Source organism: Rhodopseudomonas pseudopalustris, assembly GCF_900110435.1.
Lineage (GTDB): Bacteria > Pseudomonadota > Alphaproteobacteria > Rhizobiales > Xanthobacteraceae > Rhodopseudomonas > Rhodopseudomonas pseudopalustris.
This window is the reverse complement of sequence record NZ_FODT01000018.1, coordinates 1-56,402: the sequence shown is the minus strand read 5'-3', so window position 1 is coordinate 56,402 and position 56,402 is coordinate 1. Positions and strand designations below refer to the sequence as shown.

Genomic DNA, 56,402 nt, shown 5'->3' with positions numbered 1-56,402 from the left:
CCGTTTGGCAAACGGCGCGGGTTCCATCGGCCGACAAGCCGTTGTTGTACAGGTTGGCGCTGAATTTGCGCACGACGATCGTCGAACCATCCGGGCGGAAGGCTGCGAACACGCCACTCAAGCTTTCGCTGTCGCCCCAATCGTTGAGAATGAACACACCATTGTCCGTGACCTTTCCGTCATTGGGGCGCGCCATTTTGCCTTCGGCAACGATCTTTCCACGGTCGAGCAGTATATAGCGCCCCGCACGCGACTGGTTTGGGCCACCGTCACACCAAGCTATCGAGAAGCGGCGGTTCGGCGATTTGGCGGAAAGTCCGATGAAATTTCGCGACGGAATGTCGATGATATCGCCGAAAATACTGTCGTCTGATTTTCCATTGGGGGCCTCGGTATCGGCCGCTTTAGGAACTTGCGCTTTGCTACCGCCGAACAGCCAATTTCTGAGGCCCATGGCTAAACCTACTCTATAACAGCCGCACGCGAACAATCGCTGGGTAATTTGTCATAATCAGTCTTCACACGTTCCAGCCTCGCGCCATTTTGGTTTAGTCCCCAGCGACGGTCCAGGTAATATTCGAGCGCCTTTCGCGTCTCCACGCAGAGCAGTTGCCCTTCGAAGCCGTACTCGCGACGTACTGCTGAAGCCTGCTCGCGAGTAAGACCGGATTTTGGCCGGAGCCAAACGCGCGCACGGGTATTCCAATCCTCATCCCATGGCAGCGGCTCGGACAACGGACGGGTTTCAAACGTGCTGTCGGCACCGACCCGGATGGGGAGGTAATCACGGTACTGCCGATGCTTGTAGCTGAATGCCCGGACATGAACGCTTTCCCCGTCTGAGGTGAAGTGCGTTGGAGCAATCCATTGGCCACCGTCGGCACCGGACGTCATTGATGTGTACCGGACATGGATGGCCTGTTTGGCACGCATGGCCTGATAAAGGCTGGCAATAACTGAGGGGTCCGCCCGCCGCAGAGGCGGTGGCAAGATTGCTGTAGCATCGTCTTCAGGATTGAGTACCGTCTCGAAGGCCTCGGTCAAACTCGACGGTGCCAGAGGCTTGTGAGCTTCGGCGGCAAGATAGGTCTTTCGGACCGAGTCATAGATCGGCGGCGTCTTACCCGAACATTCAAGGTAGAGACGGAAATCGAGCGCTGCCTGCGCGGATGAAATTCCGAAGCGTGCGATTAGGTCCCGGCGATTGGCCATGCCTCGCCATGTAAGACACCGATCAAGAAAGATTAGTCGCTCGCGTTGAGCGTGCTTCAGGTCATCAAACGCCATAAGCGGAATCTAGCTTGACTCCCCCCGGCTTGTCCATCTACAAATTATACGTTCAAAAACTATACGGATTGCCCCAATGAGAATTCTTCACACTGCGGACCTGCATCTTGGGCGCGCCTTCAACAACATGTCGCTTGAGGACGATCATCGTGCGATCCTCGACCAAATCCTTGAATGCATCATCCTGCAACGTGTGGATGTTCTCGTTATCGCCGGTGACATCTTCGACCGGGCGGTGCCACCCGCCAGCGCCGTGCGGCAATTCAATACTTTTCTGACGCAAGTGGCGAACCAGACGAACGCGGCCGTGGTGATGATCGCGGGCAATCATGATTCGGGGGACCGGATCGGCTCAATGGCGATCATGACGGATACTAACCGGGCCCTGATCCGGGGTCCGCTCAATGTTGAGGAAGCACCCCTCATCGTCAATGACAGCCACGGTCCCGTTGCTATTTCCGCGTTGCCGTTCTCCCATGAGTATGCAGCCCGGGAGTGCTTTGGGAATGAATCGATCAATACGCCAGAAGATGTGGTGACCGCGCAGATTACGTCGGCTCGGCGCCATTTGCCGGACGGTGCGCGCTGGGTCGTTGTCGCCCACGCCTTTGTCGCGGGCGCGAAGGGCAGTGAGGGTGAACGACCGCTTGCCCGGGTTGGCGGACTTGAGACCGTGCGCCCCGAGGTTTTTGATGGCGCGCACTACGTCGCGCTAGGCCATCTTCACAGGCCGCAATCAATAAGGACGGAGCACATTCGCTACGCTGGAGCCCCCTTGGCTTTCGGGTTCGACGAGGCGGGTGAGCCAAAATCGATGGCCCTCGTGGATCTTTGGCCCGATGGCACCACGACCATCAGCACGATCCCCTTCGTACCGCCCCGCACGATACGCATCGTCCGTGGAAAGTTGGCCGACTTGGTGCTCGCTGAGCCATCGTCAGACTTCATCAAAGTGATCCTTACCGATGAGAAGCCGCTGATCGACCCCATGAAAAGGCTTCGCGAGGTCTTCTCCAACGCCTGCGGACTGATTTATGCGCGTGACGAACAGATTTCGACCGTCAATGCCACCCTCCCCCCGCTTGCCAGGATCAACGACCCGATTCAGGTAGTCGGCGATTTTCTTGAACACGTACGAAATGAGCGGCTTGCCGACGCAGAATTGGCGCTCGTCGATTCAGCTTTCGACGATCTGCAAAAGTTGGAGGACCGGGCATGAGGCCGATCAGGTTAACGCTACAGGCCTTCGGACCTTTCGCTGCTCGGGAGGTCATCGACTTTCGACAGGCGATTGCCTCGGGTCTCTTCGGCATCTACGGGCAGACGGGCGCAGGAAAGTCGACGGTATTTTGTGCGATGACCTTCGCGCTGTTTGGAGAGGCTGCGAAGGTTGAGCAAGAGGCGGCATCGCTTCGATCGGATCATGCCGACCCTGCCTTGCCGACTGAGGTGGAGTTCATCTTTGAGATTGGCAACAAGCGCTATGTCATCCGCCGCCGGCCTGAGCAGGTTCGGCCCAAGCTGCGTGGATCGGGGGAGACAAAGGACGCGCATGAAGCGTGGCTTTTCGACGCCACGGGTCTCCCCGTCGATCAGATTACCGAGGACCACTGGGGAAAGATTATTGCGGAAAAGAAGACCGGCGCGGTTCGCGACGCGATTGTCGATCTCCTCGGCTACGGGCCAGAACAATTCCGCCAGATCGTCCTGTTGCCGCAGGGAAGGTTCGAGACCTTTCTCGCCGCCAAGACAGATGCGCGGTTAGGCATCCTGCGTGAGCTGTTCGACGTTTCGATTTATCGGCGTCTAGCCGCAAAAATGAAGGAGGATGCCGCCGAGGCCGAGCGGCAGGTTCGCCAGGAACGCGAGGTCTGTACAGCGCGCCTCAAGGTCGACGGGTTTGAAAGCCCTGATGCACTGGTCGAGGGGATTGCGACGATGCAACTCACTCACACCGGGGATATGCAGCGGGAGACGGACGCGTCGAAACAGTTGGGCGATGAACGGACCAAGCTCGATGCCTCTCGCCAACTCGATGCCCTGTTTCAGGCGGCGGAGAAGGCTGACGTGGAACTGGCTGGACTTCTCCAGCGTGAGCAAGCGATGGCGGCCCTAAGCCAGCGCATCGAATACGCCCGCCGGGCCCAGCTTGTTACCGACGTTGAAAACCATTTCTGCGAGGCTGAGACAGAGCTGGCCGACGCGGTAAAGAAACGAGACGCAGCATCAGGAAAGTCGGTGGACGCTGCTGAAATTGCACAACGCGCCGCAGTCGCGCTCGAGAATGAGCGATCCAGATCTGATGAAACAACCGCGCTGCGTCAAACTGGCGAGGCGCTCGGCCGCTATCGTGGAATGCTTACCGAAGCGACGGGTCTCGAAATTGCAGCACGTGCTGCGAGCGCTGCGCTTCCAAAGGCGAAGGAAGCGTACAATGTCGCCGCACGGCGCTGTATCCGGCTTGGCGAGACGAAAAGCTCGGAAAGCACGAAGCTAACGCTAGCAAGAGGAAAGGAAACGGAACGGCGCCGTCTGTTAGCAGAGGGTGCAATCTTGGACGCTGCACAAAAACTCGCCAAAGACTTTGAAGACGCGGAAAAGATGCAAGAGTCCGCGCGCTCGGCAACAACTAGGGCGCGGACCATCCATGCAGAGTGCGCTCAAAAAGCCAGCGCTGCCCGGGCGCGTTTTGACCAGACGGAAGCAAACCTAGCCACCGCACAGGCCCTTCACCTCGCGGCCAAGCTCTTGCCCGGCGACGCTTGTCCGGTGTGCGGCTCGCACGAACATCCTGCGCCTGCAACAGGTCAAATCGAGCATGTTGGCCTCGACAAGGAATTCCGCGATGCAAAGCTGCTTTGGGAAACGGCGCAGAAGGCCGAGCAGGAAAGTGGCCGTAGTCTCGCCTCGGCGGAAGCAACCCAGAAGGAACGCGAAGACAGGCTGTCGGAGCTGAAGAAGCCCGACCGCTCTCTCGCCGATCTTCGTGCGGATAAAACTGCCCTCACTCAGAAAATCGAGGAGCTAGGCCCAGAAATCGATTTTCCCGCTGCTGAGGCGCGTTTGACAGCACTCGACGGCGACATGGCCGGTGCCGAGCAAACGCGTGAGCAGCTTCGACTTGAGCTGGAAGCGGCCGATAGGACAGACGCCATTGCGCAAAGCAAATTGGAGCAGGCGCTTGTCGCAATTCCCGAGGCCTATCGGCAGCCGACGACGCTCGATTGCGCTATCGCGGAAAACCGCCGCGCTCAGGAAGCGCGAAAGTCCGCCCTGGAAGGCGCCGAAAAGAGCGCAAACAACACACGCGACGCCGCGCTTGGTGCAGCAAAGGACGCCGAGGCTGCCAACGCTACGTTGACCGAAGCGACGCTCCGGCATGACAGGGCACGCACGGCCTTCGAACGACGGCTGACCGAAACCGGATTAAGCCAAGCTGTCTATCTTTCCTACAAACCGTTGATCGCGACAATAGATTCTGATGCTAGGACGTTCGATGATTATTCCCAGAGGACGATCCTTGCGCGCGGCCATCAGAGAACAACGAAGGAAGCTATTGCCGATGCCATTCGTCCGGCTCTCCAACCCCTTGAGGAAGCTGTCCAACAGGCCGACACGGCACTAAGGAACGCAACGAATGCCAGAGCGCAGACCGAGGCCCGGTTGAAGCAACTCCGTGATCTTCAGCAAGACATCACCGACACCCTGTCCCGGCTCGACCAGATCGAGGCAGACACTGCGGCGCTGCGTCAACTCGCAGCGCTTTTCAATGCGGAGAACACCCAACGACTTGACCTTGAGACCTTTGCCATTGGCGCAATGTTCGATCAGGTCCTCAAGGCGGCGAACCAGCGTCTCGGCCCAATGACAGGTGGCCGGTACTCACTTGAACGCGAGATCGAGGCCAGTAGTGGTCGTTCCCGGCGAGGCCTTGGGATAAAGGTCTCTGACGTTTACACCGGGAAAGCGCGTTCGCCCGCCACCCTCTCGGGAGGCGAGACCTTCATTGCCGCCCTCGCCCTGGCGCTCGGACTCTCTGATGTTGTGGAAAGTGTCAGTGGCAAAATCCGTTTGGACACCATTTTCATCGACGAAGGATTTGGTAGTTTGGATACCGACGACTCGGGCACACTCGATCAAGTGTTGCAGGTGCTTACAAATCTCGTGAGCCAGCAGAGATCGGTTGGGTTAATCTCGCATGTGCCTTTCGTGCAAGAAGTCATTCCAAACGGTTTCTATGTTCGAAAAGATATGCAAGGGAGCCACGTTGAAGCCAGAGGGACGATCTAGATGGCTGATCCTTGGGTCAAGCGACGTGCGCATCCCCGCAGGCTTGAATCAGGTCGCGTTACGTTCGTCTGCGAGAATTGGGCTTATTACGAGCGCAACCAAGGGCCGAAGCGCAATAGCTACAAACATCCATGCCCGAAATGCGGCGCAAGGGTCCTGAGTGTGCACATGCCGAATGGCGGTTGGGCTCACTTTGAAGGAGAGCCGGGCATGACGCGAATAAAGCATCCCTGTCTGCACCGTGGCGAAGGCCTTTGCAGGGTCCGGGACACACTTACGCTTGATCTATTCCAGGACATCTAGCTTTCGTCTCATCTTTAGATACTCGACTCTACCGTCCGTTTGGGAGGGTTCTCTTTTCACGGAATTCACCTGTGGCATATGAAGATACCATGCGAAAGGTCGGGCGACGCGCCGAACGCGCTATGACTTTGTAACAAAGATTGTTCAGTTCCTTCGCTCCTTCCCAGGGATAGCCGTTGAAACCTAGCGCTGAGAACTCTTGGTGGTTGCGCTCCGGTGGGCAGGGTCGAAAAGACGGTTATGTCGGGCGGCGATTGGTGTTCATCAATCCCGAGCTTCTTCTCAATCTGATTTGATCTTTGTCTTCCTGGAGTATCGGCAACTGGCAATCCGAAGGTTGCCAATAGAGCCCAAAATTTGCCGCATACCAGCAGTTGTTTTGCGGCAAAGTATGGACGTTTAGCCGACCAATTCAGTGAGCGCTCCAATGAAGCTTCGCTTCACCGAAGACATACTGGGCCACGCGGTCGAGGAATCTTACTACGAGCTCTCCGTCTTGGGCGGAGAGATGCGGGAAGCATACGAGGGTACCCCGGACAGCCTGAAAGACAGTGCAGGCCGAAGCCGCGAATTGGCAGCCGACATTCTTGAGGATGTTACGTCGCCTTTCGTGCCGGTAACCCTCAAAGACGAGGCGATTATTTGGATCGAAAAACGTCCGAGCCCTAGCAGGAAGCTATTCCGTCCTGCTCGCCGGGACAATGCAACGAGCGCGCTTCGCGCTTGCATATCATTCCTTTCAAAAATTAAATCACCTGATGAAGCCACCATTCTCTTCCGAGAACAGCTTGAGCGAGACGTCGAAATGTTCGACAGCGTTTTCTTTCCAGGCATGACTGGCCGTTAGCGCCCATTTGGAAAGCAGCCTTCGTCAACTCCGCCGGCGTAAGGGGCTACACCAACTCCATCCGGAGCTCTCGTCCGACGATATGCGCCGCGCGCTGAAGGCTTTCGATGGTGGCGTTGCCGTTGTCGGGATCAAGCAGCCGGTCGAGCTGGGCGCGGCTGGTCTTCATCAGTTCGGCCATCCGCTTCTTGGTGAGTTTCTGCTTCTTCATTTCGGCGGAAAGCTGCATCGCGATCACGGATTTGATCGCGGAAACCGTTACTTCCTCGCGAAGGTCGGTCTCGTCGAGCCAACTTTCGAAGCTGGAGCCGACATGCTTGTTCTTCTTCGTCATGACCGCACCTCTTTCATTCGCTGCTTCGCCAATTCCAGATCATCCGCCGGCGTCTTCTGCGTCTTCTTGATGAAGGCATGCAGGGCAATCAGCATCCCCTCATAGAACCCGAACAGGACCCTGGCCTCGCGGCGGCTTTTCAGGGTCGAGCGAACCTCCCACAGCCCGCCGCCCAAGGGCCGGCACACCGGCAACCCGACCGGCCAGCCGAACTGCACCCTGGCGATATCGCGACCAACCACCTTCTGATCCTCGCGGGAAAGCTCGTTCAGCCAGTCGCGCACCGGCTCCTGCCCGGACGATGATCGCCAGAACCGCAAGGGGATCGGTTTCGGATCCTGTTTGTCTGATGAATGTATCATATAAGATACACAGAAGGCAAGGAAAGAAATAGAGATGATAGGATATTTATCCTGCGCTAACTCGGCAATCTGTATCCGTCCGATAGACAAATTGGCGAGTTCTAAGTTGTCGGACACTTCGACCTCGGATGGGCCAAAAGACCCTGGGATCGGCTTAGGGGCATCCATTGGATGAAGGTATCATATATGATACACTCACTATCGCGAGGTCCAGGGCATCCGACAGCGTTTGAACGAACCCGTTTTGCGCCCTTTCGAGTGCATCGCACGGCAGCGCTTCTGGCTGAAAGGAATCCAAAATGGCTCTACGGGCCGGGCCTTGAGGGATTTTCACCTTGCGAAAGAGGTCCGAACATTTCAGTCATGCCCCGAAGTATCTGCAAAGTCTGGCAAACTTCTGATCGCGGCGACATGAGTCGGGTTCTAAGTTCATCCACGAACCTGAGCCAACATTTTTCAGAAAATGGAAGTGTTTTGTGCGGCGCCGTGCGATCGGCGTTGCGGCCAGCGCCCTTGGCGCAGGCTCGGATTGCACCATCGCTTTGAGGACGTGCGGCGATGGGCCTTTGGTCCACCATCAAGAACCTGTCATTCCATGGAATATGATCCGCAAGGATGACGTCGCGCACAACGCCGACGCCGTTCAGCATGTGATGTTCGGCCAGACGATGGTCGAGGGCATGAGCGGCAACGCGATCACTGATCTCACCCAGCCATCGAATCACACGCCCCCGCCACCTCGCGCGCGGGGCGCTTGAATTGCCGTTCGATTCGCTCCAAGCGATTCGCGAAGCTGCACATTGCAGATTCTTGGTGCTCAACTACGCGGCCCTCCCATCCGTCAGCTTATTGTCAGGAAGCGGGCGCTAGCTTCATCGATGAGACAAGGCTGGTTGCTGCCTCCGCGGCGGACTGTCGGGTCTTAGTCACAACTTTCATCCCCCGGCTGCCTCCAGGCAGCCGTTTTTTTTTCCACGACGCTCCTCCACCGAAATCCGTGTGCACTGATTCGCCCTTTGATGCGTTCGATTCGCATCCAGGGCCGCTGTGATTTCCCGAGGCGGCGGGAACGTCTCTTGTTGGATCACGTTGCGTCGTCATCGGGATCACGTGATCAAGACCAACAACAGGGAGACCTCCGATGTTTCGACCGTTTGCTCTTGCCGCTGCCGCGGCCACCGTTGCGCTGGCGATTGCGACTCCTGCCTCGGCGCAGCGCGCTGCGCAGTATCCGGGCGCCTGCTCGCAGATGTATCCGAATGCGGATTGCCGCGGCTACAACATGAACAGCCCGTATAACGGCACTTACCAGGCCCGCCGCGACTATCGCGACAGCAACGCGTTCTGGCCGGGCGACGTCGCCGTCGGCGTGGTCGGGGGCGCGATCGGCGCAGCCGGCGCGATCGCGACCGCGCCTTTCCAAACGGGCTACCAGCCCGACTACGGCTGGAACGGCGGCGTCAGCGAGTCCTACGCCAGGCGCAACGGCTTCGTCTGCATGCCCGGCACCACGTTCCGCGGCGAAGACGGTCGGATGCATCTCTGCCAGTAAGCGAAGCCTCGTCCAAAGCGCGAAAGCCGTCCCTTCCGGGGGACGGTTTTCTTTGCTTGGCGCGCAATCCCTGCAACCGCAGCGCAGCCGTGGTGACGAATCGTCAACCATCTCCGGCCACCTCACAATCGCCAGCATGTCGGGCCGTACCGGCTAAAGCTGGGATAGATAAAATTCGAACGATCGGTTCAACCCGACGCCAAATTGTCTTCGGCACAGTGCGGCTCGACAGGGAGCCGATCATGAGTGAAGCCGAGTACAATCGTTTGTTGGACGACGTCAGCCACGCCCTCGCGGAAGGCGACCAGGACAATGATCGCGGCGTCAGCCTCGTGATGCCGATGCGCTGCGCCGCCAACGACAATCAGATCGAGTGGCCGCTGATCCCGTTCCCGTCCGGCTGGCACGCCTCCTGAGCGGCGGCAAAAACCATCACGAATGCGCCCGCGAAACTGCCGCCTGCCCGTTTATAGCGTTTTCGAGCGAAGTGGGTACCGGTTCGCGTCAAGAAAACGCGTCAGCACAAAAAGTTAGAGCTCCGGTTCTGATTTTATTAGAACCGGAAAAGCTCTAGACCGACCGATTTCACCAAATTTGGGGATGGAATGGTTGGAGGCCACGTCGGGAATCGAACCCGAGTAAACGGTTTTGCAGACCGGCGCGTAACCACTCCGCCACGTGGCCCCAACGGCCGAACTCTTATACGCCCGCGCCGCGATAGGCAACCGCGGTTGCCGATCGACAAGCCCTCTGCTCAGCCGCGCTTCTTGCGTCGGTAGTCGCGCTTTTTCGGCTTCGGCGCCAGCTCCGGCATTTCCGCCTGCACCTCGCGATAGCGCGTCAGCATCCGGTCGAACGCCGCCAGCAGCACGGTTTCGATCTGCGGCCGCTGCTCCAGGCGCGACATCAGCAAAGCTGCGGCCTCCAGCGTCGACAGGCCGTCGCTGCGCGGCTCCTTGCGGAGCTTGCCGTAGCGCGACGGAGCCGCCGGATCGAGGATGACCCGCTGGCATTTCAGCATCCAGGCGTTACGCCACCACAGCGCCTTGGCCTGGCTCCAGGTGCCGTCGAGTAGAACCACGCCCTCGATATCGTCGAGGATGTCCTCTTGATAGGGCTCGGCCAGCCCCTTGCGGTCGATCGCGATGATCTCGGCGCCGGTCGCGAGTTCCGCGGCGCGCGCGGAGCCGAGATACAACACCGCCCAGCGTGATGGATCGCGCACCGTCCGGCCCAGCGCCTTCGACAGGCTCGGCCATGACAGCCCGATCTTCACCACCGCATTTTTGAAATGCAGCGCGGTGAGCCGCGCGGTGCCGAGCGCGCGGTCCTGCTCCTGCGGGTGCTGCAGGATCAGGAGCTGGATGCGGCTCTGGATCGGCTCGACGCTGTCGCAGATGCACAGCGGCACCGGCTTGCCGCAACGCGGGCATTCGGGAATCGCCTCGGCGAGCGGGGCGAGTTGCGGTTTCGGATCGGTTGTCATCGGAAGCCGCCTATTCCGCCGGCACAGCGACGGGTGTGGGTTTGGGTTTGCGCCGCTGCCGCATTCGGTCGATCAACAGATAGATCACCGGCGTCGTGTACAGCGTCAGCACCTGCGACACGAACAGCCCACCGATGATGGTGATGCCGAGCGGCCGCCGCAACTCGGTGCCCGGCCCGACCGCCACGACCAGCGGGATCGCAGCGAACAAGGCCGCCATGGTGGTCATCAGGATCGGCCGGAAGCGGACAATGCAGGCCTCGAAGATCGCATCCGCAGACGACATCCCGCGCATGCGTTCGGCCTCCAGCGCAAAATCCACCATCATGATTCCGTTCTTCTTGACGATGCCGATCAGCATAATGATGCCGACGAACGCGATCACCGTCAGTTGCGTGCCGGTGACCAGCAGCGCCAGCAGCGCGCCGAGACCGGCCGAGGGAAGCGTCGAAATGATCGTCAGCGGATGCGCCAGGCTCTCGTAGAGCACGCCGAGCACGATGTACATCGCAATCAGGGCGGCCAGGATCAACAGCGGCTGCTTGTTCGAGGTGGCGCCGAAATCACCGGCGTTGCCGTCGAACAAGCCGCGAATGCCTTCGGGCATATGCAATTCATCGACCGCGCGCTGGATGTTCGCAGTCGCCGTCTGCAGCGGCACGTCGGGCAGCAGGTTGAACGACACCGTGGTCGAGGGAATCGACTGCGAATGAAACACCGCCAGCGCCGACAGCCCGCGTTTCGCGCGAACCACGGCCGACAGCGGCACCTGGGCGCCATTGTCGCCGGCGACGAAGATCCGGTCCAGATCGGTTGGGTCGTTCTGGAATTTCGGATCGATCTCCATCACCACCTGATACTGGTTGCGCTGGGTGTAGATCGTCGCGATCTGTCGCTGTGAAAACGCGTTGTTGAGCGCGTTGTCGATGTCCTGCACCGCGACGCCGAGCCGCGACGCCATGTTGCGGTCGATCGACAGCGTCAGTTCGAGCCCGCCGTCGTCGCGATCGCTCGACACGTCGGTAATGCCCTCGACGGTCTGCATCCGCTTGGCGACGATCGGCGCCCATTTCTGCAACAGATCGAGATCGGGACTGGCGAGCGTATACTGATAATCGGAATCGCTCTGCCGCCCGCCGGCGCGCAGATCCTGGGCGGCGAACATGAACAGCCGGATGCCGGCCACCTTGCCGAGATTGCGCCGCAACCGGTCGATCACCTGCTGGGTATCGACGCCCGCGCGCTCCGCCGGCGGCTTGAGGTTGATGAACATCGTGCCGCGATTTGCGCCGCCGCCGCCCGGCCCGCCGCCCCCGCCAAGCACAGACCCCACGCCGGCCACGGCCGGATCGGCCATCACGATGTCGGCGAGCTGCTCCTGCAGCTTACGCATCGACTGGAACGAAACGTCCGCCGAGGCGCGCGTCGAGCCGATCACAAAGCCGGAATCGTCGACCGGGAAATAGCCCTTCGGCACCTTCACATAGAGCGTCACGGTCAGCGCAATGGTGGCGAAAAACACCAGCATGGTCAGCCCAGGAAAGCCGAGCACCGCGCGCAGCGTCCAGGCGTAGAAACTGACGATGCGGCCGAGCGTGCCCTCGACCACGCGGTCGAACCAGTTCGGTTGCCGCGGCGTGGTCTCGACGCGGATGAAATGCGCGCAGATCATCGGCGTCACCGTCAGCGACACCACGGTCGAGACCACGATCGCGTAAGTCAACGTCAGCGAGAATTCGCGCAACAGCCGGCCGACGATGCCGTCCATGAAGATCAACGGCGCGAACGCCGCGATCAGCGACAGGCTGATCGACAGCACGGTAAAGCCGATCTGTTTGGCGCCCTCCAGCGCCGCTTGCATCGGCGCCATGCCTCGCTCGAGATTGCGGTACATGTTCTCGATCATCACGATGGCGTCGTCGACGACGAAGCCGACCGCGATCGCCAAGGCCATCAGCGACAAATTGTTGATCGAGAAGCCGGTCAGCCACATCCCGGCGCAGGTGCCGGCGAGTGCCAGCGGCACCGAGACGCCGGCGGCGATCGTCGGCGTCATCCGCCGCAAAAATGTCAGCACCACCACCATCACGAGTACGGCGGTCGCCAGCAGCGTCCACAGCATGTCGTCGACGCTGGCGCGGATCGTGCCGGTGCGATCGGTGACCACCGAAATATCAACCGACGCCGGGATCCAGCGCTTCAACTCGGGCAGCAGTTCCTTCACCCGGTCGACGGTCTCGATGACGTTGGCGTTGCCCTGTTTGGTGATCTGGATCAGCACCGCGGGCTGTTTGTTGTACCAGGCGATCTGACGGCTGTTACGGGTGGCGTCCGACACGGTGGCGACGTCCGACAGCCGCAGCGAGTTGCCGTTGGCGCTTTTGATCACGATGTCGCCGAATTCAGCCGCGGTCCGCATCTGCCTGTTGGTCGAGATCGTCTCGCTCTGCCGTTCGCCGTCGAAGATGCCGACCGGCCCGACCGGATTGGCGGTGACGATCGCGGTGCGGACGTCGTCGGTGGCGATCCCGGCGTTCGACAACGCGACCGGATTGAGCGCGATCCGCACCGCCGGCTGGTCGGCGCCCGAGACGGTGACGTCGCCGACGCCCGGCACCTGCGAAATGCACTGCGCCAGAACAGTGTCGGCGACGTCGTAAATCGCGCTCGCCGGCATCGTTTTCGAGGTCAGCGCCAGGATGAACACTGGCGCAGCCGCGGAGTTGAACTTGCGGAATCTCGGCAGCGTCGGCAGGTCGGTCGGCAGGTCGCTGATCGACGCGTTGATCGCGGCCTGGACGTCGCGCGCGGCGCGGTCGATGTCGCGGCCGAGCGAGAACTGCAACTGGATCCGGGTCTGGCCGAGCGAACTGGTCGAGGTGATCTTGTCGAGGCCGGCGATTTCGCCGAGCCGACGCTCCAGCGGCGCAGCGACGGTCGCCGCCATCACCGAAGGCGCGGCGCCCGGCCGCGACGCCGACACCATTACCATTGGAAAGTCTATATTGGGCACCGCCGCCACCGGCAGGAAGGCGTAAGCCACGATTCCAAGCAGCAGCAGCCCGATCGACAGAAGCGTGGTGCCGACCGGCCGCCGGATGAACGGCTCGGACATCGAAGCCATTACGGCGTCTCCCCCGCCGGCCCGGCGAGCGGCGGCGACGGTGTCGCCGGCGGCACCGCCTTCTCGAACCGGCGGTTGATCCGGTCGAGCGCGAGATAGATCACCGGCGTCGTGTACAGCGTCAGCAACTGGCTGAGCAGCAGACCGCCGATGATCGAGATGCCGAGCGGAAACCGCAGCTCGGAGCCGGTGCCGCTTTCGACCGCGAGCGGCAGCGCGCCGAACAGCGCCGCCAGCGTGGTCATCATGATCGGCCGGAAACGTAGCAGGCAGGCCTGCACGATCGCGTCGTAGGACGACATCCCCCTTGCGCGCTCGGCCTCGAGCGCGAAGTCGATCATCATGATCGCGTTCTTCTTGACGATCCCCATCAACAGGATGATGCCGATCAGCCCGATCACCGAGAGGTCCTGCCCGAACAGCATCAGCGCCAGGATCGCGCCGACCCCGGCCGAGGGCAATGTCGACAGAATGGTGATCGGGTGAATGAAGCTCTCATACAGCACGCCGAGCACGATGTAGATCGTCACCAGCGCGGCGAGGATCAACCAGACCTGGCCGGACAGCGATTTCGAGAACTCGGCGGCGTCGCCGTAGAACACGCCGACGATACTGCCGGGCATCCCGATCCGGGTCTCGATCACCTTGATCTCGTTCACCGCCTCGCCGAGTGATGCACCTGGCGCGAGATTGAAGCTGAGCGCGACCGAGGGGAATTGCGCCTGATGCGAGATCACCAGCGGCGCGGTGGTCCGTTTCAGTTCGGCCACCGCCGAGATCGGCACCTGCGCGCCGCCAGTGCCGGGCACGTAGAGCTTCGACAGGATCGACGGGTCCTTCTGATAGACCGGCATCGCCTCCAGCACCACGCGATACTGGTTGGCCTGGCCGTAGATCGTCGAGATCTGCCGTTGCGCGAAGGCATCGTTGAGCGTGTCGTTGATCGCCTGAATGCTGACGCCGAGCTGGCCGGCGCGCTGCCGGTTGATGTCGAGCGCGGCGCGCAGACCGCCCTCCTGCGCTTCCGACGAAACATCGCGAAACAGCGGATCGTCGCGCAATTCTGCGACCAGCTTTTTGGCCCACTCCGACAGCAGCGCCGCGTCGGTCGCGGTCAGTGTGTACTGGTATTGCGATCGGCTCGCCTGGGTCGAGATCTGCACGTCCTGCACGGCCTGGAAGTACACTGTCATGCCGGGGATTGACGCCACCCGCTGCTTCAGCCGCTCGATCACCTCGGCGACGTCGGCCTTGCGTTCGCCGCGCGGCTTCAGCGTCATCACCAGACGCCCGACATTGGTGGTCGGATTGACGGAGCCGGCGCCGATCACCGACACCACGCCGACGACATCCGGATCTGCCTTGATCGCGTCGGCCGCCGCGGACTGCCGCGCCTGCATTTCCGCGAAGGACACATCCTGCCCGGCCTCGGTCACCGCGGTGATCGCGGCGGTGTCCTGCAGCGGCAGGAAGCCCTTCGGGGCAATCACATAGAGGATCGCCGTCGCCGCGATGGTGATGAACGTGACCACCAGCGTCGCGCGCTGGCGCTGCAGCACCCACAGCAGGCTGCGGTGATAGGCCTCGGCGCCGCGGTCGATCCAGCCGCTGATGGTGGCGAGACCGGGCACGCGACGCTCCTCGCCGGCGTGCTTGAGCAGCCGCGAGCACATCATCGGCGTCAGCGTCAGCGACACCACCGCGGAGGTCACCACCGCAATCGTCAGCGTCAGCGCAAACTCGCGGAACATCCGGCCGACCAGCCCGGACATGAAAAGCAGCGGGATGAACACGGCGATCAGCGACATCGTCAGCGAGATCACGGTGAATCCGATCTCGCTGGCGCCCGAGAGCGCCGCCTGCATCGGGCTTTCGCCCTCCTCCATGTGCCGGACGATGTTCTCGATCATGACGATGGCGTCGTCGACGACGAAGCCGGTGCCGATGGTCAGCGCCATCAGGGACAGATTGTCGAGGCTGAAGCCGGCGAAATACATCACCCCGAACGAGGTGATCAGCGACAGCGGCAGCGCCACGCCGGCGATGATCGTGGCCCGCATCGAGCGCAGGAACAGCAGCACCACCAGCGTCACGAGGCCGACGCTGAGCAGCAGCGTGAACTGCACGTCGTTCACCGAGGCGCGGATCGTCTCGGTGCGGTCGCTGACCACGGTCAGCTTGACGCCGGCCGGGATCATCCTCTGCAGCTTGGGGATCTCGTTGCGGATGCCGCGGACCGCGTCGATGACGTTTGCGCCAGGCTGGCGCTGGATGTCGAGGATCACCGCCGGCGTGCCTTGGTACCAGGCCCCGGTGCGGTTGTTTTCCAGCCCGTCGATGATCTGCGCGACGTCGCCGATCGTCACCGGCGAGCCGTTGCGATAGGCGACGATGATCGGCTTGTAGGCATCAGCCGCACCGATCTGGTCGTTGGCGGCGATGGTGTAGGCCTGCTGCGCGCCGTCGAGCGAGCCCTTCGGCCCGGAGACGTTGGCGCCGGCGATCGCCGTACGCAAATCCTCCATCGAAATTCCGTAAGCGGCGAGCCGGGCGAGATCGGCCTGGACCCGGACCGCGGGCTTCAGTCCGCCGAGCACCGACACCCGGCCGACGCCGCTGATCTGCGCAAGTCGCTGCGCCAGAATCGTATCGGCGATATCGCTCATCGATCGCAGCGACACCGTGGTCGAGGTCAGGGCCAGCGTCATCACCGCCGCGTCGGCCGGGTTCACCTTGGCGTAGGTCGGCGGATACGGCAGGTTCTTCGGCAGGATGCCCGCGGCGGCGTTGATCGCCGCCTGCACATCCTGGGTGGCGCCGTCGATATCGCGATTGAGGTCGAACTGCAGCGACACCTGACTGACGCCGAGCGACGAGGTCGAGGTCATCGCCGTCAGCGACGGGATCTGGCCGAGCTGCCGCTCCAGCGGCGCGGTGATCAGTGAAGCCACCACATCCGGGCTCGCGCCCGGCAGTTGCGTCGTCACCTGCACGGTCGGGAAATCGACCTGCGGCAACGCCGACACCGGCAGCGAAAAATAGCCGAGCACGCCGCCGATCAGCAGCGCCACGCCGAGCAGCGAGGTCGCGATCGGGCGCCGGATGAACGGCTCGGAGACGCTCATGGTTACAACCTCATGGCCGCGGCTTCACGCATTCACATTGGCGGCGGCGAAGGGTCACTGCGCCTTCGCTGCCCCCGACGATTCAGCTCCCGCCGCGGGAGCCGCCTGCCCGGTCGGTCCCTGCTCGGCCCCGCGCCGGCGCTTGCCCTGCTCGCCAGTGCCGGCTTCGCCCTGCTTGCTCTGCGGATCACCAGGCGGGCCGCTCCGACGCTTGCGCGGCGCAAGATCGGCGGTCGGCGTCTGGCTGCTGTCGCCGACGGCGACCTTCGCGCCTTCAGCGAGATTGGCGAAGCCGGTGGTGACGACGCGGTCCGCAGCCGTGAGCCCGCTGGCGATCACCGCCTCGGTCTCGTTCTGCTGGGTCACCTTGACAGGCCGCGCATGGACGACGTTGTCCTGGTCGATGACATAGCTAAATGTGCCGGCCGGGCCGCGCTGCACCGCCGATGTCGGCACCACCACGGCCGCGCTCAGCGTTTCGACCTTGAGCCGCACATTGACGAACTGGCCGGGCCAGAGCTGGAATCTGGCGTTGGGAAACTCCGCCTTCAGCTTCACCGTGCCGGTGGTCTGATCGACCTGATTGTCGATGCCTCTCAATATCCCGGTGTCGACCACGGTGACGCCGTCATTGCCGAACACGTCGACTGGCAGCGCGCCCTTCGCCGATGCGGCGTTGACGCGCACGATCTGCTGCTGCGGCAGGCTGAACTGCACCGCGATCGGCTGCAGCTGCGTGATCACCACCAAGCCGGTGGTGTCGGCGGAGCGAACCAGATTGCCCTGATCGACCTGGCGCAAACCGGCGCGGCCGGAGAGCGGCGCGACCACCTTGGTGTAGCTCAGCGTCGCCGCGGCGTTGTCGATCGCGGCCTGATCGGAGCGCACCTGCGCCTCGAGTTGCGCCACAGTGGCCTTTTGCGTGTCGGCCTGCTGCTTGGAGCCGGCGTTGGACGCCGCGAGCTGCTGATAACGGGCAAGATCGATCTTGGCGTTGGCGAGCTGCGCCTCGTCCTGCGCTTTTTTCGCGACCGCCTGGTCGTATTGCGCCTGATAGATTGCCGGGTCGATCTCGGCGAGCACGTCGCCGGCCTTGACGTCCTGACCTTCGGTGAACTTCACCGACAGCAGCTTGCCGTCGACCTGGGCGCGCACCGTGACGGTGTTGAGCGCCCGCACCGAACCGACCCCGTCGAGATACACCGGAACGTCCTGCACCTTCGGCGTTGCCGCCAGCACCGGCACGGCCATGTCCGGTCGCGCTCCGTTGCGGCCGGTCGGCGTTTGCTTGGTCTGGAACGCATTCCAGGCGATGTAGCCGAGCCCGGCGAGGATGATCGCAGTCACCAGCAGCGACACCGTGCGCCGCCGCGCCCGTGACGCAAGATTCTTCGTTCCAGCTTCGATGCCGGCCGCGTCGTTCGATTCCGGCTTAAAGAGCATTGACCGGTCTTTCCATCCTCGGCTCCCAGCCGCCCCCGAGCGCCTGAAACAGACTGACAATCGCCAGATAGCGCGCCAACTGCGTCTGGATCAGCGAATCTTCCGCCTGAAATAGTGTCAATTGCGTGTTTAGCACGGTCACGATGTCAGCCGTGCCGGCGCGTAGTTGCTGTTCGGCCAGGCTGAAAGCGCGCCGCGACGACGCCACCACCTGCCGCTGTAGCCGCAGCCGCTCAGTGTTCTGCTTGATCGATTCGAGCGCATTGTCGACGTCGGCGAAGGCCGACACCACTGTCTTGCGATAGGTCTGCAGCAACTCATCCTGCTGCGCCTTCGTCAGGTCGAAATTGCCGCTGATGCGACCGCCGTCGAAGATCGGCTGCGTCAGCCCGGCGGCGAGGTTCGAAAACGTCGCCTGCGGCGTGAACAGCGACGCCAGCACCGCGCTCTGATAGCCGCCCTGCCCGGTGAGCTGGATGCTCGGGAAGAATTGCGCCCGCGCGCTGCCGACATTGGCGGTGGCGGCGGCGAGCTGCGCCTCCTGCCGGCGGATGTCCGGTCGCTGGGTCAGCAGCTCGGACGGCATCCCCGGCGTCACGAGCGGCGAGCTCAGTCTGTTGAGCGAGCCGCCGAGGATCTTCACGGCTTCCGGCGGCCGCGACACCAGCGTCGCCAGCGTGTTGATGTTCTGCGCGAGCGTCACCCGCAGCAGCGGCACGGCGGCGCGCTGGTTGGCGAGCACGCTCTCCTGCTGCGCGACATCGAGGTCGCTGCCGGTGCCGGCGGCCAGCCGCTGTTTGATGGCGTCGAGAATACGCTGCGCGCTGGCGATATTCTCCTGCGCGGTGCGGATTCGATCCTGCGAGGCCAGCACCTGGAAATAGGCATTGGCGACGCTCGCCATCGTCGTCAGCGCGACGACATCGCGATCGAACCGGTTGGCGGTCGCGGTTTCCTCGGCCGCCAGCGCGGCGTCGCGATTCTTGCCCCAGAAGTCGATCTCGTAACTCGCGCTCAGCGAAGCCGCATAGGTTGAAAACCGGCGGCCGGCGATCGTGGTGTTGCTGACATTGCTGCCCGACGTTTTGTTCTGCGAGCCGCTGCTGTTGCCGGTGAGCGAGGGCAGCAGCGCCGCGCCGGTGATACGCGCCTGGGCGTCGGCCTGCAGGATCCGTGAGGTTGCCGCAGCGATGTCGAGATTGACGGTTTGCGCCTCTTCCATCAATTGCGTCAGCTCGGGCGAGCGGAAGCCGCGCCACCAATCGAGCGCAGGCGGCGCGTCGGCCGTCGTCAGCGCCGCCGCCTTGTAGCGCGGCGGCAGGTCGAGCGCCGGGTCCGGCAGGTCTTTGGTCAGGATGCAGCCGCCCGCGCCGACGACGAGCGCCGAGGCAGCGACCATCCTCACGGACTGACGCAGGTAGCGCAGCGTGATGCTCATGCGGGCCGCGATCCGACAGCGGGCGCGGCGTATCGCCACGCACCCCGCGCCGGAGTCCGTTTCGGCGCACGACGCTTTCTGCCAGTCACTTGCAACACGATCACGGGAAATGCTTTCTCGAAGCCCGCGCCTATTCTAGCTGCAGGATTTGGCGGCGCACAGGCCTGACGGCCGCCGAGCCGGTGGCAGAGTGTTTCCCCGCCAGACTGCTCGAGACGACCGCACGGCAAGGTTTGCCTTGTTCTATTGGGGTTATACCCAACTTGACGCAATCCGCGAACACAGCAATCCTTACAAAGATTTCATCTGTTTGTTGCCCGCCTGTGAGTCGACCCTGCCCGCTTTTCTCGTCCAAGCGCGTCTCATCGTGCTGAAACTCCTGCGGTGCCCCGTCGTATCTCGGGAACCAGCGGGCTAAGGGGGCTTGGGAAAATGCGCGTCGCAGTTGTTGGAACGGGAATCGCAGGCAATGCCGCCGCTTGGGCACTGTCGTCGCGATATCCCGTCACTGTCTATGAGCGCGAGCTGCGCGCTGGCGGACACAGCCACACCATCACGGTCGATTACGACGGCACCGCGATCCCGGTCGACATCGGCTTCATCGTCTACAATCAGCTCAACTATCCCGATCTCACCGCGCTTTTCGCTCATCTCGACGTCGAGACGGTCGAGAGCTGCATGAGTTTCGCCGTCAGTGCCGACGCCGGCCGCTTCGAATGGAAGGGCGGCGGGTCGAACTGGCTCGAGACCGCGCGCGGGCTGTTCGCGCAGCCGAGCAATCTTCTGTCGCCGTCCTATCTCAAGATGCTGCGGCACATTCTGGTCTTCAACGAGCAGAGCGTAGCCGATTTCAAGTCCGGCGCTCTCATGGGCATGTCGCTCGGCGAATATTTCACCAGCCGCAAATTCGCGCCGCGTCTGCTCACCGACTATCTTGCGCCGATGGGCGCGGCCATCTGGTCGGCGCCGGCAGCCGAGATTCTCGACTTCCCGGCGGAGAACTTCGTCGCCTTCTTCAACAATCATCGCCTGCTGCATTACGAACGGCCGATCTGGCGCACCGTGAAGGGCGGCAGCGCGCGTTATGTTGAGAAATTGACCGCCGCGTTCAAGGATCAGATGCGGCTCGGCAGCGCCGTGACCGCGATCGAGCGCACACCGAAGGGCGTGATCGTGCGCGACAGCCACGGCCGCAGCGACGTCTATGATCACGTCGTAATCGGCGCGCATAGCGATCAGGCGCTGGCGATGCTCGCCGACCCGAGCGACGAGGAGCGCGACATTCTCGGCAGCATCGGCTACGCGCCCAATCTGGTCTATCTGCATCGCGACCCCCGCCTGATGCCGAAGCGCAAGCACGCCTGGGCGTCGTGGAACTTTCTGCGCTGGAAGCGCGAAGGCTCGCCTGTCAACGACGTCGCGGTCACTTATTGGATGAACCGGCTGCAAGGAATCGACGAATCAAAACCACTGTTCGTCAGCCTCAATCCGCCGTTTGCGCCGGATCCGGCCTTGACCTTTGGTCGCTACGACTGCGACCATCCGCAATACACTGCCGCGGCCTTTGCCGCGCAGCGGCGGATCGGCGAGATCCAGGGCCAGCGCCGGACCTGGTTCTGCGGCGCCTGGACCGGCTACGGCTTCCACGAGGACGGGCTGCGTTCCGGCCTCGCGGTTGCAGACCATCTCGGCGCTCCGGTGCCGTGGCGCGCGCCGCCGCCTGAGGTCAGGGAAGCTGCAGAATAGGTATGAAGACTCCTGCGAACAAAGCTCCAGCGATGACCGGCGGCCCGCCTCCCGCCGCCGCCGCGCTGTATTTCGGCGACGTGATGCATGCCCGGCTGAAGCCGGTCGGCCATCGCTTTAACTATCGGGTGATGTCGCTTTTAATCGACCTCGACCGATTGTCCGAGGCGGACCGCATCACGCCGCTGTTCGGCGTCAACCGCCGCGCGATGTACAGTTTTTACGAGAAGGACCATGGCGAACGCGACGGCGCGCCGCTGCGAGCCTATGTCGAGCGCTGCGCAATGACGCAGGGCGTCGATCTCACCGGCGGCCGCGTGTTGCTGCTGACCTATCCGCGGCTGCTCGGCTTCACCTTCAATCCGCTGTCGGTGTATTTCTGTTACGGCGCCGATGGCGGCCTCGCGCTGGTCGTCTACGAGGTCCGCAACACGTTCGGCGACATTCATTCTTACGTGTTGCCGGTGCGGCCGGATGAAATCTCCGCTGCCGGTCTCCGACAGCAGCAGGACAAGCTGTTCTACGTCTCGCCCTTCATCGAGATGGCGATGCGCTACCATTTTCGCGTCGCGCCGCCCGGCGAAACCGTCAAGGTGCGAATCCTCGAGACCGACGCCTCCGGCCCGTTGCTCGCCGCCACCTTCAATGGCCGGCGCCGGCCACTTTCGACCGCATCGCTGGTGCGCTCGTTCGTCACGCTGCCGCTGGTGACTCTGAAGATCATGGCCGCGATCCATTGGGAAGCGCTGCGATTGTGGATCAAAGGTGCGCGGCTCGTGCCGCGGCCGCCCGCGCCGCCGCCACCGAGCGACTTTGCGCCACGCCCGCACGATGCTTATAGTAATCATACGTGAGCCCAGCGTATCCATCTGTCCGACCTGGGCGCGATCGATGGAAGTGAAATGTCTGAGCTGGTGCTGCTGACTCCCGACAATGTGAATGCGAAGCTTGCCGGCCTGCCCCGCGTCGTGCGGCTGGCGCTGGCGTACGGTGCGCGGCTGAGACGCGGCACGCTGGATGTCACCCTGCCCGACGGCCGCCGTTTTCGCATGGGCGGCGCCGAGCCCGGCCCCGCCGCCGAAATGCGGCTGCACAGCTATGCCTTCGCCTCGCGGCTGATCAACGGCGGCGACATCGGGATCGCCGAAGCCTATCTCAACGGCGATTGGGATACGCCGGACCTGACGCAGTTCCTGTATCTGTTCTGCGTCAATCACGAGATGATCCAGGCGATGCTCGGCGACAATCCGATGATGCGGTTCGCGCAGATCGTCCGCCACTGGTTCAACCGCAACACCAAGCGCCAGGCGAGGCGCAACATCTACGCGCATTACGACATCGGCAATGCGTTCTACTCGGCCTGGCTCGATCCGAGCATGACCTATTCCTCGGCGCTGTTCGAGGAACACACCCACGACCTCACCGCCGCCCAGATCAACAAATATCAGCGCCTCGCGGAAGCGATCGACCTGAGGCCCGGCCAGAAGCTGCTGGAGATCGGCTGCGGTTGGGGCGGCTTCGCCGAATACGCCGCAAAGAATTTCGACGCCCGCGTCGTCGGCCTCACCATCAGCAAGGAACAGCGCGACTTCGCCCAGGAGCGGATGCAACGCGCGGGCCTCGCCGACAAGGTTGAAATCCGGCTGCAGGACTACCGCGACGAGCGCGGCCAATACGACAGGATCGCGTCGATCGAAATGATCGAGGCGGTCGGTGAGCAATTCTGGCCGCGATACTTCTCACAATTGCGCGACCGGCTGCTGCCCGGCGGTCTGGTCGGGATCCAGGCGATCACCATCCAGGATCGCTTCTTTCAGGCCTATCGCCGCGAGGTCGATTTCATCCAGCGCTACGTCTTTCCCGGCGGGATGCTGCCGTCGCCCGAGATCCTGAAATCGCTCGGCGAGAAATTCGGCGTACCAGTGGTTCGCGAACGCATTTTCGGAGAAGATTATGCCAAGACTCTCGTGACGTGGAGAGATAATTTCCGCGCAGCGTGGCCGAACCTGACGCCGCTGGGTTTCGATGAGCGCTTCCGCCGGCTGTGGGAGTACTACCTCGCTTATTGCGAGGCCGGCTTCCTCTCCGGCAACATCGACGTGCGCCAGGTCGTGTTCGCAAAAGCGAACTGAGTGTGGCGGACTAGCCACCCACCCAGCGAGTATCGTGAGAGCGCAACGGTGCCGCAGCGTTGCCTTGTGCGAGACAGCTGCGTCACCTAGGTTGTGGTCCCGCAACCGAATGCCAGTTCCTGGACATCATGATCATCAAGAACGACGTCGTCGACGCCATCGGCCATACGCCCCTGATCAAGTTGCAGCGCGCGTCGGAGGCGACCGGCTGCACGATACTCGGCAAGGCCGAGTTCATGAATCCGGGACAATCGGTGAAGGACCGCGCAGCGCTGTTCATCATCAAGGATGCGATCGCGCGCGGCGCCTTGCGGCCGGGCGGCGCGGTGGTCGAAGGCACCGCCGGCAACACCGGCATCGGGCTGGCGCTGGTCGCCAACGCGCTCGGCTTCCGCACCGTGATCGTGATCCCGGAGACCCAGAGCCGGGAAAAGAAAGACATGCTGCGGCTGTGCGGCGCCGAACTGATCGAGGTGCCCGCCGTGCCCTATGCCAATCCCAACAACTACGTGAAATTGTCCGGCCGCCTCGCCGAACAATTGGCGAAGAGCGAGCCCAATGGCGCGATCTGGGCCAACCAGTTCGATAACGTCGCCAACCGGCAGGCGCACATCGAGACCACAGCCGAGGAAATCTGGCAGCAGACCGACGGCAAGGTCGACGGCTTCGTCGCCGCGGTCGGCTCCGGCGGCACGCTGGCCGGCGTCTCGATCGGGCTGAAGCAGCACAACCCCGCGATCCGCGCCGTGCTCGCCGACCCGTTCGGCTCGGCGCTATACAACTACTACAAGAACGGCGCGCTGAAGTCGGAAGGCTCGTCGATCACCGAGGGCATCGGCCAGGGCCGTGTCACCGCAAATCTCGACGGCGCGGTGATCGACGACGCCTACCAGATCCCCGACAGCGAGGCGGTGGCGATCGTCTACGACCTGCTCGAACATGAAGGCCTCTGCCTCGGCGGCTCCAGCGGCATCAACGTCGCCGGCGCGATCAGGCTCGCGAAGGAGCTCGGCCCAGGCCACACCATCGTGACCATTCTGTGCGACTATGGCAGCCGCTATCAGTCCAAGCTGTTCAATCCGGACTTCATGCGCAGCAAGAACCTCCCTGTGCCGGAGTGGATGGAAACGAAGAGCAAGATCGCGGTGCCGTTCGAGGCGGTGTGAGGCTGTCGTCCCAAACCTGCGCATCATCGCGGGACCGAAGCAGGTACATGATTTCCCGTTCGTCATTCCGGGACGTGAGAGTAGCTCGCGAACCGGCATCTCCCCAGATCGGCATCCCTCTCGTTCGTCATTCCGGGGCGCTCACGTAGTGAGCGAACCCGGAATCCATACCCCCTGGACTCGCGTTCGGGTCCAACGTTGCGACCTCCGTTTCTCGCCGCTGACGGCGGTGGTTATGGATTCCGGGCTCGCGCTGCGCGCGCCCCGGAATGACGAACGAGAGGCGTTCCGGGCGATCGTCCATTTCGTGTCCCGCACGCAGTGCAGCGCGCAGCGCTGCGCTGCAGATGCGGGACCCCGGTTTCTTCTGGAGAAGTCAGCAAGTGTTGTGAGTCCGCGGATCCGGGACACAATCAAATGCCCTTGACAATAATCCTATAAGGACTATAGTCCGCATCGTCCTGTCCGTGAGGGGCGCTTCGCGAGGCGTCGGATAGCGGGACAGATCACGATGGCTGGATCACCGGCCGGAGTGATAACCCGGCGACGCCAGCTTGGCTGGCGATGTCGGCTGGACGCGGCGTCCCGCGCGTTGTGCCTCGCAAGCACGCGTCCGGGAGGCAGAAGGTCACCGTCCGCCGCTACTACGAGCGGCTGCCGCTTTCGTGGCTGGACGGGGGCGCCCGAGGCGGGGGAAATCCCCGTGCTCCCCGCACCCGGAAGAACGGTCCCGACGCCCAAAACCGCCGCGGTGGGCGCGCCGACGAGGCGTTGCGCGATGGTTCGCAGCCATCGCGAAAACTCACCACCTTCGCGCCACGCGGCGCGCCCCCACCCCTCGCTGTGAAGCGACGGGTGCAAAGCTCGGACGCTTCGGCGCCGCGAGACTGATTTGCCTTGGCTGTTTGACAGATCAGCACGAGGCGTTGCCGGCACCCGGCGCATTGTCGCGATCCGGTTAACCGAACGGGAACCGCACCTGAAAGAACGGCGACATCATCAACCCGACCTTCATCGCTGCCGACGTTTCCTTGCGCCAACAAGGAGCGCGTCATGCCCGTCTTCAGATACTTCGTCTCCGTCGGACCCGCCTTGCTGGCGCTGCTGGTGATCATCGACGCGGTGTTCGGCGAAGGCCCGCCGCGGTTCAACGACGCCATCTACGACAGCACGTTGTACGCGCCACGCGCGGCGATCGCGAACGTCCGACAGGAGCGCAGCTTCGCCGACGACGTGACGCCGGCCGATCGCGTCAGACAAGTGTTCGGTCAGTTCTCGGCAAACGACGGCAAACGCCTCAAGCGCTACTCTTCGGCGTCCAGCGCAATCTGATAGACGGCAGCGCGAGAAAGCCGATCAGTCTCACCGCAGGATCTGACTGAGGAACAGTTTCGTCCGAGCGTGCTGCGGGTTGGCGAAGAACTCTTCCGGCGCGTTGGCTTCGATCACCTGCCCGGCATCCATGAACACAACGCGATCAGCGACCTGCTTGGCGAAGCCCATCTCGTGAGTCACCACAAGCATGGTCATGCCCTCGTCGGCGAGGTCGACCATGGTGTCGAGCACTTCCTTGACCATTTCGGGATCGAGCGCCGAGGTCGGCTCGTCGAACAGCATCACCTTCGGATTCATCGACAACGCCCGCGCGATCGCGACGCGCTGCTGCTGGCCGCCGGAAATCTGTCCCGGATATTTGCCGGCCTTTTCGGGAATCCGGACCCGCTCGAGATATTTCATCGCGGTCGCCTCGGCGTCCTTCTTGGGAATGTTGCGCACCCAGATCGGCGCCAGCGTACAATTCTCCAGCACCGTGAGATGCGGAAACAAATTGAAGCTCTGAAACACCATGCCGACTTCGCGGCGGATCGCATCGACGTGCTTCAGGCTCGGACCGAGTTCGATGCCGTCGACCACGATGCGGCCTTCCTGAAATTCCTCGAGCGCGTTGATGCAGCGGATCAGGGTCGACTTGCCCGACCCCGACGGTCCGCAAATCACGATGCGCTCGCCGCGGCCGACGTCGAGACTGATGTCGCGCAGCACGTGGAAATCGCCGTACCACTTGTTCAGCCCCGCGATCGAGACGACCGGTTTCTCTCCCATCAACTGGATCCTTTGTCAGGTGCGCCGGTGGGCATTGAGCCGATGCTCGACGAACAACGAATAGCGCGACATGCCGAAGCAGAACACGAAGTAGATCAGCCCGGTGAAGGCGAAGCCGGTGAACAGCGTGTTCGGCGTCGACCAGGTCGGATCGGCGAAGGCGGCGCGGAGCTGGCCGAGCAGATCGAACAGCGCGACGATCGACACCAGCGAGGTGTCCTTGAACAGCGCGATGAAGCTGTTGACGAGGCCCGGAATGACGTGGCGCAGCGCCTGCGGCAACACGATCAGCCCGGTGGTCTTCGCGTAGGAAAGCCCGAGCGCGCTCGCCGCTTCCCCCTGCCCGCGCGGAATTGCGTTCAGCCCGCCGCGCACCACTTCGGCGTTGTAGGCGCCGGCAAACAGCGCAATGCCGATCAGCACGCGCAGCAATCCGTCGATGGTGAAGTTGCCGGGCAGGAACAGCGGCAGCATGTAGGTCGCGAAGAACAGCACCGTGATCAGCGGCACGCCGCGCCAGAATTCGATGAAGCCGATGCAGAACAGCCGGATCAGCGGAATCGTCGAGCGCCGGCCGAGCGCCAGCGCGATGCCGATCGGCATCGAGCCGACGATGCCGGTGACGGACACGACGAGCGTCACCAGCAAGCCGCCCCACTGCCGCGTGCCGACGATCGGAAGCCCGCCGCGGTCGAGCCGCAACACCGCGATCACCAAGGCGATGCCGGCGAACAGCGCGAGCGACATCAGCGGCGCGCGCGCGCCATTGCGCAGGCCTCCGCCGATCAACAAAACCAGCGCGGTGACGATCACCGCCGTCAGGCCGAGATCGATCCAGACCGGCTGGCCGGACGCCTGGATCCAGTCACGCAGCCAGACCAGCGGCGCGATCAGCCAATACAGCGCGGTGGCGATCCACAGCACCGGCTTGCCGATGGCGACCGCAATGACGCCGCCGCGCGTGAGCTTGGTCCCCGCTTCGTCGAGGCTGCCGACCAGACTCGACAACAGATCGGCGGTCCAGCTCACCGCGAAGCCGTGCAGCCCGCCGCCATGCAGCAGGAAGAACGCGACCACCGGAAACGCGATGAAAAACAACCCGGCGTTCAGCGTCTTCGCCGGCGCGCGCGGGATCAGCAGCGGCAGCAGCAGCACTGCGGCGAGCGCGAAGGTCAGGTCGACGCGCCAGCGCTCCGGCTGCGGATAGAAGCCGTAGACGAACTGCGAGAACTTCGCCTGCACGAACGGCCAGCATGCGCCGACGTCGCGATGCAGCGTCTCGGCCAGACAATCGGTGCGGTTGCTACCGGTCCAAACCGCGTCGACCAGCAGAAACTTCACACTCGGCACGATGGTCAGATACAGCAGCAGCGCGCCGACGATCGTCAGCAGGATGTTGGTCGGCGAACTGAACAGACGTCCGCCGACCAAGCCGACGAATCCGGTGGTTCGTACCGGCGCGGCGCGTTCGGGCACCATCTCGGATCGCACGAAGGCAGGCGTGGTCGAACGAGGTTCGTTCATGCGCCCATGCTCCTGTTGATCCGCCAACTGTAAAGGCTCATCAGCGCGCTGGTGATCAGCGAGATCAGGAGATACACGCCCATCGTGATCGAGATCACCTCGATCGCCTGCCCGGTCTGGCTCAGCGTGGTGCCGGCGAACACCGAGAACAGGTCGGGATAGCCGATCGCGACCGCCAGCGAGGAATTCTTGGTGAGGTTGAGATATTGATTGGTCAGCGGCGGCAGTATCACCCGCATCGCCTGCGGAATCACGACGAGGCGCAACGTCGCTCCACGCGACAATCCGAGCGACGCGCCCGCCTCCATCTGGCCCTTGTGAACCGAGAGGATGCCGGCGCGCACGATCTCGGCGATGAAGGCCGCCGTGTAGGTCGACAACGCCAGCGTCAGCGCGACGAATTCCGGCGCAAGCCGCGAGCCCCCGGCAAAGTTGAAGCCCTTCAGCACGGGTATTTCAAAGCCGAACGGCTTGCCGAAGATCAAGGCGGCGATCAGCGGCAATCCGATCAGCAGGCCGAGACTCCACGGCCACACGATCATCGGCTTTCCGGTCTGGAACAGCCGCCGCCGCGCATAGATCGGCAGCACGATCGCTCCGATCACCGCGATCAGCAGGGCAACGAGGAACCCGTCGAGCCCGGCCTCGCCGACCGGACGCGGCACCACGATGCCGCGATTGGATAGGAAGAAGCTGTCGAACAGCGTGACGCTCTGCCTCGGCCCCGGCAGTGCACCGAGCACGGCGAGATACCAGAACAGAATCTGAAACAGCAGCGGCAGGTTGCGGATCAGCTCGACATAGCCGCCGGCAATCCGCGAGATCAGCCAGTTCGGCGACAGCCGGCCGAGCGCAACCAGGAAGCCGATCAGCGTCGCGAAGAAGATCCCGATGACCGACACCATCAGCGTATTGGCGAGGCCGACCAGGAACACCCGCGTATAGCTGTCGGACTCCGAATACGGAATCAGCGTCTGACTGACGCCGAAACCGGCGGTTTGCGACATGAAGCCGAAACCGGAGGCGATCCGCTGGTTCGCCAGGTTGTCGCGGGCGTTGTCGACGATCGCGTAGCCGATCCAGCATAGCGTCGCCACGAACAGGAGTTGCGCGACCAGCCCTTTCCAGCCGGATCGACCGCCGAGCGCCCGGCGCAGTTTCGCGCCGAACTGCGCTGGCGGTGGTCGGGCCTCGATCGCCATCGACAGCGGTCGGCGCGTCAGCGGATCGGCGGCGCGTACATGATGCCGCCCTTGTTCCACAGCTTGTTGAGCCCCCGGGCGATCTCGAGCTTGGAGCCGGTGCCGACGTTGCGTTCGAACGATTCGCCGTAATTGCCGGTCGCCTTGACGATGCGGGCAACCCAATCCTTGGTCAGGCCAAGTTGCTCACCGAGGTTTCCATCTGAGCCGAACACGCGCTTCAATTCCGGCTTGTCCGACTTGGCCATCTCGCCGACATTGCTCTGGGTGACGCCAAGCTCCTCGGCGTTGACCAGCGCGAACAGCGTCCATTTCACGATGTCGAACCACTGGTCGTCGCCGTGGCGGACCAGCGGCCCGAGCGGCTCCTTCGAAATCACTTCCGGCAGCACGACATGGTCGGCCGGCGTGGTCACTTTCAGCCGCTGGGCGTAGAGCTGCGAGACATCGGAGGTGAATACGTCGCAGCGGCCGGATTCGTAGGCCTTGATCGCCTCGTCGGCGTTGGCGAAGGCGATCACCTCGTACTTCATGTTGTTGCCTTTGAAGTAGTCGGCGACGTTCTGCTCGTTGGTGGTGCCGGTCTGCACGCAGATCGAAGCGCTGTTCAGCTCGAGCGCCGAATTGACCTTGAGCGCCTTCTTCACCAGGAAGCCCTGCCCGTCGTAATAGCTCACGCCGGCGAAGTTGACGCCGAGCGAGGTGTCCCGAGACACCGTCCAGGTGGTATTGCGCGAAAGCACGTCGATCTCGCCGGATTGCAGTGCCGTGAATCGATCCTTGGCCGACAGCGGCACGAATTTGACCTTGGAGGGATCGTCGAAGATCGCCGCGGCGACGGCGCGGCACAAATCGACGTCGAGGCCGGTCCAGTTGCCCTTGTCGTCGGGCGCCGAGAATCCCGGCAGGCCCTGGCTGACGCCGCAGGACAGCAACCCGCGATCCTTGACGGTCTTGAGCGTCTGGGCGCCGGCGCTCTGGGCCGCGAAGCAGGCGGTGATGGCGACGGCAGCAGCGAGAGATACACGTTTCATCGAAAAGCCTTTCAAGGATGTCCTGCCGCGTCAGTCGGCATTGGAAGGGTTTGTGTCTGGTTGCGAGGCTGGCGCCAGGAGCAGCCGGTCGATCGGCGCATCAAGATCGCGTGGCCATAGCTGCGGCTCCATGAGGGATCACCCCGGTTCGACATCTGCGCGAGTCCCTCCGCACGGCGTCCAGACAGCTTGGTTGCATCACAGAACGAGTTGAACGCCGGGTCAAGGGGTTGACGGCCGTCTTCCCAAAGCTGCTATTAGACATATCGTTACGCAGCCGCCGCGCCGATCGCGCGCAGTCTCAACGGCGGAAAATTCATCAGCGAGCCCCCATGGATCCTTCCAATCACGACGGAACACAACCGTCGCTCAGCCCGCAGACCCGGCTCGTGACGTCGGGGCGCGACACCAAGGCGCAGAAGGGTTTCGTCAATCCTCCGGTGGTGCGCGGTTCGACCGTGCTTTACCCGACCGCAGAAGACCTGCATGCACATCGCGGCGAGTACTCGTACGGGCGTCACGGCACGCCGACCACAAAGGCTTTGCAGCAGGCGCTGATCGAGCTGGAAGGTCCGCAATGCGCCGGCGTCGGACTGACGCCTTCCGGCGTGTCCGCGATTTCGACCGCCCTGCTCGCGGTGCTCAAGGCCGGCGATCATGTCCTGGTTTGTGACAACACCTACCGCCCGACGCGGCTGCTCTGCGACCAAATGCTGCAACGCTACGGTATCGAGACCAGCTATTTCGATCCGCTGATCGGCGCCGGCATCGCCGCCCATATCCGGCCGAACACCGCCGTGGTGATGGTCGAGGCGCCAGGCTCGCAATCCTTCGAGATGCCGGACATTCCGGCGATCGCCGCGGTCGCGCACGCGCATGGCGCGCTGGTGATCGACGACAATACCTGGGCGACCCCGCTGTATCATCGCTCCCTCGAGCAGGGCGTCGATATTTCGATCCAGGCCGGCACCAAGTATATCGGCGGCCATTCCGACATCATGTTCGGCACGATCGCCGCCAACAAGACGGCGTGGCCGAAGATCGCAGACGCGATCCGCCTGCTCGGCGTCTGCGCCGGACCTGACGATGTGTTCCTGGCGTTGCGCGGCCTGCGCACGCTCGCGGTGCGACTGGCGCAGCATCAGCAGTCCGGTCTGGAGATGGCGCGCTGGCTCGGCGAACGGCCTGAGGTGCAGCGGGTTCTGCATCCGGCGCTGGAGAGCGATCCGGGACACGCGATCTGGAAGCGCGACTTTACCGGCGCGTCCGGTTTGTTCTCGATCGTGCTGCAGCCAGCCCCGCAAAAGGCGGTCGACGCCCTGCTCGACACCGTCAAGCTGTTCGGCATGGGCTATTCGTGGGGCGGCTTCGAGAGCCTTGTCATCCCGTTCGACTGCGCGTCCTATCGCACGGCGACGACATGGAATCCCGGCGGGCCGGCGCTGCGGCTCCATGTTGGCCTCGAAAGCGTCGACGACCTGAAGGCCGATCTCGCACGCGGCTTCGAGGCCTTCAACGCGTCGCTGCGTTGAAATTCGCTATAGCGTTTTCGAGCGAAGTGGATACCGGTTCGCGTGAATCAAACGCGTCAGAACAAAAAGATGGAGCCCCGGTTCTGATTCCATCAGAACCGGAAAAGCTCCAGGTTCACTTCGACAGCGTTCACTTCGACAGCGTTTCCGACCCGCGCGAATGCGACTTGATGATCAGCATGATGTTGCGCACGTAGATGACCGTCGCCATCGACTGGCCGAGAATGATCACCGGCTCGCGCTTGGCGATGCCGTAGACCAGCGTCATCAGCCCGCCGCCCATCGAGAAGAACCAGAACGCCATCGGCACGACGCTCTTTCCGGCGCGCTCGCTGGAAATCCATTGCACGACGAAGCGCGCGGTGAACAACAATTGGGCGATCAGGCCGAAGGCGAGCCAGAAGTCGAATTTTGCGACGAACACGTCGTAAAGATAATCGCCAAGGGCTTGCCCGTATTGGATCAGCATTCGTTCACCTCGGTCGCGACCGGCACGGCCTTCTTGCGGCGGATCAGCCACCAAACGCCGGCGAGATCCATCAGCCCGACCCACAGCCGGTCGAAGAAGCCGTAATTGGAAACGCCTGACAGTCGCGGCCGGTCGGCGACGTCCACATAGACGATGTCGTAGCCTTCACGGCGCACCAGCGCCGGCAGGAAACGATGCAAGCCATCGAAATACGGCAGCGCCAAGAACACATCGCGGCGAAACGCCTTCAATCCGCAGCCGGAATCCCGGGTGCCGTCGCGCAGGATGGCGTCGCGCACCTTGTTGGCGACGCGCGACTGCACCTTCTTGAAGCCGGTATCCTTGCGGCCGACGCGCTGGCCGGCGGCGAGCCCGAAGCGGTCGCCGCCGCGTTCCAGCGCCTGGATCAATTCGGGGATGAAGGCCGGATTGTTCTGGCCATCGCCGTCGAGGGTGGCCACGATCGCGCCGCGCGCCGCGCGGACGCCGGTGCGCACCGCCGCCGACTGGCCGCAGGACTTCGCGTGCCGGATCTGGCGCAGATTGGCGCGCTCGCGCCGCAAAGCCGCCAGCCGTTGTGGCGTGGCGTCGGTCGAGCCGTCGTCGACATAGACGATTTCATACGCCCAGCGCCCGTCGAGCGCGGCAGCGATCTCGGCGATCAAGGGGCCGACATTGTCGGCCTCGTTGCGCACCGGCACCACAATGGACACCACGGGCGGCGCATCGGAATCTGTAAGGACTTCAGGCATGATTCGGAACAATCCGGGGCCGTCTGGAACTTGCGGCCGGGGCGCACGCGGCGCGACCGCTTCTTATGGGGCCACGGCGTCGCGGGCAACCCTTTTGACGCGGTCCCAGGACGGCCCGGGCAACGGCTCGATCGCGCCGTCCGGCCGGATCGCGAAGGCCAGCCGCCGTGCGGCGAACCAGTAACGCACCGCCAGGGCGCCGATCGTCCCGAGCAAGGCCCCCGCAACCACGTCGCTCGGGTGATGCGCCAGCAGCACCAGCCGGCTCACCGCGATGGCGATCGCATACGCCAACATGAACGTCCGGAGCCGCGGGAACAGCGCCGACACCGCAAAGGCCAGCGCAAAGGCGACCGTGGCGTGCCCCGAGGGCAGGCTGGAATAGGCTTCGTCCCAGGAGAAGGTCGCGAAGTTGAACGGATTGGCCGCGCCGCCGACGAACGGCCGGCCGCGTCCGATCACGCCCTTCAGCACCTCGCCGGCGATCACCGGCGCGAGAACGGCGAGAAAAACAAACTGAACCCGGGTTCCAATCCCGATCATCGCGGCGCGCGACACGCCTCGCAACCGCGGCAGCAGCAGCGCAACCATGATCATCAGCGCCGCCAGCGTCCACAGCACATACGCGGCCTTGCCGAAATCGGTGAAAATCTTGACCGGCCAAAGGCTCGGCGTGCCGCGCTTGGGCATCAACCCGATCTCGAAGGCGTCGATTGCGACCATCAGGATCGCGATCGCCGTCGCCAGCACGGCCGACAGCAGCAGCATGTGCAGCGCCCAGCGCCGCGACGCCACCGCCCGCCGCGAATGCGACGGTGCCCGGACCAGCCGCGCCAGCGACTGCCCGATCAAGCTGATCAGCTCGACGGGATAGCTGCGCGCCCCGCCGCCCTCGCCTGGCGTCATGTTACTGCGTGCCTTCGGAACGGAAGATCGCGATCGACACCGGCTTGCCCTGCGAGAAATTGTAGCCGTCGATCCGGGTCGCCACGTTGTAGTGCAGCCCGATCGCCTCGGCCCGCGCCGCGAATGCGCGCTCGCTGCGAGCTTCCACCAGCGCGAAGCGGCAGCTTCCGCCGAGCAGGAAGTCGGCGGCACCGGAGCCGTCGGTCAGCAACGTATCGGTGCCGGTCATGAACACCAGGCTCGGCTCATGAAAGCCTACGGCCGCGGCCTTGGGCCCGACGCACACCACCTTGCGCAGCGCCTGCGCGATCTCGACGCTCGGGAACACCGGTCGCAGCGTCGGCACCACGACGCCGAGCGCGGCGACCATCAGAAACAGCGACGCCAGCGAGGCGTTGAGCAGCGAGGCTTCGGCGCGGTTCTGGTCGAACAGCCGCCACGCGAACAGCCCGAAAATCAGCGAGGCCGCGACGAACGGCCACGCCAGGAACGCCGGCTGCCGGGTCAGGATGATGGCGCCGATGATCGCGAGCGACAGCACGACGACTGGAATCGCGAACCACCACGCCGCGCCGCGGGTCAGCCAGGAGCGCGACAGCACGCTGTGCTCGATCGCGCCAGCGGTCATGATCGCGATCGCCGGATACAGCGGCAGCACATAGTGCGGCAGCTTGGTGATCACCAGCTCGAACACGATCCAGGACGGGATCACCCAGGCCAGCAAATATTGCGCGCCCGGCTCGCGCCGTGCACGCCACACCGCAGGCGCAGCCATCGCGGCCAATGGCGCGCCCGGCCAGAACGTCACCCAGAACAGCAGGAAATACAGGCCCGGCGGCGCGCCGTGGGATTCCTTGGGACTGGCGATCTTGCTCAACATGTCGCCGCCGACCGAGTCGGCGAAGAAGGTGTCGCCGGCGCGCAGGAAGATCGCGATGAACCACGGCAGCACCAGCACCAGCATCCACAGCACGCCGGCCAGCGGCTTCAGACGCCACAGCCACACCGCCGAGCGATCGACAAACGCCAGCGCGGCCACCGTCAGCGCGATGAACATCAGGATCAGCGGGCCCTTGAGAAGAATGCCCGCGGCGACCGCGGTCCAGAAAATGGCCGGCGTGATCCAGGAGTGGTAGCGGTCGTCGCCGCGCTGCCAGGCGAGATAGACATGCGCCATCGCGCCCATCGCGGCGGTCACCGTGAACAGCAAGAACGCGTCGGTCTTGGCCAGTCGCGCCTCGACACCCAGCAAGATCGAGCTGCACAACAGAAGACCGGCGATCACCGCCCCGCGCCGCCCGACAAAGGCGAGCGCCGCCCAATAGGTCATCAGCACCGCGCCGATCGCACCGGCCAGCGACGGCACGCGATAGAGCCAGATCCGGACTTCGGCGCGCGGCAGGCCGAGCCGCGACGCGGTTTCGACGACCGCGGCTTGCAACCAGTAGATCCCGACCGGCTTCTTGTAGCGGACCTCGTCCTGGAACCGGATATCGATGAAATCATCGCTCTCGACCATCTGCTTGGTGGCCTGGGCGAAGCGGGCCTCGTCGCGGTCGATCGGCGGGATGTTGAAGAAACCCGGCAGAAAAAACAGCAGCCCGACCAGTACCAAGAACGCCACTGCGCGCAGATGGCTGACGGACGCAAAATCCAGCACCGCCACCAGCCCGCGGCCGGGGTCGATGGCATTTCTGGGCTCGCGGGGGCCACCGAAGCGGGGCGTTGGAGAGGTCTCGGTCATCGGTTTCGCATACGCTGAAACCGATAGCCGGACAACCAGTTGGCCGGGCTGCTACTGGATTCTCACAACGACTGTGTCTGCTGCGCCGACCGCGTCCATCACGGTGAGCCGGACGAAGCCCGGACCGGGCGGCGCAATCAGTCGTTGGCGGCGGCCGTCGATCTCGCCGGCCGACAGGCCATTCACCATCACCGTCATCGGCAACACTCCGCCGGCGACCTTGACCGGCAGCGCGCCGGTGGAAGCCTGGCTCTGCGCGTCGATCCGCGAGCCATTCAGCGGAAACTGGATTCGCAACGCCTGCTCGTTGCCGGATCGAACAAGCTCGCCCGCCGAGCGGAACCGGCGCAGCGGCAGCGGCAGTTGGGTGTTGCTGGCGGTCAGCGTTCCGCGCGGCGGCTTTGGCAGCGCTGCGCGCAACTGGCCGGTGCGGGCGAAGGCGTCGAACAGCACCGGCGCGGCGGCGACCCGGCCGATCAACCCGGGGACCGGAGCGCCGTCCGGCCGTCCGACCCAGACGCCGATGGTGATCTTGCCGTCGAATCCGACCGACCAGGCGTCGCGATAGCCGTAGCTGGTGCCGGTCTTGAACGCGATCTGGTTACGGGCCGCGTTTTCCGGCGGCGGCGTGCCGATCAGAACGTTGCCGATTTGCCAGGCCGCGACTTTATCCAGCAGACGCAGAGTCTCCCGCTCGCCATTGTTTTTGCTGGCGATCTCCCGCAACGGGGCAACGCTGCCAAGCCGCGCGACGCCGCTGTAGAGCTGCACCAGATCGATCAGTCGGACGCCCACGCCTCCCAAACCCATCGCCAGCCCGGGCGCTTCGTCCTTCGGCAGCACCAGACTTGCCCCGGCCTGCTTCAGCCGCGACGCCAATCGGCTTGAGCCGACCCGATCCAGCAATTCGATCGCCGGAACGTTCAGCGACAATTGCAGCGCCTTTCGGACTGTCACCGTGCCCTGGAACGTCATGTCGAAATTCTCGGGCGCATAGGCGCCGAACCGCACCGGCCGATCGTCGATCAGGCTTTCCGGATGGACGAAGCCGTCCTCAAACGCGAGCCCGTAGATGAACGGCTTCAGCGTCGAGCCCGGCGATCGCACCGCGCGGGTCATGTCGACCTGCCCGGCGCGGCGGTCGTCGAAATAGTCGGCCGAGCCGACATGGGCGAGCACGTCGCCGCTGTCATTGTCCACCGCGACGATTCCGATCGAGATGTCGGGGCCGAGCGCTGTGGCGCGGTCGCGGGCGAGCGCCTCCAACGCTCGCTGGATTCCGGCGTCGAGCGTCAGCCGAATCACCGGGGCGTCCTTGACCGCGGCGGCCGCCTGGTCGGCGGAATGCGGCGCCAGCACCGGCATCGGCTTGCGCTGGCGCAGCACCGGCGCCGCCCTCGCCTGCGCGGCGTCCTCGGCGCTGACGACGCCGTCCTCGACCATCCGCGCCAGAACGCGATCGCGCGCCGCTCTGGCCGCATCGGGATGGCGGTCGAGCCGGCGGGTTTCGGGGGATTGCGGCAACGCCACCAGCAGCGCCGACTCCGCGAGCGTCAGCCGCTTCGGCTCCTTGCCGAAATACGCGATCGATGCGGCGCGGACGCCTTCGAGATTGCCGCCATAGGGCGCCAGAGCGAGATACAGATCGAGGATCTGCTGCTTGTCGAGCTTCCACTCGAGCTCGACAGCGCGGACCATCTGGCGCAGCTTGGCGCCGAGCGAACGCTCGCGCCGCGGCTCCATCAGGCGGGCGAGCTGCATGGTGATGGTCGAGCCACCCGAGACGATCTGGCCGTGGGTGACGAGCTGCAGCGCCGCTCGCCCGGTCGCCAGCGGGTCGACGCCGTGATGCGACCAGAACCGCTTGTCCTCATAGGCGATGAGTTGCTGAAGAAAACGCGGGTCGACGCTCGTCTTCGCATCGACCGGCAGCCGCCAGCGGCCGTCGGTCATCGCATAAGCCCGCAGCAGCTTGCCGTGGCGGTCGACCACGCTGACCGATGTCCTGCGCGCCTCGTCGAGCGGCAGCGGCCCGAGCGATATGGCGTAGGCCGCGAGGCCGCCGATCGACACGGCAACGATCGCGAATAGCGCAACGGCGGCATTTCGGAGTAGGCGGCCGTTCCCCGGATGCAGCGCAGCGCGCCGCCCTTGCGGCGTGGTGCGCGGCTGATCCGGAGCCCCGGTGACATCGGCCGCCGAACCGGGATCCCGGGTCTGCGGAACAGCACGGCGTGCTGCACCGCGCCCGGGACACGAGGTCTCGGTTTCAGTCAAAGGTGTGTTGGTCGGCGCCTCGCTCATTTCGCCGCGCGCACCTCGACGACGCCGGTGCCGGTGCGGCCGTAACGCGAGGGATTGTACATGTCCTCGACGTAAGCCTGCGGCAGCACGTATTTGCCGGGCGACACCGCGCGCACCACATAGGCCACGGTGAACACCGCTTTGTCTTCGGTGCCGCGGTTGATGGCGGCGGTGAAGCGGTCGTCGCGGAATTCGGTGTTCACCGGCTCCTGCCCGTTCTCGATCCAGTCCAGCGTGCCGCTGTCGCCCGACGACACCAGATGCGGATTGTCGATCTCGAGGCCGGCCGGCAGATAGTCCGCGATCATCACATGCGCATATTCCGGCTTCGCCTCGGTGACCGTCAGCACCACCGCGAAGCGGTCGTTCTGCTTCGCTTTAGTGATGTCGGCCGGCTCGCCGGCAAGCGTGAAGTAATTGCGCTCGATCTTGAAGCCGTTGCTGGCGGCAGGCTCCGGCGTCACCGGCGAGCCGCTGACGGTGACCACCGCTTGCACCGGACTGTCGCCGGTGTTGGCGATCCGAACCGGCTGGCCGCGCACCTCCTCGGCCTTGTAGCTGCGATACAACGCGGTCTTCACCGCGCTGCCGTTGACGTCGAGACTCATCGTCTCCTTGGCGAGCGCGCGCGCCGCCAGCACCAGCCAGGCGTTCTCCTGGGTCGAGGTGTAGGGCGTCAGCCCGCGCGCCGCCTCGACGCGCTGGACCGCGGTTGTCAGCGTCGCCTTCGGCGCATTGCCTTCGCTGGCGAGCGACACCAAAGCGGCGGCGTCACGCAACGCCGAGCCATAGTCGACCCGGCCGAACTGGATCACCGGCTTCGGCGCGAGGTCTCCGGCGGCTGCGGCATAAACCCGCTCGGCGCGCGAACGATCGCCGACCAGCGCCAGCGCCGCGGCAAGCTGCGACTTCGCGATCGGCGTCGCCAGCTTGTCGAGCTTGGTGTCGGCGAGATAGCGCAGGTCGCCGATCGGCGCGACACCGTTTCGGGCCAGCACGTAGAGCCCGTAAGCGAGGTTGCGGCCGCCGTCCTTCTCCGGCTCCTCGGCATTGACCACCGCGTTGCGAATGCGGTCGAGCGCGCTGCGGAAGGCAACGTCGGGAACGACGAAACTCTTCTCGCGCGCCCGCGTCAGGAAGTCGGTGACATAGGCGTCGAGCCAGGCGTCGTCGCCGCCGGACGACCACAGGCCGAACGAGCCGTTCGAGCCCTGCCGGGCCAGCAACCGGTCGATCGAGGTCCTGATCCGTTCATCGGCACTCGTATCCATCGCCAGATGCGCGCCGGCGGCGAGATCGTTGACGTACAGCAGCGGCATCGCGCGGCTGGCGATCTGCTCGGAACAGCCGAACGGATAGCGATCGAGCGCCTTGAGGATCGTGGCGGCGTCGAGCGCGGTCGACTGGCTGACCGACAGCGACAGGCCGCCGGTGCCCGGCACCAGGTCGGAGAACATATCCGCCGTCAGCGTCAGGCTCTCCTGCTTGGCCAGCGTGCGGATCGAGCGTCGCGCCAGCGTCTGGTTCGCGGGCCGGACGTCGAGCGCGTAGTGCCGCGCCAGCGTCAGCCCGTTCGGACCGGTGATGGCGACGTCGAGTGTCGCGGTGCCCGCCCCGCCGGCCTCGACGGCCAGCGAAGCCGAGCCGCGCTGCTTGGCGGCGAGCTTCATCGTTGTGGATGCAGGACCGTTCAATTTCACCGGACCGTTGGCAGTCACCTTGATGGTGAAGTCGCCGGGCGAGCCTTCGACGTTGTCGAGGTCGAACGCCATGGTGCCGCGATCGCCGTTGCGCAGGAAGCGCGGCAGCGTCGTGGTCAGCACCACCGGATCGCGCACGGTGACGTCGATGTTGGCGCGGCCGACCTTGGTGGCCGTCCACGCGACCGCCATCACCCGCGCGGTGCCGGCGAATTCCGGAATATCGAAGCTGATCTCCGCACTGCCATCGGCGGCGACGGTGACGATCCCGGAATACAGCGCCAGCGGCTTCTGCGTCGGCGGGCTGCCCTGCAGCTCGGCACCGGCGGCGTCGCCGCCCGAGCGGATCTGGCCACGGGTGCCCTGCATGCCGTCGATCAGCTGGCCATAAAGATCACGGATCTCTGAAGTCATGCGGCGCTGGCCGAGATAATAATCGTCCGGCGCCGGCGGCTTGTAATTGGTGAGATTCAGAATGCCGACGTCGACTGCCGCGACCACGATCTTGGCGTCCTCGCCGGGGGCGAGCCCGCCGAGCTTGACCGGCAGCTTCAGCGTGGTCGACGGCCGCACCAGCGCCGGCGGCGACAGCGCGACCTGAAGCGTCCGCGCCTTCTTGTCGATCGAGACCCATTGCACGCCGATCGCGCGACCCGGCATCCGCTGCGCCGCGGCGTCGAGCGGCCGACGCAGCGTCGTCACCACATAGGCGCCGGAGCCCCAATCCTTGCCGACCGGGATCCTGACCTGCGACGAGCCCTGCTTCACCGTCAGCGACTGTGTCGTCAGCAGCCGATCGCCGAGCACGTTGACCGTCAACAAGCCGGCGGACCGGGCGTTGACTGTCACCGTCATGCTGTCGCCGGAGGCATATTCCGGCTTGTCGATCGAGGTCTCCAGCAGATCAGGGGTGTCGGCGCTACCGTCCGAGTACCAGCCGACATCGAACTGCACCGAGGTGATCGGGCCATCGGCGTCCGCTGTCTTGACGTCGAGCCGGTAACGGCCGGTCTCGGGCTGGAACGACAATTGGCCGGGCTTGTCCGGCGCGACCGAAAGATCGCCGTCGGCCACCCGCTTGGTCGATTTCACCGGTTCGAAATCCCATGAGGAATTCTGCCGGTACCATTGATAATGCGACTCGATCTTCAGCAGCTCGTAGCGCAGCCCGCTGCGCGTCAACGCGGCGCCGTCCGGGTCGACGAAGGCGACCTCGAACTTGGCGGCGTCGCCGTCGGCGACATTCTTGTCGGCGAACAGCGGCCTGACGCCGATCATCGGACTGGCCGGCGCGACCGGCAGCACCAGCTTGCGTTCAACCGCGCGGCCGCCGGCCTCGCGCATCCGGATGAAGATCTGCGCCTCCTGCGGCCGTGTCGACGACGGCGGCTTCGGCAGAACCAACGGGAAGCTTGCGCTGCCATTGGCGTCGGCCTCCGGCAGGTTTTCCAGCGGGGTGCGCTCGTTGCTGGTGGTCTCCTCATCGGCGACGCCGAACTGGTAGCCGGCATAGCCGGGACGGCCCGCGGCCGGCGCGACCAGCAGGTCGCCCTCCAGCGCCAACCCCGACGCCGGCGCACCATACAGGAAGCGGCCGTCGACCTTCAGTTCCACTGGAGCATCAGCTTTGATCTGCTTGTCCTTGGACGAGATGTCGAATTCGATCCGGTCTGGAACGTAGTCCTCGACCATGAAGGTGGTCTCGCCGATGCTGGCGCCCTTCGGATCGGTGAAGGCGCGCACCCGCCAGGTGCCGGTCGGCACCGCCGAGTTCAGCGGAACCGCGAGGCTGCGGCCGCCGGCGCCCTGGTCGGACAGCACGGCGCGGCGGAATTCGACGCCGTCCGGCCGCTCGATCACCAGCGTCATCGGCCCGCCGACGATGGCGTTGCCCTGGCCGTCGCGCAGCAGCGCGGTGAGATAGACGGTCTCGCTGCCGCGATAGACGCCGCGCTCGGCATAGACGAAGGCATCGGCGCCGGCCGGCACCGCGCGGCCCGAGACGCCGCGGTCGGACAGGTCGAAGGCGTTCGATTTCAGGCTGAGGAAGGCATAGTCGGCCTTCTCGCCGGTCGCCGTCAGCAGCGCCGGAGACAGACCGCCCTCGCCCCGCGACAGCCCGGCTTCGAACAGCACGTGGCCGGACTCGTCGGTCTTGCGGGTGGCGAGGATTTCATTGTTGCGCGCGATCAGCCGGACTTCGGCTTTGCCGACCGGGTCGGTCGAGGCCAGCGAGTTGACGAAGACGTGGATGCCGTCATTGCCGGAGAACGCGGTGAGCCCGAGATCGGACACGATGAACCATTGCGTCGCGAGTTGGCCGTCATCGTCCGAACTGGCGATCGGCCCCTTCGGCGCGGCGGTCATCACATAGACGCCGGGCTGCAGATCGCCGAGCACCTGGTCGACCGCGAAGGCCGTGGTGACGTCGGCATTAAGCGCCGCCGTCGCGGTGTCGAGTTCGCCCGACCACACTTTGGCGCCGCGCTGGCTGCCGAGATCGTCGAGCTGGTAGCGGCTCAGCGTGCGCTGGAAGTCGCTGTCGACCACGGTGTTGATCAGATTGCGGTCGCCGATCCGGAACAGCTGCACCGACACCGTCGGGGTGTTGACGCTGACCAGCGGAATGCCGCGCTGGCCGGTGCGCGGCAGCACATAGGCGCGGCCGGTGAAGCGCACCAGCGGCTTGCGGTCGCGGACATAGATGTTGAACTCGGCCGATTTCGGCAGCGTCTCCTTGACGGTCGACGGCAGCCCGGCGCGCAGATTGATGTTGTAGCGCTCGCCGTGCTTGAGGCCTTCGACGCAGAGCTGTTTGTCTTCCGAGGTCAGCGCCGGCTTGTCGGTACCGGCCAGCGCCAGATAGGGCGCGAAGTCGGTGCGCTTGGCGAGGTCTTCGGAGAACTGGAAGCACGCCCGCGGCGAGGCCGAATCCGAATCCACGGTGTAGTCGAGCAGCTTGAAGCCGTGGTCCTCGCGCAGCTTCTCGTAGCGGCCGCGCACCTCGGCGACCTCGCGCAGATCGAGCGACAGCCGCAGCGCGTCGAGCGCCGGGCGCCACAGCCGCCGGTCGGCCATCGCGCGGCCGAGCACCGCCAGCGCCTCGGCCTCCTCGCCGGCATTGCCGGCGCGCTGATAGGCGATGTAGGCGGCGGTCGAGGCGCGCTCCAGCAGGAAGGTCTGTTCCGAACCGGTCGGCGCCTTGATCTGGAACACCGTCTTGGCGAGCCGCAGCCAGTTGCTGCCGTCGGCCGGATCGACGGTGGCGATCTGGCCCATGATCTGCAGCCCGGTGCGGTAATCGCCGCGCTTGAAGGCGGCGTCGGCGTCGGTGCGCAGGCTCGCCGCCGGCTTGTTGATTGCCCCGGCCTCGCTCTTGATCTGGGCCTCGAGCTTGATCGCGGAATCCGCAAGTTCGTCGCGTTTGAAGGCCTTGTCGGCCGCCTGTGCCGAGGCCAGCCCGAGCGCCAGCGTGGCGCAAAGCGTGATGGCGCGAACCCAACCGATCATGTCGAACTCCCCTGCCGCGAACGTCCGCCGCATTCCGAAAATGGAGAAAATGCCTGAAATAATGACGAGCAGATGGCCCGGCCCAACCACGGCCGAAGACGACAGCCTAGCCGGATGGCCGTGACGGTCCGATGTCTGCCTTCCGATGTCTTGTCTTGGATCCATCAGATTCGCATCTTCGCGTGCCGGCGCGCCGAACACAACGCGCCGCACCGTTTGGACGCGCGATCTCGGCAATTGGTTCGGACAGTTGTGTCGGAGGCGGATTTTCTGTATCGGCGGTGCTAGAAAGCCCCCGACGGTCCCATAGCTCAACTGGATAGAGTAGCGGATTTCTACTCCGCGGGTTGCAGGTTCGAATCCTGCTGGGATCGCCATTTGATCGCGACCGAATGACGCCTGCGCCATCGGGATCCGATCCGAGCGTCGCTTAGGATAGGTAGTTCCGGTGATAGGCTACACTGCAGACCAGTTTGACCGCCAGCAATGAGCGCCCCTTCTGTGGTCGTCGTCCTCAGTTCGTATCGTCTGGCAACATGGGCAACGTTGCTGCAATTGGACCTCTCAACGTAAGTCGTCATGCAGTCAGACACTGGAGCGAATGCGGTTAAGTTTAGAGTGCAGCGGCAAAAGATAAATCAGCGCCGCCAAGGCAACAGCCGCTCCGACAAAAAGGAACCACCCAACGGATAAGCCAGTCAGCAGCCATTCTTCTGTGGAAGTTAAGGGACGCTGCGCAGAGAATGACGCCCAAATTAGAGCGAACCAGTTGACAACAGCGCCGATTAACGATGCAATCATAAATGGCATGTTAAGATCATTTAAACTTTTGGCTGCATCATTGAGTTCCATTTGGAAATCCGACAACGCAGCCCGCGCTCTTCCAGCTTCAGGCGATTGATTACCATGTAAGACTTCAGATTCATGGACAAGCCCACTTTTTATTTTGGAGAGCATGAGCGTCATGGGGGCCCGAAAGAACGAAAGCCCAACACCAAACCCGACACCCAGCTGTAGCAGGCTGCTAAACTCTCCAAGATTAGACATCGATAACACCCCAGGTTAAAATGACGATTGCACTTAGGAAAGTCCGAGAGATCCGACACTTCGATCTACAGTCGGTGGCGGACTATGCCGGAATTGCCTTTTCGCGGCTTGAGGAATTCGAAAGCGGCACTCGCGCGCCATCGCCGCGACAACTTGAGCGGCTCGCAGAAACCTACGGCTTAGCGAGTTATTTGCTCGATGCTGACCTCACACCGAATCTGCCCGAAACCGTCGCCGACTTTCGCAGAAAGCATCCGCGACCGGCACATCTTTCTCCGGCGGGCATGGCCCGACTATGGTCTGCGGAAGAAGTTTCCGAGTCAACAGCACAGCTTCTCAACCCCTTGGAGATTGGCCGACCTGTCTGGTCGAATGACTGCCCGCGAGGAAAGCTCGACGTTCGCTTGGCGTCTAATACCAGGGCGTTTTTTAACGAATGGAAGCGATCCCGGCTTGCGAAGCTCGAACTAACAGGCACGGATGAACAACGCTTCCTCGCGAGTTTTCGATTGTTCGTCGAGGCTCAGGGCACAATTGTACGGATCAACGACGCCCCCCCTAATGACTACTATGGATTTTTCTTGGCGCCGGAGGCCGGCCTTCCTACGGTCTTCATAAACCGAAAGATCTTAGCACCGAAAGCGCAGCTATTCACACTGCTCCACGAATACTGCCACATGCTACTCGGGCAGGCAGGGGTTTCGAATCCCTTCGTGGTAAAGAATGAAATAGAGCGGCAATGCAACAAGTTCGCCGCCGAATTCTTAGCTCCTGAGCGTGAGTTTTCCGAGCTTGCGGGCGCTCAACCCAAGACAGTGCGAGCAGACCTATTCCGATTTATTGCAACCGTTTCATCGCAATCGCTGTTGAGTATGCACGCCACAGCGATAAGACTACTAGAGACAAATTTCATTTCTCAGGCTCAATTGAATACTTGGGAAAGCCATCGAAAGACATTACCGATCAAACAACTGAAAGACGAAGAAAAGGACCTTGAAAGCCAAGACCAAAAAGGCGGCGCAGTACACGCCAAGATTCTTGGAGAGATCGGTTATTTACCAGTCTACGTCGCAAAACTGGCGGTTGACCGCAAATTCATCGATTCAGCCGATGTTCATGCAGGCTTCCATCTGACCGAGAGCCTGCAGGAAAAGGCTTTTTCCTTGGCGGCTCGTCGTTTTGAAGTGGCCTTCGGATGACAGCACTTCCTGTTGTTTCGGGATGGATTATCGATCACAGAACGGCAAACGCTGTATTCTCTTCTGGCAGCAACGTTCGCATCAATCATTGCGTTGGATTGTGCAGCGCTGGCTCGCTCTTCTTTTGTCATAGGGAGGAAAAGCTGTTCAAGGCTACACCTGCCCTGAAGCAAGCGTTTATCGATGACGCTGACTGCCTGATCTTTCCAGATAGCGACATCTCAAAGAAATGCGTAAGCGTTCAAACAAGTCCAATCTGCAAGAAACTATTCAAGGGAACGCGCGAAGTTGCAATCGTTATTACCGCTACTGCGGCCTGCAAGAATTTCGGAGTGATCTCCGACCATCGGTCGCCAATGTTCAACACCATCTTTGACCTTTGTAAGCACTTCAAAGTTCCCACCTTTTCCGCTGACGAGTATTTCGCATTCGCTTAGGAATTGGTTGGATTGTTCAGTAGCAGAAAATCCTTGGCTGCTTTGTGAATTCGTTGAGCTCGGATGAACAGACTTTCAAGAGAGCAACCGAATCCAAATCGTACTTCACGCGAAGCAACATCCCAATCAACTCGTCGGCACCCGCGGCTTCCGATGCCGCGCGACTGGCGCCGCCGGCGCAGGCACCGGCTGCAGCGTCACCACCACCGGGTTCGGATGGTGATCCATCGCGGCGCCGGTGGCGGCGTCGACGCCCATGCCGACGACGCCGCCCAACAGCAGGTTGCCGGCGAAGCCGGCGCCACCGCCACCGGAGATTTCGCGGGTGAGCGGGATGATCTGCGGCTCGTAGCCTTCTTTGCTGAGGCTGACGGTGATGTCGGCGCTGCGGCTCACTTCGACAACGCAGGGCGTGACGCAGGAAAACGGGGCATCGGTCCCTGCGACACTAGCCAGCGCGCCGGACGGCGTGCTGGCGATCGAAATGTTTTCGGTGGTGCCGCGCGTCACCGACGCGCAACCCGACAGCAGCAATGCGGCCGAAACCGCCCCAACCCATAACCGCATACTGATCCCCCTGTTTCCGGCGCACCAAAGCGCAACCTTTCAGAGGGAATTCAAGACGGCGCCGGCAGCGGAGGCCGCAGATGAGACGCAGGGTCAAGTGTCTTTCGCGTTCTCCACACCGCGGCCGTGCGCTGCGACGCGCAGGGACGACAGTTCTCCATCGTCCCGCCCTCGCCTCGCCCGCAACGGCGCGCCTCAGTCCAGCAGCCAGCGCAGCGAATGGCGCAGGCGCTTTGTGCCGTCGGTTTCGAACCAGCTTCCGTGGGCGAAGATCACGCGCTCCGGTCTCCACCCCAGCAGATGGCGCGCGGTGTCTCTGACGGCGTCGCGGCGCCGGTTCATCGCAAAGCGATAATGCGCAGGCGCCATGCCGTCGGGCGCCGTCGCACCCGCCAGCCACGCCAGCGGACCGGCCACCGGGCCGAGCTTCGCGGGCTCGAGGTTCTCGACGAAATCGGTCAGGATCAGCGTCTTCGTCGCGCGATGAAAGAACGCGACTTCGTTGACGCCGAAGCCGCCGGTGATCAGCAACTGATCGAGATCGGTGGCCCATGCGCCCGGCGGCGATTCGCCGAGGTCCTGGTCCAGCACCACGCCGGACTTGATGACCGGCGCGCGCGTCCGCAGGCCCGGGACGGACCAGGTCTTCGCGTCCGGACAGCGGTCTTTCCAGCCCTTCACAAACTGCCAGTGCGCGATGTTCGGCGCGACGAGATGCGCAATCGGCCCGAGACGCTCGATCGCGGCTTTCAGATGATTGGAACAGGACGTCGGCGAATGCAGCCAGAGTTCGCCCGAGGCCAGCCGGACCACCGTCATGCGCACCGGAACCTCCAGCCCCATCGCGCTGAGCGGGCCGCTGTCGACGATCCAGACGTCGTGTGCGACGGGCTTCAACGTGTCGGTCGGCAAATACGCGACGGAGTTCGCTACGGACATCGAATGCTCATTCGGCGGTGACGGGGGCTGTGGGATCGCAGCGCGCTGGCTCAAAGCGCCCGTGGACGCATTCGTTCCTGAATAGATCGCAGCGGCGCCGGAACAGCGTCGGCCGATGCGGGTTCCTCTCCGGCAACAAAGGAGACCACTATGTCCATCGACGATTTCAAGGGCACGACGCCCGCGTTCCTGCCCGAGGAATTCTTCAACGGCCGGCTGGAAGGCTGGGGCGTGCTGGAGAGCCTGATCGGCGGGCTGCAGAAGCGCAGCACGATCGAAGCCGAGGGCAAATGGGACGAGCAGACCCAGTCGGTGCATTTCACCGAGACCTACCGGTTCGACGACGGCCACGTCGACACGCTGCACTGGACCATCCGCAAGCTCGCGCCGGGCAGCTACAGCGGCGCAGAGCCGACGCTTGACGGCGAGGCCAAGGGCGAACAGGCCGGCTGCGCCTTCCACTGGGAGTACACCCGCGAAACGCCGCAGCCGGACGGTTCGACCACCAAGCTCAATTTCGACGACTGGTTCTACCGGATCGACGACAACGCCTGCATGGTGCGCGGCAGCGCCGGCCGCGCCGGCATTCCATTCGCGACCGCGCATGTCACCTACCGCAAGCTGAGCTAACCCCGCTCGAAGCGGCATGCATCTCAAATGATACGACGTGGCGCATACTCCGTGCGGCACGTCGCCTGTCGCTGAATACTTACCCTCGAGCGGAACGGTTCTTTAACGCGGTTGTTCTTCGACGTAGTCCCAACCGGAGAACACAATGCGAATCATCAATATCGTTACGCTCCTGCTCATCATCGTCGGCGGCCTTAACTGGGGTCTGGTCGGCTTGTTCGACTTCGACTTGGTGTCGGCCATCCTCGGCAACGGCTCGGCCGAAACCGCGACTTCATCCCTCGCCTCGCGGATTGTCTACATTCTGGTCGGAGCTTCCGCGATCTTCCAGGTGACGTCCCTGTCGCGCGAGATCTCGGCGACCTCAATGAGCCACGAAGCGCGCACCTACTAAGTCCGACGTCGACGATCGCGGCTCGCCGCGATCGTCCGGCTTGGTCGATCTTCTGTGACCATAACAACGACGCCGTTGGTCGTTCTCAGGCAGGCGATCAACGGCCACCCTCTGCCGTCGCACGGCGGCGAGCTAAGCAGAGTGCATCGGTCAATGTCATGCTGCGACGATCTCCCCCCTCGCCGCTTCCAGATGCGGCGAAAGGATGTCCTTCACGACGCGGCGCTTGTCGCGCATCACATCGGGCTTGCCCATCTGGCCGACTTCGTGCAGCCACGAACCGCACCATTGCAGCGGCCCCTCATAGGTTCCGATCCCGTCGCGATACGGCACGAAGCGCGACGGAGATTGCGCCAGCCTGTCGAGATCGTAGCGGCTGTACAGCGGTCCCCAATTTCCGCCGCCGGTGTCGAGATTGAGAAACCAGTCCTGCCCGAAATCAAGGTCGAGGTGCTGTACCGCATGAAAGCGCAGCATCGAAAAACCGGGCCATAGATACCAGCATCCATTGGCCGGCTCGGCGGCGCGCACATAGCCGTAGAAGTCCTGCGTCGCAAGCGGAGCGAATGGATCGTCCGGCGCGGTCGGAAACAGATCGTGATCGAGCAGCCCGAACGCCTCCGGCGCCCCCGGCCGGATCACATTGTGCCAGGCCCAGTTCAGCGCGATGCCGTGGGAACGGCTGCTCTTCTTCCATGGGTTTTCGGGCGCGCGCAGATAGGCCACGCTGCGCGCGGCGGCGACGCGCGCGATCTGCCTTGCGATGTCGTCATCCGGCGAATTGTCGACCACGACATACAGCGCATCCGGAAAGAAATGGCGCAGCAGCGTCGCCTGCAGGTCGATCGCCTCCGGGTCCATATAGGCGACGGTGACGAGCACCTTGCGGCCGGCGATGTCCCGCGCCACCGCGGCGGGATCGCCGACCAGCGCGGGTTTTCTCCGATACCGCCGGTCGATCCACTGATAGCGCGCGGTCTTGAGTCGGTGCGCCAGCGGACGGAGCCGTTTCCAATCCGCCCACGTGTAGTCTCTGAGCGCCTTCGGCATGGTGTCGCCTGCCACTCGTCCTGATGCGCATTTCGGCGCGGATTGCATGGCGCGCGCCATGGCCAGCCGCGCCGTACACGAACCGCTGTCCTAGACTCGGACAGCCCCCTGATCAAGTCGTCCGAACTTCGCGCGTCCAGGCCTCAGTGCACACCAGATCACCGGCTTCACTCAGCTGCGCGTCGCGCTGAAATCCTTCTGCGCGGAGATGGCGCCGAAGCCCTTCGACGCTGTCGGGCCCGAGCGACGACAGGTGAAACTCAGCCACCACCGCTCGCAGACCGCCCATCGGACAGGCCGGCAGGATGTCGACTTCCATGCCTTCAGCGTCGAGCACCAGAATGGTCGGGCGATATTGCGCAATGACATCGCCGATCGCGCACACCGGCACCTCGATCGTGGTCGCATGGCCGCCGCCGATCGCGGCGCCGAGCCAGCTTGAGCTGCCGACGGTGAGCGTCGCCCAACCGGCGGCGACGCCGACCGCGGCATGCTCGATCTTCACCGGAAGATTGTTGAGCGCGAAGTTCTCGGCGGCCACGATAGCCGCGGCCGGGTTGGGCTCGAACGCCACAACCGCCTCTGCGCCGACGATTCGCGCGGCTGTCAGCGACACGACACCCATGCAAGCGCCGATGTCGACCACGCGATCGCCCGGCCGCGCGACACCCTTGATGGCGTGGCGCTCCGGATTTTCGTAGTCCCCGGCCAACAATGCGTGGGTCATGCTCTTCGGAACGCCATGGCGGTAACCGACCAGCGTGAAGCCGTCGAACGAGATCCGGCGTACGCGGAACGCTCGGCGCAACCGCGCCGTCAGCCGTTCAATCACAGAGGTCACAGCGGCTCTCACTCAGTCATGAGGATGAACAGACGCACTCCCGAACAACAATCTCAAATCAGCGGACGGACAGAAACTCCGGGTCAGCAATGATGTCCGTGGCCCTGTCGAGCCCGTGGTAAAGCTCTTCCGCAACACCGTAGGCGACGCCATTCCGGCTCCAGTGGTCGCGCTGGGTGTCCGATGCTGCCGCCAATGCCCTGGTCAGCGTCTCCTGCGCGAACGGGCTCGGAACGACAAACCCCGCATCGGCCTTGGCGACGTGGGGGGCGTAGCCGCACTCGGCCGTGGTGATCACCGGCAGGCCGTTGATCAGGCTTTCGAGGATGACGGTTCCGGTGGTGTCGTAGCGCGCCGGATGAACCAGCAGATCGGCAGCGGCCATCAGTTCGGGAACGTCGGCGCGGAAACCGAGAAACTGAACGCGATCCGCGACGCCGACGCTGCGCGCCCAGCCGAGCACCTGCGTCGCCTGCTTGCTGCCCTGTTTGATTCCGGCGATCGCCAGCCGGACCGTTGCGAACTCTTTCATCGCTGTCAGCGTGCGATCGAGTCCCTTCACGTTGGGCTGGTTCGCGATCGCAAGCCAGAGCTGATCCGTCGGAGCGACGCCCAGGCTGGCGCGGATCCGCTCGCGCGTGCCGTCGGTTCGAAACTCGGAATGCCGCCGGCCGAGATCGATGGTCGGCGGCAGAACTTCGATACGGTCGGGTTCGGTCGACCAGGCGCTGCGAAACTCGCGCACCTGATTGTCGCTCAACAGCAGGCAAATGGTGTTCTGCCCCTGCTTGAAGCTGTCGGCTTCGAGCAGCAATTGAATCCGACGGCGCGAACTCCATTTCGACAGCCAGCCCACCCGGCGGGCGGCGAGACACGGATCGGCGCAATACAGCACGTCCAGACCAAGCAGCTTGCCGAACCCGACCACGCGGTCGAACTGGCCCTCGCATCGCTGCAGCACGGCCTCAGCGAATTTCAGGTCGCGGCGGTGATTGCTGAGCTTCCGGTTGGGCAGCAGTTCGACGTGGAGGTCGGGCGGAATTTCGCCCTTGCGACGTTCGGTGAAAATCGTCACGTCATGGCCGCGCGCGGCCAGCCGCGCGGCAATCGCCATGCAGTCTCGCTGCAGACCGCCGGCGGAAAACAAGGTGACGATGGCGAAGGCGATTTTCATCGATGGTCTCTCGCGGGCAGCGGCCGGCGCGACAGCCTCTCTCAGAACTGCCGGCTTCGCAACAGATAGGCCGGGATCGCCAGCCCCGCGCCGATCGCGCCGACGATCGAGATCACGCGGATAAAGGCCTGGGCCGACGCGACGAGTTGCGCGACCGACTGGCCGGACGTGTCGGCCGCGACCGCCATGTAACCGAGCAGCGCCTGACCGAAGAAAGCACCCGGCACCATCGGGATGCAGCCGGCGAGCGCGATGGCGTGGCAGGCGACGCCGAGCCAGCGCCGCGACAGGATCGCGATGCAGGAGGTACCGATCGCCGCAAGGAAGGTCGCAGCCTCGAGGCTGGCGCCGGTCTTCTGACTGAGCGTGCGGATGCCGAGCGCCAGCGCGCCGGCAACCGCGCACCAGAACAGCGCCCGGCCACCAAAATTGAACAGCACGCCGAAACCGGCCGCGGCCACCGCGCCGAACGCGGCCTGATGCGCCAGATAAGGCAGCATGGAAATCAGATCGTCGATCACGCGGGAATCCTCAGCACGAATTCAGCCAGCCACAGCCCGGTGACCGCGAACACCATGATCATGATCACCCAGACGGCCCGTGCGCTGCCCATCGTCGGGTAGCCGTCCAGTACGTCGGTCTGCGCATTGGTCGACGGCACGCCCGGCACCAGCAGCAGGATCGACGCCATCATCGCCAGTTCGACCGTGCCGCTCCCGACCAGACGCGCGCCGAGGCCGCCGAGCGTCGCAGCGACGCAGCCGACGATCGCGGCGACAACGAAAACATTGGTGCGATGCCCGAGCAACCAGTGCCGGATTCCCTGCCCGATGCTCGCCGCCGCCAGCATTGGCACAAACGACAGCCAGTCGGCGCCGAGCAGCCGGCCGAACGCCGCGCAGGCCGCGCCGGTCGCGATCGCCACCAGCCACGGCGGATGCCTCGGCGTGTCGAGCTGCAGACTGTCGAGTTCGCTCTCAATCTGTTCCGGAGTCATGCCGCCGTGCGAGGCGCGCAGCACCAAATTGCGGACCGCGAAGTCGAGCCGATGGTTCACGCCGTGCGGGCCGATCTGCATCATCCGCGTGAGGGTGCGTTCGTCGCGCGCCAGCGTGATTTCGAACGAGGCATAGCCGGAACGTATCCCCAGCACCTCGACGCCGAGGCCGCCTGCAATCATCCGCGCACCCTCATGCACGACGCGGACCGAGGCGCCGCTCTGCGCCAAAATCGCCCCGGCCCGCAGCGTCACATGCGCAATGCGGTCGAGCAAATGGTGATCGGCGGGGTCAATCTCGGTGGTATCTGGCTGGGTATTCATCTGCCACTTCGGACACGAATCTCTTGAACGCGAACAATCGGCCGAACGCCATGCGTAGGCGTCGGACGATCAGATGCAGGTGAAGTGCAGTTCGGACAATGGTACCATCCGGCAGCACGTTTGTTGGGATTTAACGCCTTTGGTAGCAATCACTTCCAATTCCATTGCGCAGGACTATGCTGATCTGGTTCCTAGCGTGACGCTATTTCAAGGAATGAGGTTGACCATGAAACTCCCGACGTTGGCCATGGCGCTGATTGCCGCCGCTGTGATCATATTCGCCGCCAAGAGCTCAAAGCACGAGGAAGCCTCGTCCGGCGTTGCGACCGAGCAGTCAGCGGCCGTCCCGGTCAGTCCGGTGAAGACTTTGGCCTCGGCGACCTGCGCCTCGGACGGGTGCCCGGTGTCGTGCGAATCCGGCGACACGCTGCTGTCCGCGATCTGCGTCAGCGGCAGCCGGGCCCGCTTCGCCGATACATTGCGGGTCGATAAAGGCGTGCTCACCGCGACCTGCGGCACCAGCGCCGGCAACATCCTGGTGTATTGCGGCCGCCCGTAATGCCGAAAACGCGGCAGCCGCCCGCATGGCGAGCGGCTGCCGATGCTATCGCAGGGGTCAGCCCTTCACGCCGAGCAGTTCGACCTCGAAGATCAGGGTGGCGTTCGGCGGGATCACGCCGCCGGCGCCGCGGGCGCCATAGCCGAGTTCGGCCGGAATGATCAGCGTGCGCTTGCCGCCGACCTTCATGCTCGCAACCCCCTCGTCCCAGCCCTTGATCACGCGGCCCATCCCGATCGGGAATTCGAACGGCTCGTTGCGATCGACAGACGAGTCGAACTTCTTGCCCTTGACGCCATTCTCGTACAGCCAGCCGGTGTAGTGCATCACGCAGATCTGGCCGCGCGCGGGCGACGCACCGGTGCCGACCTGTGAATCCTCGACCTTGAGGCCGGACGGCGTGGTGACGGTTTTGGCGGTCTCGGACATTGCGGGGGTACTCGTTGTCAGGGTCGCGGTTGCGGTGAGCGCCGCGACGAGTGCGAAGGCCAGCGTGGCGCCGGCGCGGGAAGCGAATGGCATCGGGATTGTCCTCGGAAGGGTCGACGTCGGTCGCGAGCGAGGCTCCGTTCTAGACAGAACAGGCGGTCATCACAACCATGCCCCGCAACCCCGTCGCGACCGGAACCGCCCCTTTCCTGCTCGACTGAGGCTCCCAATCGTCGTTTACGCGAACCACTCGCAGCGGTAAATTGGAACAGGACCGTTGGGCGCACAGATGAGAAACGGGCTGTATTCGATCCACATCCGGATGCTCGACGGGGTCCGCGCCTGGGCCAACGGGGTCATCATCCTGCGCGACGGCAAGCTGCTCGGCGGCGATCCGTATTTCTGGTCGGTCGGCGACTACACCGTCGGCGACGGCAACTGGAAGGGTGACCTGTTGACGCGTCAGCACACGCCCTATGCGGAGACCCCCACCCGCCCGGTGTTCGCCGGACGCGAGGTCTCAACCGGATTCAGCGGCACGTTCGCCGACGATCGCTCCGAGGTGTTCGGCACATCGCTGGTCGGCAGCCGCAGCGTCAGCTTTCGCGCGACGCTGCACTGGCTCGCCGACGACGCCTGACGCGCGGGACGACGGGCCAAAGCGGCCCGTCCGTTCGAGGACGGGCGCGCCCGGCGTCGGGGCTTACTTCTTCATGCTGTCTTTCGACATGCCGTCTTTGGTCATGCTGTCCTTGTGCATGCCGTCGTCCTTTTTCATGCCGTCCTTCGCCATCGTATCCTTCTTCATGCTGTCCTTGGACATCGTGTCCTTCTTCATGGTGTCCGCCTTGTCCATGGCGAAGGCGGCGGGCGCGAGCGCGAGGTTGAGCGAGAGTGCGGCGGCGGACACGCCGAGGGCAATGCGGGTGCTGAAGGTCATGTTTGCTGTCATCCTGCTGAAGTCGATCGGGAGCGGCGAACGCCGCCATAGGTTCTGACGAACGCAAGGACGTATTTGTTACGCAAGGCCGGATATTTTGTTCATCGCTCGCGCATTGTTCAGGCGCAGCGCAGCATCATTGATCGCTCCGTTGCACTGCATTCAAACATGGGCTCGATGAAATCCAGTCGAACACGACAGGCGATGCCGGGTGCGGGGTTGTTCGCGGCACCGATGATGTTGGCCGTGTTGCTGCTGTGCTTCTTCCCGGGAATTGCGACCTGGCTGCCGGATCTGGTGATAGGGCGGGAAGCGTGCGATAGGCGCAATTAGCCGTCACCATGAGGCGCAAGCGCAGCGAGCCTCGAAGGGCGACGGCCGCGGCGTGGCAAATCCTTCGAGGCGCGCGGCTACGCGGCCAGGCTCTCAGGATGACGTTGTGCCAGTGACGCGCTTATTCTTCGCGTTTAGCGCATTGACGACGCGGCTCACCGGCGGGCGGCCGAGCAGCGATGAGACGCCGTTGGTGGCGGCGATCAGCTTGTCCATGTCGACGCCGGTGCTGATCCCCATGCCTTCGAGCATATACACCACGTCCTCGGTCGCGACATTGCCGGTGGCGCCGGGCGCATAGGGGCAGCCGCCGAGCCCGCCGGCGGCGCTGTCGATCACCCGCGCGCCCTCCTCCAGCCCGGCATACAAATTGGCGAGCGCCTGACCGTAAGTGTCGTGGAAATGCATCGCCAGCGATGCCATCGGCACCGCCTCGGCGCAGGCGCGCAGCAGCTCGCGCACTTTGGTCGGCGTGCCGACGCCGATGGTGTCGCCGAGCGACACCTCATAGCAGCCGAGATCCCACAGCGTGGTCGCAGCGTCGACCACCGCCTGCACCGGCACCTGGCCGTCGAACGGACAGCCGAGCACGCAGGAGATGTAGCCGCGCACCCTGACGCCATCGGCTTGCGCGCGGGCGATCACCGGCTTGAAGCGTTCGATCGACTCGGCGACCGAGCAGTTGATGTTGGCGCGCGAGAAGCCCTCGGACGCGGAAGCGAACACCGCCACCACCTGGGCGCCGGCGGCCCGCGCCGCCTCGTAGCCCTTCTCGTTCGGCACCAGCACGTGGAATTCGCCAGGGAGCTTGAGCGACGCGCGCAGCACCTCGTCGGAGCCGACCATCTGCGGCACCGCCTTCGGCGACACGAATGCGCCGACTTCCACCGTCGAGAGCCCCGCATCGACCAGCGCGGCGACGAAGGCGATCCGGTCCGCAACGCCGACCGGCATCTTCTCGTTCTGCAGCCCGTCGCGCGGGCCGACCTCGACGATGCGGATGGTGTCGCTCATCGCCGCGTCACTCCGGGTCCGGTTCGATCTCGGCGAGTTCGACGCCTTCCTGGACGATGTCGCCGACCTTGCATTTGATCGCTTTGAGCGTTCCCGCGAACGGCGCGCGCAGG

The 56,402-nt window shown here is 63.8% G+C and carries 50 protein-coding genes and 2 tRNA genes (1 of these 52 running past the window's edge); 19 read left to right on the top strand and 33 right to left on the bottom strand.

Features of this window, described 5'->3' with window-relative positions:
- Positions 1-454: the 5' end (the start) of a hypothetical protein gene (locus tag BMY71_RS23510; protein WP_092686304.1), read on the bottom strand. 503 nt of this gene lie to the left of the window's left edge; 454 of the gene's 957 nt are visible here — the first part of the coding sequence; its start codon is at positions 452-454; the stop codon falls past the left edge of the window.
- Positions 455-462: 8 nt separating this feature from the next.
- A complete protein-coding gene (locus BMY71_RS24630; protein WP_139202721.1) occupies positions 463-1,287 on the bottom strand; it encodes a BrxR family transcriptional regulator in 825 nt (274 codons plus the stop codon).
- 76 nt (positions 1,288-1,363) lie between these two features.
- Here BMY71_RS24630 and BMY71_RS23505 point away from each other — a divergent pair, with 76 nt between their 5' ends.
- The 3 genes from BMY71_RS23505 (at position 1,364) to BMY71_RS23495 (ending at position 6,727) form a co-directional block, all read left to right on the top strand.
- Complete coding sequence (locus BMY71_RS23505) at positions 1,364-2,506, top strand: exonuclease SbcCD subunit D (protein ID WP_092686303.1); 1,143 nt, start codon at positions 1,364-1,366, stop codon at positions 2,504-2,506.
- A complete protein-coding gene (locus tag BMY71_RS23500; protein WP_092686302.1) occupies positions 2,503-5,577 on the top strand; it encodes an AAA family ATPase in 3,075 nt (1,024 codons plus the stop codon). The genes BMY71_RS23505 and BMY71_RS23500 overlap by 4 nt, the downstream gene beginning before the upstream one ends.
- A 730-nt stretch (positions 5,578-6,307) precedes the next feature.
- Positions 6,308-6,727, top strand: coding sequence for a hypothetical protein (locus BMY71_RS23495; protein WP_092686301.1), 420 nt, complete (start codon positions 6,308-6,310; stop codon positions 6,725-6,727).
- Between the two features lie 46 nt (positions 6,728-6,773).
- On the opposite strand, the gene BMY71_RS23490 is transcribed toward BMY71_RS23495, so the two are convergent.
- The 3 genes from BMY71_RS23490 to BMY71_RS24625 form a co-directional block, all read right to left on the bottom strand.
- Positions 6,774-7,061: an XRE family transcriptional regulator gene (locus BMY71_RS23490; protein WP_092686300.1), complete on the bottom strand. Its 288-nt coding sequence runs from the start codon at positions 7,059-7,061 to the stop codon at positions 6,774-6,776.
- On the bottom strand, positions 7,058-7,540 hold the full coding sequence (locus tag BMY71_RS23485) for a type II toxin-antitoxin system RelE/ParE family toxin (protein ID WP_347336034.1): 483 nt from the start codon (positions 7,538-7,540) through the stop codon (positions 7,058-7,060). Before BMY71_RS23485 ends, BMY71_RS23490 begins: the two co-directional genes overlap by 4 nt.
- 188 nt (positions 7,541-7,728) lie before the next feature.
- Positions 7,729-8,244, bottom strand: a complete 516-nt coding sequence (locus tag BMY71_RS24625; RefSeq protein WP_139202720.1) for a hypothetical protein — start codon at positions 8,242-8,244, stop codon at positions 7,729-7,731.
- A gap of 320 nt (positions 8,245-8,564) precedes the next feature.
- Here BMY71_RS24625 and BMY71_RS23480 point away from each other — a divergent pair, with 320 nt between their 5' ends.
- Positions 8,565-8,975: a hypothetical protein gene (locus BMY71_RS23480; RefSeq protein WP_011502984.1), complete on the top strand. Its 411-nt coding sequence runs from the start codon at positions 8,565-8,567 to the stop codon at positions 8,973-8,975.
- Between the two features lie 242 nt (positions 8,976-9,217).
- Positions 9,218-9,391 carry a hypothetical protein gene (locus BMY71_RS25075; protein WP_175557768.1) on the top strand — a complete coding sequence of 58 codons (174 nt, stop codon included), beginning with the start codon at positions 9,218-9,220 and terminating at the stop codon, positions 9,389-9,391.
- Between the two features lie 194 nt (positions 9,392-9,585).
- Here the strand turns inward: BMY71_RS25075 and BMY71_RS23470 are convergent.
- From BMY71_RS23470 to BMY71_RS23445, 6 genes are all read right to left on the bottom strand, one after another.
- Positions 9,586-9,659 (bottom strand) — tRNA-Cys (locus tag BMY71_RS23470).
- Between the two features lie 70 nt (positions 9,660-9,729).
- Positions 9,730-10,461: a tRNA-uridine aminocarboxypropyltransferase gene (locus tag BMY71_RS23465; protein ID WP_092686298.1), complete on the bottom strand. Its 732-nt coding sequence runs from the start codon at positions 10,459-10,461 to the stop codon at positions 9,730-9,732.
- Between the two features lie 10 nt (positions 10,462-10,471).
- Positions 10,472-13,585: an efflux RND transporter permease subunit gene (locus tag BMY71_RS23460; protein WP_092686297.1), complete on the bottom strand. Its 3,114-nt coding sequence runs from the start codon at positions 13,583-13,585 to the stop codon at positions 10,472-10,474.
- The gene (locus BMY71_RS23455; RefSeq protein ID WP_092686296.1) at positions 13,585-16,710 is read right to left on the bottom strand and encodes an efflux RND transporter permease subunit; all 3,126 of its coding nucleotides are present in this window, start codon (positions 16,708-16,710) and stop codon (positions 13,585-13,587) included. The genes BMY71_RS23460 and BMY71_RS23455 overlap by 1 nt, the downstream gene beginning before the upstream one ends.
- 54 nt (positions 16,711-16,764) lie before the next feature.
- Positions 16,765-18,153 carry an efflux RND transporter periplasmic adaptor subunit gene (locus tag BMY71_RS23450; protein ID WP_011502979.1) on the bottom strand — a complete coding sequence of 463 codons (1,389 nt, stop codon included), beginning with the start codon at positions 18,151-18,153 and terminating at the stop codon, positions 16,765-16,767.
- Positions 18,143-19,591 carry an efflux transporter outer membrane subunit gene (locus BMY71_RS23445; protein ID WP_092686295.1) on the bottom strand — a complete coding sequence of 483 codons (1,449 nt, stop codon included), beginning with the start codon at positions 19,589-19,591 and terminating at the stop codon, positions 18,143-18,145. Before BMY71_RS23445 ends, BMY71_RS23450 begins: the two co-directional genes overlap by 11 nt.
- Positions 19,592-20,023: 432 nt before the next feature.
- On the opposite strand from BMY71_RS23445, the gene BMY71_RS23440 reads away from it, so the two are divergent.
- The 5 genes from BMY71_RS23440 to BMY71_RS23420 all read left to right on the top strand — a co-directional run bounded on the left by BMY71_RS23440 (position 20,024) and on the right by BMY71_RS23420 (position 25,967).
- Entirely contained in the window at positions 20,024-21,337 is a 1,314-nt protein-coding gene (locus tag BMY71_RS23440; RefSeq protein ID WP_092686294.1) for an NAD(P)/FAD-dependent oxidoreductase, read from the top strand.
- 2 nt (positions 21,338-21,339) lie between these two features.
- Positions 21,340-22,191 carry a DUF1365 domain-containing protein gene (locus tag BMY71_RS23435; protein WP_092686293.1) on the top strand — a complete coding sequence of 284 codons (852 nt, stop codon included), beginning with the start codon at positions 21,340-21,342 and terminating at the stop codon, positions 22,189-22,191.
- Positions 22,192-22,239: 48 nt separating this feature from the next.
- Positions 22,240-23,469, top strand: a complete 1,230-nt coding sequence (locus tag BMY71_RS23430; protein WP_092686292.1) for an SAM-dependent methyltransferase — start codon at positions 22,240-22,242, stop codon at positions 23,467-23,469.
- 128 nt (positions 23,470-23,597) lie between these two features.
- A complete protein-coding gene (locus BMY71_RS23425) occupies positions 23,598-24,635 on the top strand; it encodes a cysteine synthase A (RefSeq protein WP_011502974.1) in 1,038 nt (345 codons plus the stop codon).
- Between the two features lie 1,053 nt (positions 24,636-25,688).
- Positions 25,689-25,967, top strand: a complete 279-nt coding sequence (locus tag BMY71_RS23420) for a hypothetical protein (RefSeq protein WP_011502972.1) — start codon at positions 25,689-25,691, stop codon at positions 25,965-25,967.
- A 30-nt stretch (positions 25,968-25,997) separates the two neighbouring features.
- Here the strand turns inward: BMY71_RS23420 and BMY71_RS23415 are convergent, their stop codons facing one another.
- From BMY71_RS23415 to BMY71_RS23400, 4 genes are read right to left on the bottom strand one after another with little or no spacing between them, the layout of a single operon-like run.
- On the bottom strand, positions 25,998-26,738 hold the full coding sequence (locus BMY71_RS23415; RefSeq protein ID WP_092686291.1) for an amino acid ABC transporter ATP-binding protein: 741 nt from the start codon (positions 26,736-26,738) through the stop codon (positions 25,998-26,000).
- Between the two features lie 15 nt (positions 26,739-26,753).
- Positions 26,754-28,262: an amino acid ABC transporter permease gene (locus BMY71_RS23410; RefSeq protein ID WP_011502970.1), complete on the bottom strand. Its 1,509-nt coding sequence runs from the start codon at positions 28,260-28,262 to the stop codon at positions 26,754-26,756.
- On the bottom strand, positions 28,259-29,464 hold the full coding sequence (locus BMY71_RS23405) for an amino acid ABC transporter permease (RefSeq protein WP_011502969.1): 1,206 nt from the start codon (positions 29,462-29,464) through the stop codon (positions 28,259-28,261). Before BMY71_RS23405 ends, BMY71_RS23410 begins: the two co-directional genes overlap by 4 nt.
- A 17-nt stretch (positions 29,465-29,481) precedes the next feature.
- Positions 29,482-30,498: an amino acid ABC transporter substrate-binding protein gene (locus BMY71_RS23400; protein WP_011502968.1), complete on the bottom strand. Its 1,017-nt coding sequence runs from the start codon at positions 30,496-30,498 to the stop codon at positions 29,482-29,484.
- Positions 30,499-30,830: 332 nt separating this feature from the next.
- On the opposite strand from BMY71_RS23400, the gene metC reads away from it, so the two are divergent.
- Entirely contained in the window at positions 30,831-32,030 is a 1,200-nt protein-coding gene (metC, locus tag BMY71_RS23395; protein ID WP_092686290.1) for a cystathionine beta-lyase, read from the top strand.
- Positions 32,031-32,160: 130 nt separating this feature from the next.
- Here the strand turns inward: metC and BMY71_RS23390 are convergent, their stop codons facing one another.
- The 6 genes from BMY71_RS23390 to BMY71_RS23365 form a co-directional block, all read right to left on the bottom strand.
- Positions 32,161-32,499: a lipid-A-disaccharide synthase N-terminal domain-containing protein gene (locus tag BMY71_RS23390; protein ID WP_011502966.1), complete on the bottom strand. Its 339-nt coding sequence runs from the start codon at positions 32,497-32,499 to the stop codon at positions 32,161-32,163.
- Complete coding sequence (locus tag BMY71_RS23385) at positions 32,493-33,251, bottom strand: glycosyltransferase family 2 protein (protein WP_011502965.1); 759 nt, start codon at positions 33,249-33,251, stop codon at positions 32,493-32,495. Before BMY71_RS23385 ends, BMY71_RS23390 begins: the two co-directional genes overlap by 7 nt.
- Positions 33,252-33,314: 63 nt before the next feature.
- Positions 33,315-34,157, bottom strand: a complete 843-nt coding sequence (locus tag BMY71_RS23380; protein WP_092686289.1) for a phosphatase PAP2 family protein — start codon at positions 34,155-34,157, stop codon at positions 33,315-33,317.
- A 1-nt stretch (position 34,158) separates the two neighbouring features.
- A complete protein-coding gene (locus BMY71_RS23375) occupies positions 34,159-35,901 on the bottom strand; it encodes an ArnT family glycosyltransferase (RefSeq protein ID WP_011502963.1) in 1,743 nt (580 codons plus the stop codon).
- 51 nt (positions 35,902-35,952) lie between these two features.
- A complete protein-coding gene (gene pbpC, locus BMY71_RS23370) occupies positions 35,953-38,205 on the bottom strand; it encodes a penicillin-binding protein 1C (protein WP_244526145.1) in 2,253 nt (750 codons plus the stop codon).
- On the bottom strand, positions 38,202-43,415 hold the full coding sequence (locus BMY71_RS23365; protein WP_092686312.1) for an alpha-2-macroglobulin family protein: 5,214 nt from the start codon (positions 43,413-43,415) through the stop codon (positions 38,202-38,204). Before BMY71_RS23365 ends, pbpC begins: the two co-directional genes overlap by 4 nt.
- 300 nt (positions 43,416-43,715) lie before the next feature.
- On the opposite strand from BMY71_RS23365, the gene BMY71_RS23360 reads away from it, so the two are divergent.
- Positions 43,716-43,792 (top strand) — tRNA-Arg (locus tag BMY71_RS23360).
- Between the two features lie 208 nt (positions 43,793-44,000).
- On the opposite strand, the gene BMY71_RS24620 is transcribed toward BMY71_RS23360, so the two are convergent.
- Positions 44,001-44,462, bottom strand: coding sequence for a hypothetical protein (locus BMY71_RS24620; RefSeq protein WP_139202719.1), 462 nt, complete (start codon positions 44,460-44,462; stop codon positions 44,001-44,003).
- 20 nt (positions 44,463-44,482) lie between these two features.
- On the opposite strand from BMY71_RS24620, the gene BMY71_RS23355 reads away from it, so the two are divergent.
- On the top strand, positions 44,483-45,661 hold the full coding sequence (locus BMY71_RS23355; protein WP_092686288.1) for a helix-turn-helix domain-containing protein: 1,179 nt from the start codon (positions 44,483-44,485) through the stop codon (positions 45,659-45,661).
- Positions 45,658-46,098 (top strand): hypothetical protein, encoded by a 441-nt coding sequence (locus BMY71_RS23350; protein WP_139202718.1) that lies wholly within the window; start codon positions 45,658-45,660, stop codon positions 46,096-46,098. Before BMY71_RS23355 ends, BMY71_RS23350 begins: the two co-directional genes overlap by 4 nt.
- Before the next feature lie 126 nt (positions 46,099-46,224).
- Here BMY71_RS23350 and BMY71_RS23345 read toward each other — a convergent pair whose 3' ends face one another.
- Together BMY71_RS23345 and BMY71_RS23340 are read right to left on the bottom strand one after the other, a co-directional pair.
- Entirely contained in the window at positions 46,225-46,665 is a 441-nt protein-coding gene (locus tag BMY71_RS23345) for a peptidase associated/transthyretin-like domain-containing protein (protein WP_092686286.1), read from the bottom strand.
- A 195-nt stretch (positions 46,666-46,860) separates the two neighbouring features.
- Complete coding sequence (locus BMY71_RS23340) at positions 46,861-47,604, bottom strand: DUF4336 domain-containing protein (protein WP_092686285.1); 744 nt, start codon at positions 47,602-47,604, stop codon at positions 46,861-46,863.
- A 150-nt stretch (positions 47,605-47,754) separates the two neighbouring features.
- Here BMY71_RS23340 and BMY71_RS23335 point away from each other — a divergent pair, with 150 nt between their 5' ends.
- Together BMY71_RS23335 and BMY71_RS23330 are read left to right on the top strand one after the other, a co-directional pair.
- The gene (locus BMY71_RS23335) at positions 47,755-48,234 is read left to right on the top strand and encodes a DUF3833 family protein (RefSeq protein ID WP_011502958.1); all 480 of its coding nucleotides are present in this window, start codon (positions 47,755-47,757) and stop codon (positions 48,232-48,234) included.
- Between the two features lie 145 nt (positions 48,235-48,379).
- Complete coding sequence (locus BMY71_RS23330; protein WP_011502957.1) at positions 48,380-48,628, top strand: DUF378 domain-containing protein; 249 nt, start codon at positions 48,380-48,382, stop codon at positions 48,626-48,628.
- A gap of 156 nt (positions 48,629-48,784) precedes the next feature.
- Here BMY71_RS23330 and BMY71_RS23325 read toward each other — a convergent pair whose 3' ends face one another.
- From BMY71_RS23325 to BMY71_RS23305, 5 genes are all read right to left on the bottom strand, one after another.
- On the bottom strand, positions 48,785-49,678 hold the full coding sequence (locus BMY71_RS23325) for a hypothetical protein (RefSeq protein WP_175557767.1): 894 nt from the start codon (positions 49,676-49,678) through the stop codon (positions 48,785-48,787).
- Positions 49,679-49,790: 112 nt separating this feature from the next.
- Complete coding sequence (locus BMY71_RS23320) at positions 49,791-50,519, bottom strand: FkbM family methyltransferase (RefSeq protein ID WP_092686283.1); 729 nt, start codon at positions 50,517-50,519, stop codon at positions 49,791-49,793.
- Between the two features lie 58 nt (positions 50,520-50,577).
- Positions 50,578-51,693 (bottom strand): glycosyltransferase family 4 protein, encoded by a 1,116-nt coding sequence (locus BMY71_RS23315; protein ID WP_011502954.1) that lies wholly within the window; start codon positions 51,691-51,693, stop codon positions 50,578-50,580.
- A 41-nt stretch (positions 51,694-51,734) separates the two neighbouring features.
- On the bottom strand, positions 51,735-52,193 hold the full coding sequence (locus BMY71_RS23310; RefSeq protein WP_049760768.1) for a threonine/serine exporter family protein: 459 nt from the start codon (positions 52,191-52,193) through the stop codon (positions 51,735-51,737).
- 17 nt (positions 52,194-52,210) lie between these two features.
- Positions 52,211-53,014 (bottom strand): threonine/serine exporter family protein, encoded by an 804-nt coding sequence (locus tag BMY71_RS23305; protein ID WP_011502952.1) that lies wholly within the window; start codon positions 53,012-53,014, stop codon positions 52,211-52,213.
- Between the two features lie 226 nt (positions 53,015-53,240).
- On the opposite strand from BMY71_RS23305, the gene BMY71_RS23300 reads away from it, so the two are divergent.
- Positions 53,241-53,573 carry a hypothetical protein gene (locus BMY71_RS23300; RefSeq protein ID WP_092686282.1) on the top strand — a complete coding sequence of 111 codons (333 nt, stop codon included), beginning with the start codon at positions 53,241-53,243 and terminating at the stop codon, positions 53,571-53,573.
- A gap of 57 nt (positions 53,574-53,630) precedes the next feature.
- On the opposite strand, the gene BMY71_RS23295 is transcribed toward BMY71_RS23300, so the two are convergent.
- Complete coding sequence (locus BMY71_RS23295) at positions 53,631-54,095, bottom strand: FKBP-type peptidyl-prolyl cis-trans isomerase (protein ID WP_011502950.1); 465 nt, start codon at positions 54,093-54,095, stop codon at positions 53,631-53,633.
- Between the two features lie 196 nt (positions 54,096-54,291).
- On the opposite strand from BMY71_RS23295, the gene BMY71_RS23290 reads away from it, so the two are divergent.
- A complete protein-coding gene (locus BMY71_RS23290) occupies positions 54,292-54,642 on the top strand; it encodes a GrlR family regulatory protein (RefSeq protein WP_092686281.1) in 351 nt (116 codons plus the stop codon).
- Between the two features lie 63 nt (positions 54,643-54,705).
- On the opposite strand, the gene BMY71_RS23285 is transcribed toward BMY71_RS23290, so the two are convergent.
- On the bottom strand, positions 54,706-54,942 hold the full coding sequence (locus BMY71_RS23285; RefSeq protein ID WP_092686280.1) for a pentapeptide MXKDX repeat protein: 237 nt from the start codon (positions 54,940-54,942) through the stop codon (positions 54,706-54,708).
- A 75-nt stretch (positions 54,943-55,017) separates the two neighbouring features.
- Between BMY71_RS23285 and BMY71_RS24615 the strand changes: the two genes are divergently transcribed.
- Complete coding sequence (locus tag BMY71_RS24615; protein WP_139202717.1) at positions 55,018-55,275, top strand: hypothetical protein; 258 nt, start codon at positions 55,018-55,020, stop codon at positions 55,273-55,275.
- Between the two features lie 93 nt (positions 55,276-55,368).
- Here the strand turns inward: BMY71_RS24615 and BMY71_RS23280 are convergent, their stop codons facing one another.
- Together BMY71_RS23280 and BMY71_RS24610 are read right to left on the bottom strand one after the other, a co-directional pair.
- Entirely contained in the window at positions 55,369-56,289 is a 921-nt protein-coding gene (locus tag BMY71_RS23280) for a hydroxymethylglutaryl-CoA lyase (protein ID WP_092686279.1), read from the bottom strand.
- 7 nt (positions 56,290-56,296) lie between these two features.
- Positions 56,297-56,402 (bottom strand): HlyD family efflux transporter periplasmic adaptor subunit (locus BMY71_RS24610; RefSeq protein WP_139202716.1); only part of this gene is annotated, 106 nt, incomplete at its 5' end.

What these genes read in the sequence shown, in the direction of transcription:
- BMY71_RS24630 (WP_139202721.1), bottom strand. Translation starts at nt 1,287, where the DNA reads ATGGCGTTTGATGACCTGAAGCACGCTCAACGCGAGCGACTAATCTTT.
- BMY71_RS23505 (WP_092686303.1), top strand. Translation starts at nt 1,364, where the DNA reads ATGAGAATTCTTCACACTGCGGACCTGCATCTTGGGCGCGCCTTCAAC.
- BMY71_RS23500 (WP_092686302.1), top strand. Translation starts at nt 2,503, where the DNA reads ATGAGGCCGATCAGGTTAACGCTACAGGCCTTCGGACCTTTCGCTGCT.
- BMY71_RS23495 (WP_092686301.1), top strand. Translation starts at nt 6,308, where the DNA reads ATGAAGCTTCGCTTCACCGAAGACATACTGGGCCACGCGGTCGAGGAA.
- BMY71_RS23490 (WP_092686300.1), bottom strand. Translation starts at nt 7,061, where the DNA reads ATGACGAAGAAGAACAAGCATGTCGGCTCCAGCTTCGAAAGTTGGCTC.
- BMY71_RS23480 (WP_011502984.1), top strand. Translation starts at nt 8,565, where the DNA reads ATGTTTCGACCGTTTGCTCTTGCCGCTGCCGCGGCCACCGTTGCGCTG.
- BMY71_RS25075 (WP_175557768.1), top strand. Translation starts at nt 9,218, where the DNA reads ATGAGTGAAGCCGAGTACAATCGTTTGTTGGACGACGTCAGCCACGCC.
- BMY71_RS23465 (WP_092686298.1), bottom strand. Translation starts at nt 10,461, where the DNA reads ATGACAACCGATCCGAAACCGCAACTCGCCCCGCTCGCCGAGGCGATT.
- BMY71_RS23460 (WP_092686297.1), bottom strand. Translation starts at nt 13,585, where the DNA reads ATGGCTTCGATGTCCGAGCCGTTCATCCGGCGGCCGGTCGGCACCACG.
- BMY71_RS23455 (WP_092686296.1), bottom strand. Translation starts at nt 16,710, where the DNA reads ATGAGCGTCTCCGAGCCGTTCATCCGGCGCCCGATCGCGACCTCGCTG.
- BMY71_RS23450 (WP_011502979.1), bottom strand. Translation starts at nt 18,153, where the DNA reads ATGCTCTTTAAGCCGGAATCGAACGACGCGGCCGGCATCGAAGCTGGA.
- BMY71_RS23445 (WP_092686295.1), bottom strand. Translation starts at nt 19,591, where the DNA reads ATGAGCATCACGCTGCGCTACCTGCGTCAGTCCGTGAGGATGGTCGCT.
- BMY71_RS23440 (WP_092686294.1), top strand. Translation starts at nt 20,024, where the DNA reads ATGCGCGTCGCAGTTGTTGGAACGGGAATCGCAGGCAATGCCGCCGCT.
- BMY71_RS23435 (WP_092686293.1), top strand. Translation starts at nt 21,340, where the DNA reads ATGAAGACTCCTGCGAACAAAGCTCCAGCGATGACCGGCGGCCCGCCT.
- BMY71_RS23430 (WP_092686292.1), top strand. Translation starts at nt 22,240, where the DNA reads ATGTCTGAGCTGGTGCTGCTGACTCCCGACAATGTGAATGCGAAGCTT.
- BMY71_RS23425 (WP_011502974.1), top strand. Translation starts at nt 23,598, where the DNA reads ATGATCATCAAGAACGACGTCGTCGACGCCATCGGCCATACGCCCCTG.
- BMY71_RS23420 (WP_011502972.1), top strand. Translation starts at nt 25,689, where the DNA reads ATGCCCGTCTTCAGATACTTCGTCTCCGTCGGACCCGCCTTGCTGGCG.
- BMY71_RS23415 (WP_092686291.1), bottom strand. Translation starts at nt 26,738, where the DNA reads ATGGGAGAGAAACCGGTCGTCTCGATCGCGGGGCTGAACAAGTGGTAC.
- BMY71_RS23410 (WP_011502970.1), bottom strand. Translation starts at nt 28,262, where the DNA reads ATGAACGAACCTCGTTCGACCACGCCTGCCTTCGTGCGATCCGAGATG.
- BMY71_RS23405 (WP_011502969.1), bottom strand. Translation starts at nt 29,464, where the DNA reads ATGGCGATCGAGGCCCGACCACCGCCAGCGCAGTTCGGCGCGAAACTG.
- BMY71_RS23400 (WP_011502968.1), bottom strand. Translation starts at nt 30,498, where the DNA reads ATGAAACGTGTATCTCTCGCTGCTGCCGTCGCCATCACCGCCTGCTTC.
- metC (WP_092686290.1), top strand. Translation starts at nt 30,831, where the DNA reads ATGGATCCTTCCAATCACGACGGAACACAACCGTCGCTCAGCCCGCAG.
- BMY71_RS23390 (WP_011502966.1), bottom strand. Translation starts at nt 32,499, where the DNA reads ATGCTGATCCAATACGGGCAAGCCCTTGGCGATTATCTTTACGACGTG.
- BMY71_RS23385 (WP_011502965.1), bottom strand. Translation starts at nt 33,251, where the DNA reads ATGCCTGAAGTCCTTACAGATTCCGATGCGCCGCCCGTGGTGTCCATT.
- BMY71_RS23380 (WP_092686289.1), bottom strand. Translation starts at nt 34,157, where the DNA reads ATGACGCCAGGCGAGGGCGGCGGGGCGCGCAGCTATCCCGTCGAGCTG.
- BMY71_RS23375 (WP_011502963.1), bottom strand. Translation starts at nt 35,901, where the DNA reads ATGACCGAGACCTCTCCAACGCCCCGCTTCGGTGGCCCCCGCGAGCCC.
- pbpC (WP_244526145.1), bottom strand. Translation starts at nt 38,205, where the DNA reads ATGAGCGAGGCGCCGACCAACACACCTTTGACTGAAACCGAGACCTCG.
- BMY71_RS23365 (WP_092686312.1), bottom strand. Translation starts at nt 43,415, where the DNA reads ATGATCGGTTGGGTTCGCGCCATCACGCTTTGCGCCACGCTGGCGCTC.
- BMY71_RS24620 (WP_139202719.1), bottom strand. Translation starts at nt 44,462, where the DNA reads ATGTCTAATCTTGGAGAGTTTAGCAGCCTGCTACAGCTGGGTGTCGGG.
- BMY71_RS23355 (WP_092686288.1), top strand. Translation starts at nt 44,483, where the DNA reads ATGACGATTGCACTTAGGAAAGTCCGAGAGATCCGACACTTCGATCTA.
- BMY71_RS23350 (WP_139202718.1), top strand. Translation starts at nt 45,658, where the DNA reads ATGACAGCACTTCCTGTTGTTTCGGGATGGATTATCGATCACAGAACG.
- BMY71_RS23345 (WP_092686286.1), bottom strand. Translation starts at nt 46,665, where the DNA reads ATGCGGTTATGGGTTGGGGCGGTTTCGGCCGCATTGCTGCTGTCGGGT.
- BMY71_RS23340 (WP_092686285.1), bottom strand. Translation starts at nt 47,604, where the DNA reads ATGTCCGTAGCGAACTCCGTCGCGTATTTGCCGACCGACACGTTGAAG.
- BMY71_RS23335 (WP_011502958.1), top strand. Translation starts at nt 47,755, where the DNA reads ATGTCCATCGACGATTTCAAGGGCACGACGCCCGCGTTCCTGCCCGAG.
- BMY71_RS23330 (WP_011502957.1), top strand. Translation starts at nt 48,380, where the DNA reads ATGCGAATCATCAATATCGTTACGCTCCTGCTCATCATCGTCGGCGGC.
- BMY71_RS23325 (WP_175557767.1), bottom strand. Translation starts at nt 49,678, where the DNA reads ATGCCGAAGGCGCTCAGAGACTACACGTGGGCGGATTGGAAACGGCTC.
- BMY71_RS23315 (WP_011502954.1), bottom strand. Translation starts at nt 51,693, where the DNA reads ATGAAAATCGCCTTCGCCATCGTCACCTTGTTTTCCGCCGGCGGTCTG.
- BMY71_RS23310 (WP_049760768.1), bottom strand. Translation starts at nt 52,193, where the DNA reads ATGCTGCCTTATCTGGCGCATCAGGCCGCGTTCGGCGCGGTGGCCGCG.
- BMY71_RS23305 (WP_011502952.1), bottom strand. Translation starts at nt 53,014, where the DNA reads ATGAATACCCAGCCAGATACCACCGAGATTGACCCCGCCGATCACCAT.
- BMY71_RS23300 (WP_092686282.1), top strand. Translation starts at nt 53,241, where the DNA reads ATGAAACTCCCGACGTTGGCCATGGCGCTGATTGCCGCCGCTGTGATC.
- BMY71_RS23295 (WP_011502950.1), bottom strand. Translation starts at nt 54,095, where the DNA reads ATGCCATTCGCTTCCCGCGCCGGCGCCACGCTGGCCTTCGCACTCGTC.
- BMY71_RS23290 (WP_092686281.1), top strand. Translation starts at nt 54,292, where the DNA reads ATGAGAAACGGGCTGTATTCGATCCACATCCGGATGCTCGACGGGGTC.
- BMY71_RS23285 (WP_092686280.1), bottom strand. Translation starts at nt 54,942, where the DNA reads ATGACCTTCAGCACCCGCATTGCCCTCGGCGTGTCCGCCGCCGCACTC.
- BMY71_RS23280 (WP_092686279.1), bottom strand. Translation starts at nt 56,289, where the DNA reads ATGAGCGACACCATCCGCATCGTCGAGGTCGGCCCGCGCGACGGGCTG.